This is a genomic window from Propionivibrio soli (assembly GCF_025770765.1).
Lineage (GTDB): Bacteria > Pseudomonadota > Gammaproteobacteria > Burkholderiales > Rhodocyclaceae > Propionivibrio > Propionivibrio soli.
The window spans coordinates 57672-113581 of sequence record NZ_JANZKY010000002.1; the positions used below are offsets into that span (position 1 = coordinate 57672).

At 60.5% G+C, this 55910-nt stretch carries 59 protein-coding genes (2 of these 59 cut by a window edge); 24 read left to right on the forward strand and 35 right to left on the reverse strand.

What is annotated here, in order from left to right; genetic code table 11:
* Positions 1 to 59 carry the 3' end of a tetratricopeptide repeat protein gene (locus NZ453_RS02285; protein WP_420851582.1) on the forward strand. It extends 1351 nt beyond the left edge of the window, so the window shows 59 of its 1410 coding nt (coding positions 1352-1410); its start codon lies off the left edge, out of view; the stop codon is at positions 57 to 59.
* 69 nt (positions 60 to 128) lie between these two features.
* Complete coding sequence (locus NZ453_RS02290; protein ID WP_263768685.1) at positions 129 to 926, forward strand: flagellar brake protein; 798 nt, start codon at positions 129 to 131, stop codon at positions 924 to 926.
* 60 nt (positions 927 to 986) lie between these two features.
* Here NZ453_RS02290 and fliE read toward each other — a convergent pair whose 3' ends face one another.
* The 3 genes from fliE to NZ453_RS02305 form a co-directional block, all read right to left on the reverse strand.
* The gene (gene fliE / locus NZ453_RS02295; protein WP_263768686.1) at positions 987 to 1307 is read right to left on the reverse strand and encodes a flagellar hook-basal body complex protein FliE; all 321 of its coding nucleotides are present in this window, start codon (positions 1305 to 1307) and stop codon (positions 987 to 989) included.
* A gap of 82 nt (positions 1308 to 1389) precedes the next feature.
* The gene (locus tag NZ453_RS02300) at positions 1390 to 2778 is read right to left on the reverse strand and encodes a sigma-54-dependent transcriptional regulator (protein ID WP_263768688.1); all 1389 of its coding nucleotides are present in this window, start codon (positions 2776 to 2778) and stop codon (positions 1390 to 1392) included.
* 7 nt (positions 2779 to 2785) lie between these two features.
* Positions 2786 to 3979, reverse strand: coding sequence for a sensor histidine kinase (locus NZ453_RS02305; RefSeq protein ID WP_263768689.1), 1194 nt, complete (start codon positions 3977 to 3979; stop codon positions 2786 to 2788).
* Positions 3980 to 4082: 103 nt separating this feature from the next.
* Here NZ453_RS02305 and fliF point away from each other — a divergent pair, with 103 nt between their 5' ends.
* From fliF to fliR, 13 genes are all read left to right on the forward strand, one after another.
* Positions 4083 to 5801, forward strand: coding sequence for a flagellar basal-body MS-ring/collar protein FliF (gene fliF / locus NZ453_RS02310; protein ID WP_263768690.1), 1719 nt, complete (start codon positions 4083 to 4085; stop codon positions 5799 to 5801).
* Entirely contained in the window at positions 5791 to 6789 is a 999-nt protein-coding gene (gene fliG / locus NZ453_RS02315) for a flagellar motor switch protein FliG (RefSeq protein WP_263768692.1), read from the forward strand. Before fliF ends, fliG begins: the two co-directional genes overlap by 11 nt.
* A gap of 10 nt (positions 6790 to 6799) precedes the next feature.
* Complete coding sequence (locus tag NZ453_RS02320) at positions 6800 to 7492, forward strand: flagellar assembly protein FliH (protein ID WP_263768694.1); 693 nt, start codon at positions 6800 to 6802, stop codon at positions 7490 to 7492.
* Positions 7489 to 8907 carry a flagellar protein export ATPase FliI gene (fliI, locus tag NZ453_RS02325; RefSeq protein ID WP_420851583.1) on the forward strand — a complete coding sequence of 473 codons (1419 nt, stop codon included), beginning with the start codon at positions 7489 to 7491 and terminating at the stop codon, positions 8905 to 8907. Before NZ453_RS02320 ends, fliI begins: the two co-directional genes overlap by 4 nt.
* A 2-nt stretch (positions 8908 to 8909) precedes the next feature.
* A complete protein-coding gene (fliJ, locus tag NZ453_RS02330) occupies positions 8910 to 9350 on the forward strand; it encodes a flagellar export protein FliJ (protein WP_263768696.1) in 441 nt (146 codons plus the stop codon).
* Between the two features lie 90 nt (positions 9351 to 9440).
* A complete protein-coding gene (locus NZ453_RS02335) occupies positions 9441 to 10520 on the forward strand; it encodes a flagellar hook-length control protein FliK (protein ID WP_263768697.1) in 1080 nt (359 codons plus the stop codon).
* Between the two features lie 67 nt (positions 10521 to 10587).
* Positions 10588 to 11139, forward strand: a complete 552-nt coding sequence (locus NZ453_RS02340; RefSeq protein WP_263768699.1) for a flagellar basal body-associated FliL family protein — start codon at positions 10588 to 10590, stop codon at positions 11137 to 11139.
* 7 nt (positions 11140 to 11146) lie between these two features.
* Entirely contained in the window at positions 11147 to 12145 is a 999-nt protein-coding gene (fliM, locus tag NZ453_RS02345; RefSeq protein ID WP_263768700.1) for a flagellar motor switch protein FliM, read from the forward strand.
* A 5-nt stretch (positions 12146 to 12150) separates the two neighbouring features.
* Entirely contained in the window at positions 12151 to 12573 is a 423-nt protein-coding gene (gene fliN / locus NZ453_RS02350) for a flagellar motor switch protein FliN (protein ID WP_263768701.1), read from the forward strand.
* Between the two features lie 120 nt (positions 12574 to 12693).
* Positions 12694 to 13140 carry a flagellar biosynthetic protein FliO gene (fliO, locus tag NZ453_RS02355; RefSeq protein WP_263768702.1) on the forward strand — a complete coding sequence of 149 codons (447 nt, stop codon included), beginning with the start codon at positions 12694 to 12696 and terminating at the stop codon, positions 13138 to 13140.
* Complete coding sequence (gene fliP / locus NZ453_RS02360; protein WP_263768703.1) at positions 13127 to 13879, forward strand: flagellar type III secretion system pore protein FliP; 753 nt, start codon at positions 13127 to 13129, stop codon at positions 13877 to 13879. Before fliO ends, fliP begins: the two co-directional genes overlap by 14 nt.
* The gene (gene fliQ / locus NZ453_RS02365; protein WP_263768704.1) at positions 13876 to 14145 is read left to right on the forward strand and encodes a flagellar biosynthesis protein FliQ; all 270 of its coding nucleotides are present in this window, start codon (positions 13876 to 13878) and stop codon (positions 14143 to 14145) included. Before fliP ends, fliQ begins: the two co-directional genes overlap by 4 nt.
* A 5-nt stretch (positions 14146 to 14150) precedes the next feature.
* Positions 14151 to 14927, forward strand: a complete 777-nt coding sequence (gene fliR / locus NZ453_RS02370) for a flagellar biosynthetic protein FliR (protein ID WP_263768706.1) — start codon at positions 14151 to 14153, stop codon at positions 14925 to 14927.
* Between the two features lie 7 nt (positions 14928 to 14934).
* Here fliR and NZ453_RS02375 read toward each other — a convergent pair whose 3' ends face one another.
* From NZ453_RS02375 to flgB, 12 genes are all read right to left on the reverse strand, one after another.
* Positions 14935 to 15453 (reverse strand): hypothetical protein, encoded by a 519-nt coding sequence (locus NZ453_RS02375; RefSeq protein WP_263768707.1) that lies wholly within the window; start codon positions 15451 to 15453, stop codon positions 14935 to 14937.
* Positions 15453 to 16658, reverse strand: coding sequence for a flagellar hook-associated protein FlgL (gene flgL, locus NZ453_RS02380; protein ID WP_263768708.1), 1206 nt, complete (start codon positions 16656 to 16658; stop codon positions 15453 to 15455). The genes NZ453_RS02375 and flgL overlap by 1 nt, the downstream gene beginning before the upstream one ends.
* Positions 16659 to 16667: 9 nt before the next feature.
* Positions 16668 to 18683 (reverse strand): flagellar hook-associated protein FlgK, encoded by a 2016-nt coding sequence (gene flgK, locus NZ453_RS02385; protein WP_263768709.1) that lies wholly within the window; start codon positions 18681 to 18683, stop codon positions 16668 to 16670.
* Between the two features lie 79 nt (positions 18684 to 18762).
* Positions 18763 to 19731: a flagellar assembly peptidoglycan hydrolase FlgJ gene (flgJ, locus tag NZ453_RS02390; protein WP_263768710.1), complete on the reverse strand. Its 969-nt coding sequence runs from the start codon at positions 19729 to 19731 to the stop codon at positions 18763 to 18765.
* 32 nt (positions 19732 to 19763) lie between these two features.
* Positions 19764 to 20879 carry a flagellar basal body P-ring protein FlgI gene (locus tag NZ453_RS02395; RefSeq protein ID WP_263768711.1) on the reverse strand — a complete coding sequence of 372 codons (1116 nt, stop codon included), beginning with the start codon at positions 20877 to 20879 and terminating at the stop codon, positions 19764 to 19766.
* 28 nt (positions 20880 to 20907) lie between these two features.
* Positions 20908 to 21570, reverse strand: coding sequence for a flagellar basal body L-ring protein FlgH (locus NZ453_RS02400; protein WP_263768712.1), 663 nt, complete (start codon positions 21568 to 21570; stop codon positions 20908 to 20910).
* A 9-nt stretch (positions 21571 to 21579) separates the two neighbouring features.
* Positions 21580 to 22362 carry a flagellar basal-body rod protein FlgG gene (gene flgG / locus NZ453_RS02405; protein WP_263768713.1) on the reverse strand — a complete coding sequence of 261 codons (783 nt, stop codon included), beginning with the start codon at positions 22360 to 22362 and terminating at the stop codon, positions 21580 to 21582.
* Positions 22363 to 22388: 26 nt separating this feature from the next.
* Positions 22389 to 23129, reverse strand: coding sequence for a flagellar basal body rod protein FlgF (locus NZ453_RS02410; protein WP_263768714.1), 741 nt, complete (start codon positions 23127 to 23129; stop codon positions 22389 to 22391).
* Positions 23130 to 23175: 46 nt separating this feature from the next.
* Complete coding sequence (flgE, locus tag NZ453_RS02415) at positions 23176 to 24429, reverse strand: flagellar hook protein FlgE (protein WP_263768715.1); 1254 nt, start codon at positions 24427 to 24429, stop codon at positions 23176 to 23178.
* Between the two features lie 15 nt (positions 24430 to 24444).
* On the reverse strand, positions 24445 to 25110 hold the full coding sequence (locus NZ453_RS02420) for a flagellar hook assembly protein FlgD (RefSeq protein ID WP_263768716.1): 666 nt from the start codon (positions 25108 to 25110) through the stop codon (positions 24445 to 24447).
* A gap of 23 nt (positions 25111 to 25133) precedes the next feature.
* Complete coding sequence (gene flgC, locus NZ453_RS02425; protein ID WP_263768717.1) at positions 25134 to 25538, reverse strand: flagellar basal body rod protein FlgC; 405 nt, start codon at positions 25536 to 25538, stop codon at positions 25134 to 25136.
* The gene (gene flgB, locus NZ453_RS02430) at positions 25535 to 25942 is read right to left on the reverse strand and encodes a flagellar basal body rod protein FlgB (RefSeq protein ID WP_263768718.1); all 408 of its coding nucleotides are present in this window, start codon (positions 25940 to 25942) and stop codon (positions 25535 to 25537) included. Before flgB ends, flgC begins: the two co-directional genes overlap by 4 nt.
* Before the next feature lie 204 nt (positions 25943 to 26146).
* Between flgB and flgA the strand changes: the two genes are divergently transcribed.
* From flgA to NZ453_RS02445, 3 genes are all read left to right on the forward strand, one after another.
* Complete coding sequence (gene flgA, locus NZ453_RS02435) at positions 26147 to 26836, forward strand: flagellar basal body P-ring formation chaperone FlgA (protein WP_263768719.1); 690 nt, start codon at positions 26147 to 26149, stop codon at positions 26834 to 26836.
* Positions 26837 to 26963: 127 nt separating this feature from the next.
* Complete coding sequence (gene flgM, locus NZ453_RS02440; RefSeq protein WP_263768720.1) at positions 26964 to 27245, forward strand: flagellar biosynthesis anti-sigma factor FlgM; 282 nt, start codon at positions 26964 to 26966, stop codon at positions 27243 to 27245.
* Between the two features lie 20 nt (positions 27246 to 27265).
* Positions 27266 to 27745: a flagella synthesis protein FlgN gene (locus tag NZ453_RS02445; protein WP_263768721.1), complete on the forward strand. Its 480-nt coding sequence runs from the start codon at positions 27266 to 27268 to the stop codon at positions 27743 to 27745.
* 50 nt (positions 27746 to 27795) lie between these two features.
* Here the strand turns inward: NZ453_RS02445 and motD are convergent, their stop codons facing one another.
* From motD to motA, 16 genes are all read right to left on the reverse strand, one after another.
* Positions 27796 to 28611 (reverse strand): flagellar motor protein MotD, encoded by an 816-nt coding sequence (gene motD, locus NZ453_RS02450; RefSeq protein WP_263768722.1) that lies wholly within the window; start codon positions 28609 to 28611, stop codon positions 27796 to 27798.
* 2 nt (positions 28612 to 28613) lie between these two features.
* Entirely contained in the window at positions 28614 to 29354 is a 741-nt protein-coding gene (locus NZ453_RS02455; protein ID WP_263768723.1) for a flagellar motor protein, read from the reverse strand.
* Entirely contained in the window at positions 29347 to 30093 is a 747-nt protein-coding gene (locus NZ453_RS02460; protein WP_263768724.1) for an RNA polymerase sigma factor FliA, read from the reverse strand. The genes NZ453_RS02455 and NZ453_RS02460 overlap by 8 nt, the downstream gene beginning before the upstream one ends.
* 12 nt (positions 30094 to 30105) lie before the next feature.
* Positions 30106 to 30990: an AAA family ATPase gene (locus NZ453_RS02465; RefSeq protein WP_263768725.1), complete on the reverse strand. Its 885-nt coding sequence runs from the start codon at positions 30988 to 30990 to the stop codon at positions 30106 to 30108.
* Positions 30983 to 32317 (reverse strand): flagellar biosynthesis GTPase FlhF, encoded by a 1335-nt coding sequence (gene flhF / locus NZ453_RS02470; RefSeq protein ID WP_263768726.1) that lies wholly within the window; start codon positions 32315 to 32317, stop codon positions 30983 to 30985. Before flhF ends, NZ453_RS02465 begins: the two co-directional genes overlap by 8 nt.
* A complete protein-coding gene (gene flhA, locus NZ453_RS02475) occupies positions 32314 to 34398 on the reverse strand; it encodes a flagellar biosynthesis protein FlhA (RefSeq protein WP_263768727.1) in 2085 nt (694 codons plus the stop codon). The genes flhF and flhA overlap by 4 nt, the downstream gene beginning before the upstream one ends.
* Positions 34399 to 35532, reverse strand: a complete 1134-nt coding sequence (gene flhB, locus NZ453_RS02480) for a flagellar biosynthesis protein FlhB (RefSeq protein ID WP_263768728.1) — start codon at positions 35530 to 35532, stop codon at positions 34399 to 34401.
* A 173-nt stretch (positions 35533 to 35705) separates the two neighbouring features.
* The gene (locus NZ453_RS02485; RefSeq protein ID WP_263768730.1) at positions 35706 to 37688 is read right to left on the reverse strand and encodes a chemotaxis protein CheA; all 1983 of its coding nucleotides are present in this window, start codon (positions 37686 to 37688) and stop codon (positions 35706 to 35708) included.
* A 10-nt stretch (positions 37689 to 37698) separates the two neighbouring features.
* Positions 37699 to 38598 (reverse strand): protein phosphatase CheZ, encoded by a 900-nt coding sequence (cheZ, locus tag NZ453_RS02490; protein ID WP_263768731.1) that lies wholly within the window; start codon positions 38596 to 38598, stop codon positions 37699 to 37701.
* Between the two features lies 1 nt (position 38599).
* A complete protein-coding gene (gene cheY, locus NZ453_RS02495) occupies positions 38600 to 38989 on the reverse strand; it encodes a chemotaxis response regulator CheY (protein ID WP_263768732.1) in 390 nt (129 codons plus the stop codon).
* 24 nt (positions 38990 to 39013) lie between these two features.
* Positions 39014 to 39958: a chemotaxis protein gene (locus tag NZ453_RS02500; protein ID WP_263768733.1), complete on the reverse strand. Its 945-nt coding sequence runs from the start codon at positions 39956 to 39958 to the stop codon at positions 39014 to 39016.
* Between the two features lie 26 nt (positions 39959 to 39984).
* Positions 39985 to 40956, reverse strand: coding sequence for a chemotaxis protein (locus NZ453_RS02505; RefSeq protein ID WP_263768734.1), 972 nt, complete (start codon positions 40954 to 40956; stop codon positions 39985 to 39987).
* 261 nt (positions 40957 to 41217) lie between these two features.
* A complete protein-coding gene (locus tag NZ453_RS02510) occupies positions 41218 to 41850 on the reverse strand; it encodes a chemotaxis protein CheB (protein WP_263768735.1) in 633 nt (210 codons plus the stop codon).
* The gene (locus tag NZ453_RS02515) at positions 41825 to 42697 is read right to left on the reverse strand and encodes a CheR family methyltransferase (protein WP_263768736.1); all 873 of its coding nucleotides are present in this window, start codon (positions 42695 to 42697) and stop codon (positions 41825 to 41827) included. Before NZ453_RS02515 ends, NZ453_RS02510 begins: the two co-directional genes overlap by 26 nt.
* 76 nt (positions 42698 to 42773) lie before the next feature.
* A complete protein-coding gene (gene motB, locus NZ453_RS02520) occupies positions 42774 to 43721 on the reverse strand; it encodes a flagellar motor protein MotB (RefSeq protein ID WP_263768738.1) in 948 nt (315 codons plus the stop codon).
* A gap of 31 nt (positions 43722 to 43752) precedes the next feature.
* The gene (gene motA / locus NZ453_RS02525) at positions 43753 to 44610 is read right to left on the reverse strand and encodes a flagellar motor stator protein MotA (RefSeq protein WP_263768739.1); all 858 of its coding nucleotides are present in this window, start codon (positions 44608 to 44610) and stop codon (positions 43753 to 43755) included.
* 192 nt (positions 44611 to 44802) lie between these two features.
* Between motA and NZ453_RS02530 the strand changes: the two genes are divergently transcribed.
* On the forward strand, positions 44803 to 45345 hold the full coding sequence (locus NZ453_RS02530; RefSeq protein ID WP_263768741.1) for an NUDIX hydrolase: 543 nt from the start codon (positions 44803 to 44805) through the stop codon (positions 45343 to 45345).
* On the opposite strand, the gene NZ453_RS02535 is transcribed toward NZ453_RS02530, so the two are convergent.
* Positions 45339 to 46148 (reverse strand): TonB family protein, encoded by an 810-nt coding sequence (locus tag NZ453_RS02535; RefSeq protein ID WP_263768742.1) that lies wholly within the window; start codon positions 46146 to 46148, stop codon positions 45339 to 45341. The genes NZ453_RS02530 and NZ453_RS02535 overlap by 7 nt on opposite strands.
* 307 nt (positions 46149 to 46455) lie before the next feature.
* Between NZ453_RS02535 and NZ453_RS02540 the strand changes: the two genes are divergently transcribed.
* Genes NZ453_RS02540 through NZ453_RS02550 form a run of 3 tightly spaced genes read left to right on the forward strand, consistent with a single transcriptional unit; the run spans position 46456 to position 50080 of the window.
* Positions 46456 to 47409: a cation diffusion facilitator family transporter gene (locus tag NZ453_RS02540; RefSeq protein WP_263768743.1), complete on the forward strand. Its 954-nt coding sequence runs from the start codon at positions 46456 to 46458 to the stop codon at positions 47407 to 47409.
* 44 nt (positions 47410 to 47453) lie between these two features.
* A complete protein-coding gene (locus tag NZ453_RS02545; protein WP_263768744.1) occupies positions 47454 to 49517 on the forward strand; it encodes a ferrous iron transporter B in 2064 nt (687 codons plus the stop codon).
* 2 nt (positions 49518 to 49519) lie between these two features.
* Positions 49520 to 50080 carry a hypothetical protein gene (locus tag NZ453_RS02550; protein WP_263768745.1) on the forward strand — a complete coding sequence of 187 codons (561 nt, stop codon included), beginning with the start codon at positions 49520 to 49522 and terminating at the stop codon, positions 50078 to 50080.
* Between the two features lie 31 nt (positions 50081 to 50111).
* Here NZ453_RS02550 and NZ453_RS02555 read toward each other — a convergent pair whose 3' ends face one another.
* Together NZ453_RS02555 and NZ453_RS02560 are read right to left on the reverse strand one after the other, a co-directional pair.
* Positions 50112 to 50825, reverse strand: coding sequence for a hypothetical protein (locus tag NZ453_RS02555; RefSeq protein ID WP_263768746.1), 714 nt, complete (start codon positions 50823 to 50825; stop codon positions 50112 to 50114).
* A gap of 167 nt (positions 50826 to 50992) precedes the next feature.
* Entirely contained in the window at positions 50993 to 51838 is an 846-nt protein-coding gene (locus tag NZ453_RS02560) for a hypothetical protein (RefSeq protein WP_263768747.1), read from the reverse strand.
* 165 nt (positions 51839 to 52003) lie between these two features.
* Between NZ453_RS02560 and NZ453_RS02565 the strand changes: the two genes are divergently transcribed.
* Positions 52004 to 53227, forward strand: coding sequence for an MFS transporter (locus NZ453_RS02565; RefSeq protein ID WP_263768749.1), 1224 nt, complete (start codon positions 52004 to 52006; stop codon positions 53225 to 53227).
* A 70-nt stretch (positions 53228 to 53297) separates the two neighbouring features.
* Positions 53298 to 54266 (forward strand): DMT family transporter, encoded by a 969-nt coding sequence (locus tag NZ453_RS02570; RefSeq protein WP_263768750.1) that lies wholly within the window; start codon positions 53298 to 53300, stop codon positions 54264 to 54266.
* A 31-nt stretch (positions 54267 to 54297) separates the two neighbouring features.
* Here the strand turns inward: NZ453_RS02570 and NZ453_RS02575 are convergent, their stop codons facing one another.
* On the reverse strand, positions 54298 to 55910 hold the 3' portion of the coding sequence (locus NZ453_RS02575; RefSeq protein WP_263768751.1) for a transglycosylase domain-containing protein. It continues 703 nt past the right edge of the window; the window shows 1613 of its 2316 coding nt (coding positions 704-2316); its start codon lies off the right edge, out of view; the stop codon is at positions 54298 to 54300.

Sequence of the window (55910 nt, forward strand, 5' to 3'; positions counted from 1 at the left end):
TGTTGGCTCGTGTGGTCGCCGAGCTTAAGAAACTGGCCGACTCAACGCCTTGCCGATGAAACGACGTCGACGACTGATACCTACGCCCACCTGATACACTGACCGATACTCGCTACAGGAAAATCGCGATGGAAACGGACGCTCCGGAAACTTGGGACGATACGACGCCTAGTTTCGAAATCGACGGCGGCGACGAGTTCGATCCCTACCTACTCAGTTCTCGCATCGAGATCCTCGCCGTGTTGCGGGCTCTCATTGAGAAGAAGGCGATGCTCGCCGTCCACTTGGACGACCGCCGTTCATTCTTCCTGACATCGGTTATTGGAGTTGCCCCCGGCGAGCTTGGCCTCATTGTCGATGTTGCCAATAACGAGGAAATGAACCGTGCAGCCCTAAGCGCTCGGAATCTCGTACTCACTGCCGTGCTCGATAAGGTAAAAGTGCAGTTTCGCGCCTCCCGGCTCAGGAACATCGAGAACGAGGGGCGTCCGGCATTTCTCGTCCCCTTTCCGGAAAAGCTGTTGCGGCTGCAACGCCGCGAGTTCTTTCGGCTCGCGACGTCGATCGCCAACCCGATTCGGCTATGCACCACGATTCGGCACCCCGACCTCGGCGTGCGTTCGATCGATGTCCCACTCTCCGATATCAGCGGCGGCGGCGTCGGGCTCATGGTGACGCTGGAACAATCGCGGTTGTTCGAGAAGGGCGACACGCTGGATGAATGCAAGATCGTTTTGCCGACCGATGTCTTGATCGCCACATTGCGGGTACGCAATCTTTTCGACGTTACGGCGCGCAATGGTGCCCGGTTGATCCGCGTCGGGTGTGAGTACGTCGGGCTGCCGCCGGTTCGACTGACTGTCGTGCAACGTTTCATCACCCGCATCGAACGGGAGCGCAAGGCCAGGCTGAACGGGCTCGCGTGAATACAAAAACGGCGCCGAGGGCGCCGTTTTTGTATTCAATTCTCCGGTGTTTTTCTTCCGCTACACCGACATATTCATTACGTCGTTGTAGGCCGTCACCAACTTGTTGCGCACCTGCACCATTTCCTGGAATGACAGGTTCGCCTTCTGCAGTGAGATCATGACTTCGTGCAAGTTTGCCGTGCTGTCGCCGGCGGCAAATTTTGCCGCCATGTCTTCCGCCTGCTGTTGGGTTTGGTTGACCTGCGCGATCGAATTTTCCAGGATCTTCGCAAAATCGCTGGAGCCCTCCGTCGCCGGAGCCTCCGCCGTACGCCCGCTGGCCTGGGCGGCCGTCGCCCGCAGCACGCTCAACATTTGGTCGATGCCCTTCGTATCCATTCGCTTCTCCAACTTGGTTCAAGCAGTGTAACGCAAGAAGCACGCCATGGCTGGCACACCCATTTCCGAGTGCACGGTAACCTCATTCATTGAGGAATCCCGCCTCCCGATACTGTTTGAGTTTGTGCCGCAAAGTTCGTTCCGACATTCCGAGACGCTCGCCGGCCAATTTGCGCGATCCCCCAACGGAAGCCAGGGTTTCAAGAATGTGTTCGCGCTCAAGATCGCGCATGTTATTCGTTTTCGCTTGTTCGGCGGCCGGTACGGCAGGAGCAGCGAAGGCGGCATAAGGATTCGCTGAGCTGGGCGCTGCCGCAATCTCCACCGATGGACGAGAGATCGTCACCGGCGCCAAGTGCAATGCCTCCGCTTCCACGACGTCGTCGGTCGCGAAGATGACGGCCCGCTGCATCACGTTCTCCAGCTCGCGCACGTTCCCAGGCCAAGTGTGGCGTCGCAGTGCTTCCTCCGCGGACGGTGCCAGCCGCAGACCGGTCCGCCCTGAGCGTCCGCCGTGGTCGACCAGGAAGTGCGTGGCCAGCGGGACGATGTCGTCCGGCCGCTGCCGCAACGCCGGAATCAAGAGCGGGAAAACGTTCAGCCGGTAATAAACGTCTTCGCGCAAGACGCCCTTCGCCACGGCTTCGGCCATATCGCGGTTCGACGTGGCGATCAGGCGGATGTCGAGGGCAACGGGCTTTTTGCCGCCCACACGTTCGACCTCACGTTCCTGCAGCACGCGAAGCAGCTTGGCTTGCAGGCCGAGCGGCATTTCGGTGACTTCGTCGAGCAACAGGGTGCCGTTCTGCGCCTGTTCGAATTTCCCCGCCTGCGCCTGTTGCGCGCCGGTGAAAGCCCCTTTCTCGTAACCGAACAACGTCGCTTCCAGCAAACTGTCCGGAATGGCTGCACAGTTAATGGCGACGAAAGGCCCCTCGCGCCGCGCCGAGTGGTTGTGGATGTAGCGGGCCACCACTTCCTTGCCAACGCCGCTTTCGCCAGTAAGCAGAACGGTCGTATCCGTCTGCGCCACTCGGGCGGCAAGGGCGAAAAGGTTACGGCTGGCCGGGTCGCTGGCGACGATCCGGTCGTCGTCCAGCGATTCAGGCAGGCGGTAACGTTTGACGTGCTGCAACAGCGCCTGGGGCTCGAAGGGCTTTAGCAGGAAGTCGCAAGCGCCTGAACGCATCGCTTCGACGGCCCGGTCCACATCGGCGTACGCGGTCATCAGCACAACCGGCAGATGGGCGTAGCGGGTACGGATCTCCTTGAGCAGCGTGATCCCGTCCATCGGCATCATGCGCACGTCGCTGACGACAAGGCAGACCGGCTGACCGTCCAGCAAGCGAAGCGCCTCCTCGCCGCCGGGCGCCGATACGACCGTCTGGCCAGCGAGTTCGAGCGTGTCGCAGACTGCCTCCCGCAAGTTAGGGTCGTCCTCGACCACTAATACCGGTAATCGTTGAGCCATCGCACTCTCATTGTTCAGTCTGTAGATCCCTCGCCCCTGCCGGAAGCCGCATGACGAATTCCGAACCTTGGCCAAGCGTCGAGGCCACCTCGATCGTCCCGCCATGGGCCCGCGCCACACCGAGGGCAATTGCCAAACCAAGCCCCGTGCCCTGACCGCGCGTCGTGAAAAACGGCTCGAATATCCGACTGAGCGTTTCCGGGGCGATTCCCATTCCCGTGTCGCGGACGGTGATTATGACCTGCCGCTCCCCGATATCCGCCCGCAAGTCGATCTCGCCGGCATTCCCCTGCGAACTCTCACAGGCCTGCAACGCATTCTCGAGCAAGCTCACCAAGGCGCCGCCGAGGGCTTTCCGACTGCCCATGATTATAGAATCACCGACCTGTGCCTCGACGTTGAAACGAACTCCCTTCGCCTGGCACAACGGCATAATCGTCTGTGCGGCCTCGCCAATCAGCACCGTCACCGGGATGGCGTCACGCCCGATACTCTCGCCACGGGTAAACAGCAACACGTCCTGGATCAGGCGTTCCAGCCGCTTCAATTGTTCGGTCGCTTTGCCTGCAAACCGCGCCCTCGCCGCCTCGGAAAGCTCGGGCTGCGCCAAGTTCGCACTGTAGAGCAACGCGGTGGCCAACGGCGTACGCAACTGGTGCGCAAGCGATGCGGCCATCTCGCCCATTGCGGCAAGGCGCTGATTGCGCTCGAGATTGGCCTTCAACTCGTGCGCAATCGTGATGTCGTGGATCAACAGGAGGCGGCCGCCAGCCGAGTCGAGCGCCGTTTCGGCGATGGAGAAGCGGCGCGCGCCCAATTGCCATTCACCCGGGGAATCCGTGGCCTGCAGGCGGTTCTGGGCCGCCGTTTTCCAGTCCCCGCCGACGATTGATTCACCGAGCATCTGCCTTGCCGCTGGATTGGCTTCGCTGATCCGCGACGAACTGTCGACAACAACGACCCCGGCCGGCAGCGCATTTAGCAGCAGCGACAACCGCTCCGAGAGGGCTTCCTTCTCCTGGTATTGACGTCGAAGCTCGCCGTTGGCGACGGCCAGCTCGGCGGTCAAAGACTCGACGCGCGCCTGGAGCGCTTCGTAGGCCTGCGTCAGTTCGAGGGAAACCTGATTGAATACGTCGAAGGCGCGTTGGAGTTCCTGCGCTTTCGCTTCGGTCGCCGGTGCCGGCTCGGCCTCGCCCATTCCGTGGAAAATCCCGTGCAATAAACAGATACAATAGTAGAATAATTCTCAGGAATTATCGCTTTTCGCTTGATTAATCTCAGAGTTACCCCGTTCCCCAAGCATGGCTGCAACCGGAACCCAAGCAACAACTGATCTCCCGAATGCAGACAATCCGATCGGCCGTCTGCAGTCGGCGCTTGGGCGGCTAACCAACCAGCAAAAGATTCTGCTGGCCGTTGCCTTCGCGGCGGTCATCGCGCTCATCGTCGCGACCAGCACCTGGATCAAGCAGTCCGACTTCAAGATTCTCTTCTCGAACATCTCCGAGCGGGACGGCGGCGCGATCATCGCCGCCCTCGATCAGATGAACGTACCGTACAAGTTCAGCGAAAGCGGCGGCGCCATCCTGATTCCCTCGGGCCGTGTCAATGAAGTCCGCCTGCGGCTCGCGACGCAAGGTCTTCCGAAAGGAGGCGGCGTCGGCTTTGAATTGATGGAAAACCAGAAGTTCGGCATCAGTCAGTTTGCCGAGCAGATCAACTACCAGCGCGGCCTCGAAGGCGAACTCGCGCGCACGATCCAGTCGATTGGTGCCGTACAGGCCGCTCGTGTGCACCTTGCCATCCCCAAACCGACGGTTTTCGTGCGCGAGGAGATGAAGCCGTCGGCCTCGGTCCTGCTCAATCTCTACGCAGGACGCACACTCGATCCGGCACAGATCGCCGGCATTCAGAACCTTGTTGCTGCCAGCGTCCCCAATCTCGCGGCAAGTAGCGTCACCCTGCTCGACCAGACGGGAACGATGCTTTCCCATCTGAAGAGCAAGTTGATGGAGGCCGGGCTTGATCCCACACAGGTCAAATACGTGCAGGAAATCGAAGCCGGCGCCATCAAGCGCGTGGAGGACATCCTCTCGCCGATCCTGGGTCGCGGAAACGTACGCGTGCAGGTGGCCGCTGACGTCGATTTCTCTCAAAGCGAGCAGACAGCGGAAACGCATCGGCCGAACACGACGCCGCCGGACATCAGCATCCGCAGCCAGCAGACGAGCGAATCGGCAAGCACCACGCCTTCTGCGCAGGGGGTCCCTGGCGCGTTGAGCAACCAGCCTCCCGTCCCGGCGACCGCTCCGCTGACGCAACCACCGGTGGCCGGCACACCGGCCGGCGCGGCGGGTACACAAGCGCCGGTACCAGGGCAGATCAACGCCGCGGGCGTACAGGCGCCGATCACGAACGTCGGACAACCCATCAATACGCGCAAAGACTCGACGATCAACTACGAGGTCGACCGCACCATTCGCCACACGAAGCAATCGGTAGGGACGGTCAAACGTCTTTCGGCGGCGGTGGTAGTCAATCATCGCCGTGACGCCAAGGGTGCGATGAAGGCGCTCAGCGATACCGAATTGAAGCAGATCAACGACCTCGTCAAAGAGGCACTCGGTTTTAGTCAGGAGCGAGGAGATTCCGTATCGGTCGCCAACGCGCCGTTCACTGCGGTCGAAACCAGCGAGTTCCAGATTCCTTTGTGGAAGGACCCGCAGGTGTTTGCGCTGATCAAGGATGTCCTTACCTATGCGGCGATCGCGGCGATCGGCTTCTACCTCGTGTTCAAAGTCATCATGCCGCTCATGAAGACGATAATGCAGCCGCCACCTGCGGCAAGCAGCAGGCATCTCGGCGGGGCTGTAGACATCGTCGACGAGGAAGAGGAACGCGGGCCGACTGCCGCAGAAGCGCTCGAAAAGAAACTCGAGCAAGCACGCGACCTTGCGCAGCAGGACCCGAAGGTCGTAGCCAACATCATCAAGGACTGGACAGGCGCGAATGCCGGCTGACGATGGCATTGAAAAGAGTGCGATTCTGTTGATCGCGCTCGGCGAAGACTACGCTTCGGAAGTCCTCAAGCACCTTGGGCCGAAAGAAGTGCAGAAGCTCGGCCACGCCATGGCGGCGATGAAAACGGTTCCGCGCAGCAAGGTCGAGGCCGTGCTTGGCGACTTCCAAAAGACGGCCACCGAATCGGCGGCGGTGCACGTCGATACCGAAGCCTATGTCCGTTCAGTCCTCATCAAGGCACTCGGCGATGACAAGGCGGCCAACCTCATCTCGCGAATTCTGCAGGGAGGGGATACCAACGGCATCGAAGGATTGAAGTGGCTCGACGCCCCGACGGTCGCCGACCTCATCCGCAACGAACATCCGCAAATCATCGCCACGATCCTAGTTCATTTGGAAAAGGACCACGCGAGCGACATCCTCAACCACTTCACCGAACGCTTGCGCAACGACGTGGTGTTGCGCATCGCCACACTTGAAGGCATCCAGCCCGAGGCGCTCAAGGAACTGAACGACGTCATGCTGCGCCTGCTGTCGGGTTCGTCGAACATCAAGAAATCGGCGATGGGCGGCGTGCGCGCCGTGGCAGAGATACTCAACTTCATGGGCACGGCGAACGAAACAACCGTCGTCGACTCGATCCGCGAGTACGACCCCGACCTCGCGCAGAAGATTCTCGACGAGATGTTCGTTTTCGAGAACCTCCTTGACCTCGATGACCGTGCGATCCAGCTCCTCTTGCGCGAAATCCAGTCCGACTCGTTGATCCTGGCCATGAAGGGCGCCTCCGAGCCGTTGCGCGAGAAAATCTTCAAGAACATGTCGCAGCGCGCTGCCGAAATGCTGCGCGAAGACCTAGAGTCCCGCGGCCCGGTGCGCGTCTCCGAAGTCGAGAACGAACAAAAGGAAATCCTCAAGATCGTCAGGCGCCTTGCCGACGAAGGCCAGATCGTGCTCGGCAACGCCGCCGGCGACGAAATGATCTAGTGCGCTCGCTATGACGGGCTTCATCCCCAAGGAAAAGCTCACTGCCTATCAGCGGTGGGAACTCGCGGCATTCGACGAGGAAGAAAAGGCGGCAAAAGCCAAGGCGGCTCAAGCGGCTGGCTCCCCTGCGCCGGAACAGGCTGCAGAAAACGCATCCGACGAACCTCCAGTCATTCTACCGACCGCTGAGGACGTCGAGCGCATCCATAACGAAGCCCATGAGCAGGGCTACACCGCCGGCTACGAAGAGGGACTGGCCGCAGCGCGCGCGGTGGGGGAGCAGATCAACGCGCTGATGGCGGGTCTGCAGCAGGCCATCAAAGAACTCGACCAGGGTGTTGCCGATCACTTGCTTGCCATGGGAATCGAGATTGCCAGTCAGGTGTTGCGCCAAAGCCTGCGCGTCAAGCCGGAGCTGCTGCTCCCGGTCGTGCGCGAGGCGATCGCCGCGCTGCACCCGAACTTCGGCCACCCGACGCTGATCGTGCACCCGGACGATGCCGCGCTCATCCGCCAGCATTTGGGCGACCATCTCGCTCACAACAACTGGCGCATACTCGAAGACCCGGCAATAACGCGTGGCGGCTGCCGGGTTGAAGTCAGCTCCAGCGAAGTAGATGCCACGCTGGAGACACGTTGGCGGCGTGTCATCGAATCGATCGGGGTCAGCCAGGATTGGGTGAGCGACAAGGACAAGGCATGAGCATCCCAGCGCCGAACCCTCATTGGGACGATCTGAACGTCTTTCTGGAAGACTGCCGCAGCGCGGCCAGCATGGCCTCCCCTCTGCTCCCGACCGGCCATCTGACGCGGATCAATGGCCTGGTCATGGAGGCGGCCGGGCTCAAGCTTGCCCTCGGTAGCTCATGCCGGATCATCCCCGTGGGTGGTACACCGATCGAGGCGGAAGTCGTTGGTTTCAACGGTGAGAGACTGTTCCTGATGCCCTCCGAGGACGTATACGGCCTTTCGCCCGGCGCCAGGGTGGTCGCCCTCGAAATGCCCGCCACTCGCCCACGCGTCGGTGTTCCAGCCCCGGCGAGGCGCCGCGTCGTCGACCGCGCAAAGACGCTCCCGGTTGGAGAAGGATTGCTGGGCCGAGTCATCGACGGCGCCGGTAGACCGCTCGACCGAGGCGGTCCGGTCAATACGGATATGCTGCGTCCGCTGCAAGGTCGCCCGGTCAACCCGATGTCGCGGGCCCCGATCGATCATTCACTCGACGTCGGCATCCGCTGTATCAACGCGTTGCTCACCGTCGGTCGCGGTCAACGCATGGGGCTCTTCGCCGGCTCGGGCGTCGGGAAAAGTGTGTTGCTCGGCATGATGGCACGATATACCGAAGCGGAAGTCATCGTCGTGGGGCTGATCGGCGAGCGCGGCCGTGAGGTCAAGGAGTTCATCGAACAGATCCTTGGCGAAGAAGGCTTGCGGCGCTCGGTCGTCGTCGCCGCACCGGCGGACGTCAGCCCACTGATGCGCATGCAGGGCGCGGCTTACGCGACAACGATCGCAGAGTATTTCCGGGATCAGGGCCGGCACGTGCTGTTGATCATGGATTCGCTGACCCGCTATGCCATGGCACAGCGGGAAATTGCGCTCGCGATCGGCGAACCGCCAGTCACCCGCGGCTACCCGCCCTCGGTGTTTGCCCGCCTGCCGCAACTCGTGGAGCGGGCCGGCAATGGCGCCGACGGTGGCGGATCGATCACCGCGTTCTACACTGTACTTACCGAGGGCGATGATCAACAGGACCCGATCGCCGACGCCGCGCGTGCAATCCTTGATGGCCACATCGTCCTCTCGCGGCTTTTGGCCGACGCCGGACATTATCCGGCGATCGACATCGAACAATCGATCTCTCGTGCCATGGTCAACCTCATCACGCCGGAACACTTCGACCAGATCCGGCAATTCAAACAGCTGTATTCACGCTACCAGCGCTCGCGCGACCTGATCAGCGTCGGAGCGTATGCCGCCGGGTCGGACCCGATGCTCGATCAGGCCATCAGTTTCTACCCTTCATTTGAGCGGTTCCTGCAGCAGTCGATGGGAGAACGATCCGATTACCCGCAGAGCGTCGGGCAGCTTTATGACCTGTTTGGGGCGAGGCATTGACCATGAAGCCCTTTGCCTTGCAAACCGTTCTGGACTTGATGCAAACCCGCGCCGACGACGCGACGAAAGAACTGGCAAGGCTGATCGCCAACGAGCGGGACGCCAAGAACAAACTCCAGATGCTGCAGAATTATCGCGACGAGTACGCCGCCCGCTTCAGCGAATCGGCGAAAAACGGCCTGAGCCAGCGCGAATGGCACAATTACCAGAGCTTTCTCAATCGTCTTGACGAAGCCATCGACGCCCAGAGGAAGACCGTCGCCGCGCAGGTAAACCGGACGGCCGCCGGCCAAGTTCAATGGCAACAGCAGCGCAAGAAACTGATGGCCTTTGACACGCTTTCAGAACGCCACTTCGCACACGAAACCGCCCGCGAGTCGAAGCGCGAGCAAAAGCTGCAAGACGAAATTGCGGCCCGGAAATTCAGCGAAAAGGAATCCTAGTCGTTCCAGCGACGGCTATCTACAGCACGTCGTCGGCTCCGGCACAGACATTGCTTAAATGAGCGGGAATTCCGTTCCTAGAGAGAAGCAATGGCGATTACCGTCGTTTCCACCTTACCCCCAAGCTCGGCAACGGCTACAGCCGATGCCGTGACCGCCGACCCGGCTATCCCGGGCGACGGTTTCGCCGATTTGCTACTTGGCAAGCTAGCGCCGGCGGCTGAAGGAGCAAGTACTGCGGCAACCATCGCCGCCCTGTTGAAAGAGGGTGACAAGGTATCCTCGGACCCAACGAGCGACCTTACGCAGCCCACCGACCCGGCACTCCTGCTCGCCGCAATGGCTGCGGCGCAGCCGGCGCAAAGCGCCCCTCAAGTCCCGGTGCCTGTTGAATCGGAGGACGGCCCCGCGCTTTCGGGGCAGATTGCCGCAACCGGTGCGGGAAACACATCGAGCCCTCTGGCGCAAGAGAAAGGTGCGACCGCAACCGGCAACGAGCAAGCGACGGCAAGCCGACTCGGCGATACGGAATCGGCCCCGGCGGCGACAAGCAACCAAAGCACGGCAAAATTTGCCGTTGCAGGACAAGAGGTCGACGAGACGGCTGCCCCAAAAACCGAACGTACCGGGGAAAAAACAACCCGTGGGCCTGCCGCCGACATGTCCTCCGCAATTGCCAACGCCCCGGCGCAAGCGCATTCAGTACAGCATACCCGCGGCGAAGCGGCGCTATCGGTGCCGACCGCCGTGCGCGACGCCAATTGGAATACCGATTTCGGACAGAAAGTTGTTTGGCTTGCCAACAGCCACACGCAGTCCGCGGAACTCACCTTGAATCCACCGGACATGGGATCGATCGAGATCTCGCTCAAAGTGAGCAATGACACGGCGACGGCGACCTTCTCCTCTCCGCACTCCGAGGTTCGGGAAGCGATCGAAACGGCCTTGCCAAGGCTACGGGAAATGTTCGCCAGCGCCGGTATCGAACTCGGCCAGACGAATGTGAGTGCAGAATCGTTCAGACAGGCCACAGGGCAAGGCTTCGAAGAGAACGGCGCATCCCACGCTCGCGGCGATAACGCTATACTTGTACCCGATTCAGGTGGGCGCGAGGCCTCCGGCAGAGTGGCCGTCCGGCAGTCTATCGGGCTCGTCGACACGTTCGTCTGACCCACGCGGAAGCGGTGAATAGCGATCTCCGCCTGGTTTCTTAGATTCGATCATTGAGGTCCCGAAGATGGCCAAGGAAGCCAAGCCGGAGGCAAGCGCTGCAGAAGCACCTCCGCCAAGAAGAAGCAAAAAGCTGATCATCATTATTGCGGCTGTGCTGGCGATCGTGCTCTTGATCGCCGCCGCCGGAGCGTTCTTTTTGATGAGAAGCCACAGCAGCGAGGACGGAGAGGACACCGAAGTCGCGACCGAACAAGCGCCGAACAAGAACGGAAAAACCAAGGGGGCAAAGGAAAGCGCGCCTACGTACGTCCCGCTCGAAGCCTTTACCGTCAACCTGGTCCCGGAAAGCGGCGAACAGTTTGTACAGCTCGTCTTTTCGGTTGAAGTGTCCGACGCCCAAACAGCCGACAAGCTGAAAACTTTCGGCCCCAAAGTCCGCAACAATGTGATGATGCTGTTGTCCGGCAAGAAGGCGTCCGAACTGCTCACCAAGGAAGGTAAGGAAGCGCTCGCGAACGAGATTCGCGATCAGATCAACTCGATCATCGCTCCTGGAGCCAAGGCGGCCGATGGGCCGGTCCGGGAAGTGCTGTTTACGTCATTTATCATCCAGTAAAGAGCTCATGGCCACCGATTTTCTTTCCCAGGACGAAGTCGACGCACTGCTCAAGGGCGTCACTGGGGAATCCGACGAACCGGAAGCTGCGGAGGACGCCGAAGGCAGTATCCGCAGCTATAACCTGGGAACCCAGGAACGGATCGTCCGTGGCCGCATGCCGACGCTCGAACTCATCAACGAGCGGTTCGCGCGCTACCTGCGTATCGGTTTGTTCAACTACATGCACCGTACGACCGAGATTTCGGTCGGTCCGATCCGGGTGCAGAAATACAGCGAATTCATCCGCAACCTCGTCGTCCCGACCAACCTCAACCTCGTTTCGGCCAAACCGTTGCGCGGAACGTCGCTCTTCGTATTCGATCCCAACCTGGTGTTCCTCGTCGTCGACAACATGTTCGGTGGCGACGGACGCTTCCACACGCGGGTCGAGGGTCGGGACTTCACGGGTACCGAACAGCGAATCATTCGCGGCCTGCTCAACGTCGTTTTCACCGAGTACGCGCGTTCGTGGAAGCCGGTCTATGCGATTTCGTTCGAGTACATCCGATCGGAGATGAACTCGCAGTTCGCCAACATCGCTACCCCGTCGGAGATCGTCATTTCCACAACGTTCTCGCTCGAGTTCGGCGGCACGGCGGCGGACATGCATATCTGCTTCCCGTATTCGATGGTCGAACCGATCCGGGATCTGCTCTACAGCTCGATGCAAAGCGATCAGCTGTCGACGGACCAGCGCTGGATATTGATGTTGCGCAAACAGCTCAAGGATGCCGAAATCGAAATTGCCGCCGACCTCGGTACGGCCACGGTCTCGTTGCGGCAGATTCTCGAGATGCGCACCGGAGACATCATCCCGATCAATATTCCGGACAAGATCATTGCCTGTGTCGACGGTATTCCATTATGCGAATGCGCTTATGGGCAGCAGAACGGCCAATACGCATTGAAGATCGAGAAATTCGTTACTCAGGACCCCGCTGACGGTGTCCTGCCAAGGAGTTAAAACACATGGCCACCGAAGCCGATAACCACCCGCCGCCAGACTCCGAGCAAGGGATCGAGGATGATTGGGCCGCCGCGATGGCGGAGCAAACGCTGGCCGACGCCTCCGCGCAGCCGGCCCAGATATTCCCGTCGTTCGGCGAAGCCGACGGCAAAGCATCGATGATGAACGAACTCGACATGATCCTGGACATCCCGGTCCAGATTGCCGTCGAGTTGGGCCGAACGAAGATCACGATCAAGAATCTTCTCCAGTTGGCCCACGGGTCGGTCGTTGAACTCGACGCCATGGCCGGCGAGCCGATGAGCGTCTATGTCAACGGAACGCTCATCGCCCAAGGCGAGGTGGTCGTCGTCAACGACAAGTTCGGTATCCGGCTCACGGATATCATCACGCCTTCCGAACGTATGCGGAAAATAGGACGCTGACGCTCGACCTCCATACGGCCGTGCGTCGGCGGCACGCTCTCCATTCTTCGCAGATTTCCTCCGGTCGCCTGCATCGATTAAGATAGCGGGCATTCCGCATTCGCGCATCGGGGCGTTTAATTGACCAAGCCATTCCACCGCTTTGCCGCCGCGACGTTCGCCGCGGGGAGCCTGGCTCTCGCCCCGTGGCAAGTTTTCGCTCAATCCGCTGCCGTTCCCGAAACCCCGGGGGTTCCTGGTAGCGCCATGGTGCAGATGCTTCTCGCCCTCGCCTTGATCATCGGCTTGCTGTTCCTCGGGGCCTTCTTCCTGCGCCGCATGAACGGCGGACAAAGCTTCGGCAATGCGGGACCGTTGCGCGTTGTCGGAAGGCTCATGCTTAGTCCGCGAGAGCGCATCGTTTTGCTTGAGGTCGAAGAAACCTGGGTCGTCGTCGGGATTGTTCCCGGCCAAATCAAGACACTGCTTACTCTGCCGAAGGGCGAGCTGCCGGCCGCGGGAACGGCTGACAATCGCTTTGGCCACTGGCTCAAGCAGATGACCGAACGTCATCATGGCCAAGCGTAAACAACTCGGCTGGCTGGCGCTGATCGCACTCGCGCTTCCGTTGCTGGCTTTCGCGCAGACAGGCGGCCTGCCCGGCTGGACCAGCACGCCTGGGCCTGGGGGCAGTCAAACGTACACGCTCTCGGTACAGACGCTGATCACCCTGACGGCGCTGACATTCATCCCCGCCGCGCTGCTGATGATGACGAGTTTCACTCGCATCATCATTGTTCTTTCGCTGCTTCGCCATGCGCTCGGCACTCAGACCTCGCCGCCGAACCAGGTGCTGGTCGGCCTGTCGCTGTTCCTCACTTTTTTTGTCATGTCGCCGGTGTTCGAAAAAATCTACACGGACGCCTACCAGCCGCTGTCAGAAAACCGCATCACCTTTACGCAAGCTGTCGAACGGGGTTTCGTCCCTCTCCGCGCCTTTATGTTGAAACAGACGCGCGAAACAGACATCGGGCTGTTTGCCCGGCTGAGCAAGACTGCGCGCATGGAAACGCCGGATGACGTGCCGATGCGCGTCCTGATTCCCGCGTTCGTCACGAGCGAACTAAAGACGGCATTCCAGATCGGCTTCATCATCTTCATACCGTTCCTGATCATCGACATGGTGGTCGCAAGCGTGCTGATGTCGATGGGGATGATGATGATGTCGCCCGTCATGGTGTCATTGCCGTTCAAGCTGATGCTGTTCGTTCTGGTCGACGGCTGGAACCTGATGCTCGGCTCCCTCGTCATGAGTTTCGCCACATGACGCCCGAAACCGTGATGTATCTCGGCCGGCAGGCGATCGAGGTCGCGTTGATGCTCTCGGGACCGCTGCTGCTTTCGGCACTGGTGATCGGCCTGATCGTCAGCATCTTCCAGGCGGCAACTCAACTCAACGAAGCCACGCTTTCGTTCATCCCCAAACTGGTCGGCACCTTTCTCGTTTTGATTCTCGCGGGGCCATGGATGATCAACATGGTCGTCGACTACATTCGCCAGCTTTTCGAGAGAATCCCGCAGCTGATCGGCTGATCGAGATGATCACGTTCACTTCGGCCGAACTGAACGCCCTGATCGCCGCGTTCGTTTTCCCCCTCGCACGCACGTTGTCGTTGCTTGTCGCCGCACCGCCCTTCAACAACGCTGGTCTGACCGGCCGCACCCGACTCATTCTCGGGCTGGCAATCACCTTTGCAATCGCCCCGGGTATCGACCAGGTGCCGGCCATCGAGCCGGCATCGGCAATGGGCCTGCTGATCATGGCGGAACAGATGCTGATCGGGTTCGCGATGGGTTTCTCGATGCGCCTTATTTTCAGCGCGGTGGATCTGGCCGGGAATATCTTCAGCACTCAGATGGGCCTCGGTTTCGCGACCAGCTACGACCCGATGTCGACCTCGCAAACCCCGGTGGTTTCTGAATTGATCGGCTTTCTGGCCCTGCTCCTCTTTCTGTCGATCGACGGGCATCTCATGGTGTTGTCGACATTGGCCGAAAGCTTCAATGTGTTGCCGATCGGAGCCCTGCCGAAAAGCACTTCGTGGGGAAATATCGCGAACGCCGTAGCGATCGTATTCTCTGCGGGCTTGCTACTCGTACTGCCGATCATCGTCGCGCTACTGATCACCAACGTCGCGCTCGGCGTGCTCGGACGCGTCTCGCCGCAGCTCAACCTGATCGTGATTGGCTTTCCGGTGACAATTGCGCTGGGGTTCGCCGCGCTCTACGTCAGCCTGCCGTACTTGATCAATCCGTTCCTGGAGTTCTTCGAGATCGGGTTACGCTCAATGCTCGGCAACTTCGTGCTGAAGTAAGCGGTCGCTAACGTTCGCCACCGCGCACGAGTTGAATCGTGCCTTCCGAGACGCGATAAGGAAACGGCGTACTTGACTCGATACCTTCCGAGTAATCGAGCAGCTTATATCCCGTATAGCCTTTTTCTCGCTGCAATTGCAGAGCGCGCCGCTTCAGAATCTGATAGGCCTCCCCGTCGCCCCCGGTTCGGAAGTTCTTGGCACGCAGTGAGAGGTGGAACGTTTCGTTCGGGAACGCGCGCTCCTTGATCGTCCAATTCGGCGCCAACGGGTCGTAAATGATATAGAGCAACGCGCTATTGGCATTGCTGAAGACTTCGCCAGGAAGCCCGAGCGCATTCACCGGGTGCCCAAATACCACCAGGGCGCCTGCCACCCCCAGCGTTTCGCCGCTGACCGATTGGTCGGGCGTCATTTTTACGGCGGGCTTGTTGTACGCGTCCCCCGATGAATCGACCGAGGTGACCGTCGTACAAGCGGCAAGTGTGTAAGCCGCCGCAGCGGTAATCAGAGCGCTTCGCGTCATCAGATGTAGTTGAACAGACTGAGTCCCATGATCTTCGCAAAGGAACTCTGCGCTGCCTCGAGTTGCAATTGCTGCTGCGAGTACTCGGAGATGGCTGCTGCATAATCGATGTCCTGCAGATCGGACAAGGTCGATTTGTATTGAAGTTCTAGCGCATCGGAGACATTGGTCAGCGAACTCAATTCGCTGCGGCGCGAACCGATCGAGGACTGGACGGACGATACGTTCTCAAGGGCCAAGTTCAGGTTCTGCATTTCGGCATTGATGACGTTCCGTACGGCGGCTCCAGCGGTCGGATTACCGGAGATATCGGTCGAGAATGCGGTCGCCAGATTCTGGATCGTGGTGAATAGGCTTTGTTCGGTACTCGGCTGAACCGAGAAGGTATCGCCCGCGGCCGGCGTGCCGCTGATGGACAACGAGGTTCCGGGGATCGCCGTAATAGCGGCACCGGAGGTGTAGCTGTACGGACCAAGGACGGCCGATGTCGTCGTATCGGTCACCGTGAACTGCGTCGCGGTGGCGAAGGAAATCGAGTAATTGTGGCCCGTCCACGCCGTCGGGTTGGTTACCGAGCCTGCGCCGATTACCCCCGTGCCCGTGTTCGTGGTGCCGGCCGACATGGCGAAGGTGCCGTTTCCGGTCCGGATCGATTGAAAGATGTCGCGCCCCGAGTCGCTGACGGCAATTTGGCGGGACGCGCTAACCTGAAGCAGCCGTTGCCCGTCGTCACCAATGTACTGAACTCCGCCGCTGGAGAGCTTCTGAAATGGCTGGGTGCTGCCTTGGTATCCCGAAAACAGGTAATACCCGTTTGCGTCCTTGCTGTTTGCCACACCGAAGAGAAACTCGAACTGACTCTGCAGTGTTTGAGAGATGAACTCGCGTTCGCTGTCGGAGTACGACGCATTGCCTCCGGCGACCGTCTCCTCCATGACGTACTGAATGCTGTCGACAACCGATTGCAGGCGGTCTTCTTCGAGAGCCAACTGGCTCGACGCATTTGCCTGATTGTCGGAGTACTGCGCGTTGACGGCCATCGACTGTTTGGTCAGAACCACTTGCGCCGCGGCGACCGGGTCGTCTTTCGCAGACAGGAACCGCTTTCCCGATGAAAGCTGGTTTTGAATTTTGTAGAGGTTCGCCTGGCCGTCCATGATACTCGACGAACCCGAATCGTAGATCTGGCTGGTGCTGATTCGCATAACGCCCCCTTAGGCGATTTCCAGGATCGAGTCGAAAAGCTGCGATGCGATCTGCAGAATCTTCGCTCCCGCCTGGTAAGCTTGCTGGTACTGAAGCAGGTTCACCGCTTCTTCATCCAGATTGACGGCCGATACCGAATTGCGTGAATTCTGAGCGTCCTTGAGCAGCGTCGTTTGGGCCGTAAGGATCGTATCGACCTCGTTCGCCTTGTTCCCCACCGAACTCACAACTTGAGCAAACACGGTCGCATAGCTGGCGGTATTGCCGGCCATCGTCTTGCCCGTTTGCAGCTTCGATAACAGCAAGGCATTGCGGTTATCCTTCGTTCCGTTGGTGTTCTTTGAAATGGTGAACGTATCGCCATTCTGGACTGCACCGCCGATCTCGAAACTCATCCCTCCAAACGTCATTGTGGCGCCGCTCGTATAGGGCACGGTTCCCGACGCGTATGAGGTAGTCACGCCGTTGGCCGTTACGGTAACAGGATAAGACGAGAAACCGGTGAAGCCGCCCCCCGCACTGCTGTAGGTCAACGTGACCGGCGATCCCGCAGCGGGGGCCGTGTAGCCGGTCGCCACACTGCCAGCCGAAATCGTCGCCGTACCCGTATTCGATGTGCCTGCCTCTGTACGAATGGGTGCCGCCGCTGCGATGTAGCGGACATCGGAACTGATAGCGTCGTTGACGTCGATGCTCTGTGCAGTGTACCGGGTGGGCTGAATCAAGTAGCTCGAACCCGCCGCAAACGTCCCCGTGGCGGCAATCGTGAACCCCTGTGGCCCCTGGGTGCTGGCAGCAACGGCGGCGTTAAGCGCCGCTACGTTGGCGCCGGTCCACGTTACGTTGTCCGACAGGCGAGTGAGCGTAAGCGCCGTTCCATTGTAATCGAGGCGGTAGTCGCTGCCCGTCAGATCTGTGTAGAAAGCGCCATCCGCACCGTACGAGGCGTTGGAGAAACTAGCGGAAACCTGCGCCGAGCCGGTCGGATTGCTTGTGTTGGCAATGACCGTGGGCGAACCGATGTTGAAAAAGTTGGAGACGAAACCCGCATCGCCGCTGATATTCCCAAGCAGATCTTGGCCTAACGCGTGCTGGGCATTGAATGTATAAGCGAGTGAAACCGCGATCCGTCCCAGTTCGTTTGCCGCGTCATCCAGCGTCTCGGAGCGATACAGCAGCGTTCCGCCCAGAGCGCCTCCCGTAACGACCGATTCAGGGAGTTCAAGCGCCCCGGAAGCCGTCACAACGCCAACCGTCAATCTGGACGGATCCGTCGAGGAGGTCACGGCCGTCAACTTGGTTGCCTGCGTCCCGACGACGAGTTGTTGTCCATTACCGAAATAAACGTTGTAGGAGCCGTTGGTATTCGTCGTCGTCTTGACGCCGATAAGCTTGTTCACCTCGGCAATAAGCTGATCGCGCTGATCGTACAGGTCGTTCGGTTGCTGATTGTTTGCCGCCTGAGCCGAAATGATTTGCTGGTTCAGTTTGGCGATCTGATCCGCATACGAATTGATCGATCCGACATAGCTCTGGACCTGGCTGTTGATACTTTCATATTGCGCGTCGAGTTTCGAGTCGATCGTCTGAAATCGGGCGACGAGCGTTTCAGCGGCGGACACCATCGTCTGCCGGGCGGTGGTCGACGACGGGTTTGCGCTAACCGCATCAACCCCGGTAAAAAAACCGCTCAGCGCATTGGAAAGCGCGGCATCGGAATCCGAAAGCAGACTATCGAGGTTGCCGATGGCACTCGCATACGCGTCGAGCTTACTCACGGTCGACTGCGCCGAATTGACTTGGTTGGAAAGGAAGGAGCTGTAGACCCGCTCGATCGAGGTGACATGGGCCCCCTGACCGACGTATCCGGCCCCCGTCAGCGTTGCGATGTTGGCGGCCTGGAGGATGCGTTGGCGGCTGTAACCTTCAGTATTGGCGTTGGAAATGTTGTGCGACGTCGTCGCGAGCCCAAGTTGCGCGACCTGCAAGGCCGAAACGCCGACACCAAAAACTCCGGATCCCATGAAAGTTCTCCTTTTCCATCCTCTTCTACGGCATTTTTGCCGGATTATTAAGGACGGCTGAGTGTAAAGACGGAAAAAACTATCCGAACAAAGCCTGCCGTAACGCGGTCCCGTTAATGATCCGGTTCAACTTATCGGCATACATCGGGTCGGTCGCATAACCCGCTTGTTGCAGAGAACGTGCGAATTCAGCGCCGTTTTGCTGACCGACGACGCCTGCATAGCGCGAGTTTCCGCGCAGCAGGCTGGCATAGTCTTGGAATGCCTCGTAATACGAGTTGTAAGCCCGGAACTTCTCTTTGACCGCCTGGGCCACGCCATCAACGTACTCGGTGGTCATTACCTCCACAGAGGCCCCCGACCAACCGCGCCCCGCTTTGATACCGAAGATGTTGTATGTCGGCGAACCGTCCGCCTTGCGGATCTCGCTCTTGCCCCAGCCACTTTCGAGAGCCGAATGGGCGACGAGGAAGTGCGGCGGAACACCGAGTGTGTTGGCAGCTTCCACGGCATGCGGCCATACGCGGTTGACGAACTCCCGGCCACTCGCCGGTACTTCCATTGGGGCCGAGTTTCCGCGATTTCCTTCGGAAGTTGTGCCGCGATAGCGTTGTGCGCCGGTACCGGCAAAGGCCGCGGCAGAAGTTGCCGGGATATCGTGAGCGAGTATTTGCTGCAGTGTTCTCTGTGGCGTGTCGATTTGTTCCAACGGATTCTTGGTCGAACCGCCACTCGGCGAAACAAGATTGCGCCCAAGTTGCTGCTCGATCATCCGCGCGAAGCCCAGTTTTCCCTGCGAGGAAAGCGTCTGGGCCAGCTGCTGGTCGAGGATCGACGAGTAAAAGCGAGTCTGATCGCTGTCCAGCAGGCCGTCCTGCGGCGTCGCGTCGCGCATGCTCTTCATGACCATCTGCAGCAGCATGCCTTCGAATTCTCGCGCCGCTTGCTTTAGACCCGCTTGCGGGTCTTGCTTCACCTTCAGGCGCAAGTCCGCTGATGTCTTCGTATCAAGGACAAAACGATTCGCGTTAAGGGTTTCGGCTCTCATGAGCCCGAATCGAGCAAGTTCTGCGCCAGATGCTAGATGATTTCGAGATCAGCCCGCAACGCCCCTGCGGCTTTCATCGCCTGCAGAATCGAGAGCAAATCCTGAGGGTTGGCGCCAAGGGCGTTGATCGCCTTGATCACTTCCGCGAGATTCGCGCCAGCTTTTACCGGCATCAGCGCACCGCCGCCTTGCCGAATCGAGATATCCGCCTGGGTGGTGGCCACCGTCTGCCCCGCGGATAGCGGATTCGGCTGACTAACCTGCTGTTCGGCGTTCACCACCACAGAGAGCGAGCCGTGGGCGACAGCGCAGGACTCGATGGTCACCATCTGATTCATCACCACGGACCCGGTACGCGGATTGACAATGACCTTGGCCATCGACTTCGTCGGGCGAACCTCTAGGTTCTCGACGCGTCCCATGAACGCTACCCGGGCGTTCGCTTCTTCCGGTGCCTGCACGCGGACGACACGGCCGTCGATCGCTTCCGCGGTACCGCCGCCCATCTCGCGATTGATCGCCTCGACGACGCGCTGCGTCGTCCCGAAATCCGTGCTTTCCATTTCGTAATGCACGAACGGTCCCTGCCCTAGCAAGGTGGGAACTTCGCGCTCTACGGTGGCTCCGCCGACAATGCGGCCGGCGAGCAGGTGGTTGATGACCGCGCGGCTGCCACCCGCGGACGCGCCAGCGCCGCCGACCATCAGATTCCCTTGGGCCTGAGCGTACACCTGGCCATCGGCGCCCTTGAGCGGCGTCATGACCAACGTACCTCCCCGCAAGCTCTTGGCGTTGCCCATTGAAGACACGGTGACATCGATCGGCTGGCCGATGCGCGCAAACGGCGGCAGGCTGGCGGTAACCATCACAGCGGCGACGTTCTTCAACTGTAACGACTGGGTTGTCGGCAGTGTTGTGCCGAGCTGGGCCAGCATGTTGATGATGCTTTGCGTCGTGAATGGCGTCTGGGTGGTTTGGTCGCCCGTCCCATCGAGGCCAACGACGAGCCCGTACCCAACAAGCTGGTTATTGCGTATTCCCTGGACCGAAGCCAGATCCTTGATGCGCTCCGCCTGCGCGCTGCCGCTGATCAGCGGCAAACTGCAACAGGCAACGATTGCCAGGAGCTTGAAGAACTTGCCGGTCATACTCGTTTCAACCTCTTTTTCCATTGGCTCAGAATGGCAGCACCGACATGAAGAACCGCGCCAACCAACCCATGATTTGGGCTTCACTGATCGCGCCGGTTTCCTTGTATTCGATGCGTGCATCGGCAACGTTCGCCGAACTGATCGTGTTCGCCGTGCTGACGAAGTAAGGATTCACCACCCCGGACAACCGGATGTACTCGGTGCCGTGCCCGATGGAAACCTGTTTTTCGCCGGAAACGAGCAGGTTGCCGTTCGACAAGACTTCGATGACGGTCACCGTAATGTTGCCCGTAAAGATATTGTTCGCTGCCGCATCGCCTTTGCCGGCCAACGAGTTTTCGCTTTCGGCCGACAAGCCGATACCTTGCAGCGACTTTCCAGGGAGTCCGGTGATCGTTGGGATGCTGGCACTCGCGCTCGTTGCACGGCTTACATTCGTGTTCGACTTGGTGGAGGCCGAAGTGGTCTCCGCGATGATGATCGTCAGCGTGTCGCCGACGTAGCGCGCACGGCGGTCTTCGAACAGGGAGCGCGAGGTACCCGCCTGATAGATGCTGCCGCTAGCGACCGCACCCTCGCTCCGAGAGACCGGCCGTGCCGTCATCGGCTGATGGACGTTCGTTGGCGGCACCGTGTTGCACGCCGCCAACGTTACCGCCACCATCCCCAACCAGATAATCCTATTCATAAACCGCTTTCACAACTGCGTCAGGCGGCCGAGCATTGCGTCTGACGTTGAAACAACCTTCGAATTGAGCTCGTACGCGCGCTGCGTCTGGATCATGCTGACCAGTTCCTCCGCGACGTTCACGTTCGAGGTTTCCACGTAGGTCTGAAGAAGCGAGCCGGCTCCGTTCGTACCCGGAGTATTCGGCGTCGGCGCGCCGCTTGAGGCCGTTTCCAGGAACAGGTTTTCGCCGATGCTTTGCAGACCGCCGACGTTGGCAAAAGTCGTTACCTGCAGCGTTCCCACTTGGGTCGGTGCTGTCTGCCCGGCCAGCACGACGCTCACCACGCCGTCCTTGGCGATCGTCACCGAAGTCGCGTTCGACGGGATCGTGATGCTTGGTTGAACCTGATAGCCGCTTTGGGTTACCAACTGCCCCTGGTTATCCCGTTGCATCGAACCATCACGTGTATAAGCAGTCGTCCCGTCCGGCAACAACACTTGCAGGAAGCCGGAGCCATCGATCGCCACGTCGAGCTCGTTGCCCGTTTGTTGCAGCGAACCTTGCGTGTGGATGCGCGCCGTGGATACCGGCCGCACGCCGGTTCCGAGTTGAAGCCCGCTGGGCAATTGCGTCGATTGCGACGATTGCGCGCCCGGCTGGCGCAGGTTCTGGTAAAGCAGGTCTTCGAAAATTGCGCGCGAACGCTTGAAGCCGTTCGTGCTGCTGTTGGCCAGGTTGTTGGCGATCACGTCCAGGCTCGTCTGCTGCGCATCGAGGCCGGTTCGGGCAATCCAAAGGGAACGAATCATCGTCGCGTTTCCTGATATGTCGAAGACTAGCTCATCGAGAGAATTTGATTGGCTCGGGCAGCGTCGGTATCAGCCGTCTGCAGCATCTTGATTTGCATCTCGAACTGCCGGGAGAGGCTGATCAGGTTGACAAGCGAATCCACCGGATCAACGTTGCTGCCTTCAAGCGTTTCCGACGCCAGCTTGACGTTTTCATCGACGCCCGCCGGCTCGCCGTTGCGCGTCCGGAAAAGCCCGTCATCGCCGCGAACCAGTTCGTTCTCGGGTGGATTAACCAGCTTGATACGGCCCACGGCGTTCACGTTGTTCGGCGTACCGTACGCCGGAATGGCGGAAACGGTGCCGTCTGCGGCGATCGCGATCGTGTTGTCCGGTGGAATCGTGATCGGCCCACCGTCACTCAGTACGTTCAGGCCGCTTGCCGTCTGAAGGATGCCGTTAGCGTTGATCTGCAAATTCCCGGCCCGCGTATACGCTTCGCGTCCGTCGGCGCCCTCTACCGCGATCCATCCGGCGCCCTGTACCGCCACATCGAGCGGGCGGCCAGTAGCCATCATGGGCCCCTGGTCGAAAATATCGGCTACCGAAGCATCAACGGTAAACGCCCGCGTCGGCATACCCTCGCCACGGACGGGAACCGCCCGGAACTGGTGCTCCATCGCCCGATACCCGATCGTCGACGCGTTGGCGAGATTGTTCGCAATCCCGGACTGCTTGAGAAAGGCGTGCTTGGCCCCCGTCATCGCCGTGTAGATCAGTCGATCCATGCCACCTGCCCCTTGTTATCCGTTACCAACAACATGGCCCCTACGATCAACGCAGATTGACCAGTGCCTGCATGATCTGGTCCTGAGTTTTGATCGTCTGCGCGTTCGCTTGGTAGTTGCGCTGCAAGGTGATCATGTTGACGAGTTCTGAGGTCAGGTCGACGTTCGATTCCTCGATTGCCGCCGCCTGTAACGCTCCGCGCGAACCGGCCTTCGGCGCGCCGTCCATTCCGCCACCCGACGTGGAAGTCGACTGATACAGGTTGTTGCCCAAATTCAGGAGGCCGTTCGAGTTCACAAAGGTCGTCAGAACGATCTGCGCCAAGTTCTTCTTCTGGCCGTTGCTGTAGTTTCCTTGAACGATCCCATCAGCGCCGATACTGATGCTCGACAACGCGCCCTGCCCATAGCCGCCTTGATACTGAGAGTTAACCGTGCTGTCGCCGGCGAAACTCGTCGAGCCGGTAAAGTCGAGCCTCCAGTTCGGTAAGCCTGACCCGAGCGGTGTGGTAGCTCCCGTAGTTATTGCCCAAGTTGTCGGCAATGAAATAGGCATCGCTGGCGTCCCGGTCAACTGGCCACCCGTGGTGAAGTTGAGGCTACCCATCGATACCGGGTTAGCACCATCCAACGTCGCGTGGACGTCCCACTGCCCTGCCGTCGACGTTTTCACGAAGTAGTAGGTGATGTTGTGTTCGACACCCAGCGTGTCGTAAACCGTCTGCGCCGTCGAATACGTGTACGATGAAGGGTTGCTGAAATTGAACGGCGTGACTGTCGGCAGTTTGGCGTTCGAGTCGAGGTTGAGGACCATCGTCGAATCGCCCCCCACCGCCGTGCCGGTTGCGCGCGGCGCGATATTGCTGGTATCGATCTGGATTTCCGCAGGCTGCGAGGGCACGATCTGCCCGGTCGGCGTCGCGACGTACCCCATCAGGCGATAACCCTGGTCATTTTCGATATACCCCTGGTTACTCGTATGAAATTGACCGTTTCGGGTATAGGCGATGATGTTGTCGCGAGAGACCTTGAAGAATCCGTTGCCGTTGATAGCGATGTCGAGCGTGTTGTTAGTCGTTGTGATGTTGCCTTGCGTGAATTGCTGGAATACCGAGGACATCGTCGTGCCGATACCAACCTGCGATGCGCCGCTGCCACTGAGTGAAGACGCGTAAACGTCGGAAAAATGGGCTGCGGACGATTTGTAGCCGACGGTACTGCTGTTCGCAACGTTATTGCCGACCACGTCGAGCCCTTTGGACGACGCGTTGAGACCACTAAGACCTTGTTGGAATGACATTTACAGCCCCCGTCACTAATAAACCTGTTGTACGTCTTCAAAATTGAAGGTGCCCAGCGAACCGAGATCGAGCACAAAATTCCCGCTCGTTGTCCGAGTAAGCGCAACAACCGTGCCAAGTTGCAGCGCTTCGGCGTCGACTGTTTTGCCGCTCTTGGTTGCCGTTACCTTGTACGTATAGGAACCGTCGGCCGCCGTCGTTCCGGCATTCGTCGAACCATCCCAGGAAAAGAGCACGTTGCCCGCGTCCTGTTTGCCGAGGTTCTGGGTCTTAATCACATTGCCGCTGCTGTCCATGATGCTCACCGTAACCTGATCGGCGGCACTCTTCAGATTGACTCCCGCGTAGGCCGAGCTCTTCGAAAGCGTCAAATGCGACCCCGGCACCAGAACCGTCTTGCCGATCAGCGCCGACGACTGTACGGCTTGCGTGTCGCCCAGGCTCGTCACCAGCGAATTAAGCGTGGTGTTCAGATTCTCGATGCCTTGAACCGTGCTCAGCTGCGCCATTTGGCTAGTAATCTGGGCATTGTCGAGCGGATTCAGAGGATCCTGGTTCTGCAGTTGCGCGACGAGCAGTTTGAGAAAGCGGTTCTGAACATCCGAAGCCGTCGACGCGCTGCCGGTACCGGAAGTGGAACCTGTGCCGCCTGTCGTATTTGAGGTATTTATTGTCGTCATTCGAGTCTCCGATATACGCGATCTCACTGACCGATCGTCAGTGTTTTCAAGAGCATCTGCTTGGCCGTGTTCATCACCTCGGCGTTGGTTTGATACGAACGCGACGCCGAAATCATGTTCACCATTTCATCGACCACACTGACATTCGACGTCATTACGTATCCCTGCTCATTGGCGGCAGGATTCTTCGGGTCGTAAATCATCCGTCCAGGGCTGGCGTCCTCGACGACCTGCTTGACCCGGACACCGACCGTTCCTTGCCCGTCAATCGGGGTAGCCTCGAAGACGACCTGTTTCGCACGGTACGGCTTGCCATCCGGACCGACGACGCTATCTGCGTTCGCCAGATTGCTGGCCACGGCATTGAGCCGCATCGACTGCGCTGTCAGCGCACTCCCCGCGACTTGAAAGACATTGAAAATGCTCATGATTGCGTTTGAATCGCGGACTGGATCATCTTCAGTTGGTGGGAAATGAACGTAATCCCCGCCTCATACTGGATCGCGTTCTCCGAAAACGCAGAACGCTCCGCATCCATTTCGACGGTATTCCCGTCGGCGCTCGCTTGCGCCGGCGTCCGGTACATCAGGCGGACCGACTCGCTACCGGCCGTCCCTGACATATGACCTGAATTGGTCCGATCCATGGCGAGCGCGCCGGAACTCCGTCCAGCGATTGCATCCTTTAGCGTCGCAGCGAAATCAAAATCCCGCGCCTTGTAATTTGGCGTATCGGCGTTCGCTATATTGGCGGCAAGGACTTGTTGGCGATACGCGCGTAGCCCCAGCGCCTGCTGCTGAAATGAAATAGCGTTATCGACTTTGCTGACCACGGTTTCTCCAAGCGGGTAAAACTTCCGCCCGAGATACGCAACTCCCATGCCATCCTTGAAGAACGCCCTTTCCGGCCGCGACGGCCGGCACTGCGGCCAACTTGGTACCGTCAAGACGGCAATTATTGCCGCCGGCGTTCCGTACAGCGCGGTGGAATAAGGAACTCCGCCGCCGGCCTGTCTGGATTGAGGCACAATAGCGTCATGACTCGTCGATTGGCTTCTCTCGTTGCGGCCCTGTGGTTCGCGTCCTCTTTGCCCGCTTTCGCTCAAATGACGCCGAGCCGCCTTCAAGGCGTGGTCGAGGATTTTCTACGGACGCAGACGCAAGGATTACCAGGCAAAGTCGATTTCAAAGTCGCGCCTCCCGACGCGCGTACTCGGCTAGCCGATTGCGACGCTTTCGAGCCCTTCCTGCCCAGCGGTAGTCTCCCGTGGGGGAAAACGACAGTCGGTGTTCGCTGCCTCGGCCCCTCGTCCTGGACGGCCTACGTGCAGGCCCAGGTGAGCATTCGCGCCAACTACCTCGTCGCCGCCCGTACGCTGAGCGCTGGCCAGGTCCTCGACGCCAACGACATCACGACGAAAAACGGCGATCTCGGGGCTCTTCCCCAAACGGTCCTCACCGACGTCGAACAGGCTGTCGGCAAGACGGTCAAACTCGGTATCGTTTCCGGCCAGCCGGTACGCAGTGATCAGTTAATCGCCCCTTGGGCCGTTCAACAGGGACAGACGGTCAAGACGGTTTCGCGCGGGGTCGGCTTCAGTGCAACCAGCGAAGGCCGAGCCCTGAACAATGCCCTCGAAGGACAGCTGGTGCAGGTTCGAACCCCGTCTGGACAGACCGTCAGCGGTATAGCCCGCCCGGGTGGTGTGGTGGAGATTTCCCACTGAAGGGGAAGTAGCGGCTGGCGCTGGCCGTTTGCACGAGGGTAGCGAGCGTGTCCGTGGGAAAACATGCTAAAGTTAGCGACGAATGTGCCGATAGAACGTGCAAGCAGGAAACCCGCGAGGCATCACCATGAAAATCGACCAGTCCAGCAGCGTCACTACCCCCGCCATCATCAGGGAAACCCGAAGCTCGGGCGCAAAGAAAACCGCCGCCGGGTCCGACGAGGTCCAATTGAGCAGCTTGTCGGCCCAGTTGTCCGCCTCCGACGCGGAGCCGGCTTTCGATGCCGCACGGGTAGCGGAAATCAAACAGGCGATCGCGGACGGCCGCTTTTCGATCAACGCCGAGGCCATCGCCGACCGCCTTATTGCGTCGGCCAAAGAATTGGTGGGCCGGCATCCGCAAGCGTAGTTAGGTAGTTGGTCGCACTCATGCCCACCCCCGATCTTGCGGAAACTATCAAGGCAGAGTCTGCGCTGATCGAGCGGTTCGTCGCTCTGCTGCATGAGGAACAGGAGGCGCTCTCCTCGGGCAATATTGGGGAGCTTCCTACGCTATCGCAAAAAAAAGAGTCTTTTGCAACTGAGCTGAACGCGCTGTCGAGGCTCCGCAACGAACAGTTGACGGCACTTGGTTTGGCGGAAGGTCGCGCCGGGATGGATGCTTGGCGTGCAGCGAATCCGGAAAAGAAGGCAATTGTCGGCGCATGGGACAAAACCTTGTCGCTCGCCGCCGAGGCGCGCGAACTAAACCGGGTTAATGGGGAACTCATTCGCCTACGGATGGAGCACAACAGCAAAGCGCTTGATATTCTGGTGCGCAGCCGCGATTCCCTCGCTCTCTATGGCCCGGACGGACTTTCCACCTCCCCGGAGAAGGACGGCGACCGCCGCATCAATGACGCGGTATAGCGTCGCTTGATCTGCATTCGGGCGCGGTGCGTTCGTTCGGCTTGTGCTTGTTATTGACCGGCTGGTGGTGTTGAAGTAGAAGCAGGAGCGGGAGCTGGCTCCAGGCCGACCTCTTTCCCCTTCTCCGGTTCGCTCGAATCGACAAGAATCGTGACGCGGCGATTTCTTGCGCGGCCATCAGCAAACAGATTCGGCTCAACGGGTCGCGTATCGGCATAGCCGATCGCCGTGAGCCGTTCGGCAGCTACGCCTGACTCGGCAAACAAGCGCAGTACCGTCGTCGCCCGCACGGCGGACAACTCCCAGTTTGACGGAAACTGCAGCGTGTTGATCGGCACGTTGTCCGTGTGGCCCTCGATGGTAATCGGAAACTCCGTAGGGGCTAGAACCTCGGCCACCGCTCGCATCGCCTTCGCAGACGCAGGATGCAAGAGCGCTTGGCCGGGCGAGAAAAGCACGCTGTCATTGATCTCGATCGATACGCCGCGGCTCGTCTCCAGCACCCTGACCTTCCCTTGCTCGATCAGGGGAGCCATCACTTGCAGGATATCTTTGGCCACGTTACGCATCTTGTCCCGCTGGCGTTGCTTCGCCGCATCCTGCGTCCGAGCCAGGATCGCCGGTTTCGGCGCCACGCTGACCTGCGGAGCCACCGTCGCAGGTAGCTGCTGCGAAGACGTGTTCACATGAACGTTGCGAAAGGCGCTGATCATCGATTCGCTGAGAACGCGGTATTTGCCTTCGTTCACCGTCGATAGCGCGTACATGACAACGAAAAAGGCGAACAGCAGCGTAATGAAGTCGGCATAGGACACGAGCCAGCGCTCGTGGTTATCCCGCTCGTCCTCAATCTTGCGGCGCGCCATGTCTAGAACACGTATCCTTGGAGACGGCTTTCGATGATGCGCGGGTTATCGCCGTTCGCAATACCGACCAGGCCATCAACGATCATTTCACGCTGCACGATGAGGCGATTGATATGTGCCTTCAGCTTATTCGACATCGGCAAGAAGACCAGGTTGGCGAGACCGACCCCGTAGATCGTGGCGACGAAGGCCACTGCAATCCCGGCGCCCAATTTAGAAGGGTCCGAGAGGTTCTCCATGACGTGGATGAGGCCCAAAACCGCACCGAGGATACCTATCGTCGGCGAGTACCCACCCGCTGCTTCCCAGATTCGGGCGGACAGTTTCAGCTCCTGCTCGTAGGTGTTGATCTCCACTTCGAGCACTTCGCGCAAGCGCTCCGGCTCGGCGCCATCCACGAGCAACTGCAGCCCTTTACGTGAAAAATCGTCCTTCAACTGGCTCATGACACTTTCCAGCGCCAGGAGTCCTTCCCGCCGCGATAACTGGCTCCAGGAGCAGATCTGCTTGATAAGCCGGGCGTAGTCAACCATGGGGGGGTACCAGATCCAGCGCACCATCCGCATTCCGCGCAGGAAGGTGGCGTAAGGGCTTTGCAGCATCACCGCGCCCATGGTGCCACCGAGAACGATCAGCAAAGCTGTCGGCTGCGAGAGCGAGGCTACGTGCCCGCCCTCAAGGATCTGACCTCCGACAATCGCGACAAGCCCGAGGACCAGACCGACGACGCTGATCTTATCCATTCCGGTCGGCTTTCTTTTTCTTCGGGGCCTCTCTGCCAAAAATCTTAGTGCGCAACCGCGCCACGGCCTGGCTATGCAGTTGGCAAACGCGGGACTCGGTGACCCCCATCACCTCGCCAATCTCGCGCAGGTTGAGATCCTGCTCATAGTAAAGTGCCATCATCATTTTTTCCCGCTCGGGCAGCGCCTCGATCCCTTGCACCAGAAGGCGCCGAATTCCTTCTTCTTCGAGTATGCGAAGCGGGTCGCTCGAATCGTCGCGACAATGCCGCTCCAGGAAATCCTCATCCCCGTCCTCGATCATATCCTCGAAGGAAATGAGTTGATGCCCGCGTGCATCCTGAAGCATCTTCTGGTAATCGGCAAGCGACATGTCGAGCGAATCGGCCAGTTCCTTTTCGCTTGGCGGTCTTCCGCGCTCCTGTTCGAGCTGGGCGATGGCGGCTTCAATCCGGCGGAAATCGCGCCGCATGCTGCGCGGCAGCCAATCGTTCTCGCGCAAGCCATCGAGCATGGCACCCCGTACCCGCTGCGCCGCATAGGTTTCGAACTGAGCCCCCATACCCGATTCGAAACGGCTGATGGCATCAAGCAGGCCCATCATGCCGTTCTGGACCAAGTCGTCGACCTGGACGCTGGAAGGCAAACGAGCCATCAGATGATAGGCAATACGCTTCACGAGCGGGGCGAAGCGCTGTACCAGCTGATCCTTGTTGATCTGACCAGCAGCGTTATACATTGATCGGATTGATTAAGCGCAAATGGCTATCGGGTCGATAGGTTGGCTCAAGTGTAGCAGTTGTTTGACGAATTGTTCGAGGCCCCCGCCCTCCGCCCCGGAACCCGGCCAAGCGAGAATTTCGGTGGCGATTTTCCGATAAGCTTTGGAAGCTGCCGCCTCCGGGTACAGGCCGATCACCGGCTGGCGAACGCGAGACGCCTGTCGTACGCGCTCGTCTATTGGCACAAACCCGGCAAATTCCAATTTCGCTATCCGGCGGCTGTCAGCCACTTTGGCAATGTTCGCGTGCGCGGCAACCGCCTCATCAAGGTTGCGAGCCATGCTGACCAGAATGCGGAATTCTTTACGCGCATAACCGAGGCTGACTTTCTTGACCAGCGCATACGAATCCTTAAGCGACTGACTCGCCGGCAAGGTGACAAACACATTCTCGTGCGCCGCCAGTCCCAGGGGGGAGAACCCTTCCGGATGATCGAGCGAGGCGTCGACAAGTATGACGTCGGCCGGGTGCTCCATGGTCGTCAAACTACCGACCAATGCCTGTTGCTGCTCGTACGTCAGCCTGCTGAGTTTCTTGAGTGTCAACGCGGCCGGAAGCACTCGCACGCCGGGGGCGACGTACAGAAGGACCTCGGTCAATGCCTTTTCGCCGCTGATGGCGTGATACAGATCATATCGAATCAATGACCCGAAGCACGTGGCAACGTTATTGCGTGTGGTCTCGTCGAGAATCAGGACTTCTTTTCCAAGCCGAGCAAGCGCAGCCGCCACGTTCGCGATCAATTGGCTTTTGCCCACGCCATGGTTCGCAGAAGCGAAGGCAACGATCCGCGTCTGCTCGCGACCGAACAGGCGGCGCAATCCCGCCGCCTGGTCGCCGCGATAATCAGGCACGCCGTCCTCCGGCCGCTACCATCCCTTGCCCGGCGCTCGCCATCAGCAAGCCGGGTTCGACGCCATCGAGACGGTGCGGAGATAATTCTGGAACGTCCTTGAAAGCGCGATGCAACAGGTAAGCACGGTTCGGCAAATGGAGGTCTTCGGGCACACGCTGCCCGTTGGAAACATAATGCAAACGCAGGCCGTGCCGGATGATGACATCCAGCGCCGAGGCCAGGCTGGCCGCCTCGTCAACCTTGCTCAATATGCAACCTGCGACGTCGGAGCCAACATAGGAACGCACCACGTCGTCGAGCGTGTCGCCACGGCTCGTCGCCGAAAGCAGAAGCAAGCGCTTGACCGCACTATTGCCGAACATCGCCACCTGTTCTTGAACCATGCGATCGCGTTGGCTCATGCCCATGGTGTCTATCAACACCATGTGCTTGTGCTCGAGATCGCGCAAGGTCTGGCGCAGTTCTTCCGCATCTTTCGCGAGGTGAACCGGGATACCGAGGATGCGGCCATAGATACGCAATTGCTCGTATGCACCGATCCGGTAGCCGTCTGTCGTAATCAGGGCCACCTTGCTTGCTCCGTGCCGGAGCACACAACGCGCCGCGAGCTTCGCCGTCGTCGTCGTCTTTCCAACCCCCGTTGGCCCGACGAGGGCATAGACACCGCCCCGATCGATGATGTCGGACCCGCTATCGATCGTCAGAAAAGAGCGATCAGCACTGTTCTTCACCCAGGCCATCGCCTGCGTCGTGCTCAGTTCACGGGGAAGCTCCGCCAGCAGATCGCGCGCAAAGCGCGGAGAAAACCCGGCATCGAGCATCTGGCGCAGGATCTCCGTCTTCACGGGTTCCGAACGGGCCGTTTCCCCCCAGGCGAATCCCGCAAGATGCTGTTCTACTATCTTGCGCAACGACCGGATCTCGTCCATCACCTCGGCCGGAACGATTTCAGCGGGTGGCTTCGCCGCGCTCTGGGCTGGCCTTTCGATCTGAGGTGCGGGACGGGGTGCCAGCGGAGGCGTTTTGACAGTCGGCCGCGACGACGGAAGGCCGGCTCTCGCTGCGGCAGGCCCATTTGAAACGCCGGCGCTTGCCGCCGGCGAAAGGCGCACCGAATAATCGTCGGGCGCTTTTGGAACATCGCGCGGAGCAGGCTGTGCCATCGGCGGCACCACTTTTTCCATCTCACTGGCGGCCACCGCCATGATTTCGACACCGCCGGGGACCGCGCGGTTTGACAGGATGATCGCGTCGGGGCCGAGCAGATCCTTGACCTTGTGCAAGGCCTCCCGTGCCGTTGTAGCTACGAATTTCCTGACGTTCATGCTTTACCTCCGACGATCGAGGTGACTTTGATTATTTTGGTTTCGGGTACTTCCGCATGCGCGAGCACCCTCAGTTGCGGGATACCCCGGCGCAGGAAGCGCGAGAGCAACGAACGCAGGTTCCCTGAAACGAGCAGCACGGCCGGCAACCCCAGTTCTTCTTGGCGCCGTGCCGCCGCGGCCGTTTCACGAATCAGCGTATCAGCCAGGTTCGGTTCGATACTTGCGCCTTCACCGCCGCCACTGATTGCCTGCAAGAGAATGCGTTCGAGCTGTGGGTCGAGCGACATTACCTGCATCTCGTCGCCGCCTGGGTACAACTGCTGAACGATGGACCGGCCAAGCGCGGTGCGGACCTGTGCGGTGAGCACCTCCGAATCCTGCGTACGCGGCGCCGCTTCGGCAAGCGTCTCGACGATCGTCCGCATATCGCGAATGTGGATTCCCTCGTCGAGCAGGTTTTGAAGAACTTTCTGCAATATGCCAAGCGGGAGTATCTTGGGAACCAGGTCCTCGACCAGTTTTGGCATCTCCTTCGAGAGATGATCGAGTAGTGCTTGAGTTTCCTGGCGCCCCAACAGTTCGGCCGCATGCGAGACGATAAGGTGGTTAAGATGCGTAGCCGTCACCGTGCTCGCATCGACTACGGTGTAGCCGAAGGCTTGGGCTTGCTCGCGCAGCCCGGGCTCAATCCAGATGGCCGGCAACCCGAAGGCGGGGTCCTTTGTCGCAGTACCTGGCAACGGTCCGACGACCCGGCCTGGATTGATCGCTAACAGGTTCCCAGGAAAGGCTTCGCCTCGCCCGATCTCGACCCCTTTGAGCAGAATCCGATAAGCATTCGGCTTGAGTTCGAGGTTGTCACGAATGTGGACAGGAGAAACGAGGAACCCGACCTCCTGCGCGAACTTCTTCCGGATGCCACGGATCCGCTTCAGCAGTTCGCCGTCCTGGGCTTTGTCGACCAACGGAATCAGACGGTATCCCACCTCGAGTCCGAGCACGTCGAGCGGGGCTACATCGGCCCAAGAGGCTTCCTGCGTTTCGGGCGCCACGGAGGGCGCCACGGTGACAGCGACCGGTTTGGCTTCGCGCGCTTTCTTTTCCATCTGCCAAGCCAACGTCCCCAAGGCGGTCGCAAGAAGCAGGAACACGAAGTTCGGCATGCCAGGAATCAGTCCGAGCAAGCCGATGATTGCCCCCGCCAAGGCCAACACTCTCCAGTTGTTGAACACTTGCGAAAGAAACTGCTGGGAAACGTCTTCTCGATCGCCAACGCGAGTGACGACCATGCCGGCCGCAATGGAGATGATCAGCGCGGGAATCTGTGCGACGAGTCCATCACCGATCGTCAGCAACGTATACGTACGAGCAGCGGACCCGATGTCCATGTCGTGCTGCAGCATGCCGACGAACAGGCCACCGATCACGTTGATCAACATGATCAGGATGCCGGCCACCGCGTCGCCACGGACAAACTTCGACGCACCGTCCATCGAACCGAAGAAATTCGCTTCGTCGGCAATCGTCGCACGCCGGCGTCGCGCCTCGTCTTCAGCGATCAATCCGGCATTAAGGTCGGCGTCGATCGCCATCTGTTTTCCGGGCATCGCATCCAGCGTGAAGCGTGCGGCGACTTCCGCAACTCGACCGGCACCCTTGGTGATGACGACGAAGTTGATGATGACCAGAATCGTGAATACGACCAAGCCGACGGCATAGTTACCGCCGACAAGAAAGTGCCCGAAGGCGTCGATTACTTGCCCCGCGGCTCCCGGTCCGGTGTGCCCTTCCAGCAGAACGACGCGGGTCGAGGCCACGTTCAGTGATAACCGCAGCAACGTGGTGATCAGCAAGACGGTCGGGAAAACCGAAAAGTCCAGAGGCCGAAGGACGTTGATCGCCACGAGCATCACGATGATCGATATCGCGATGTTGAAGGTAAAAAAGAGATCGAGGACGAATGGCGGCAACGGCAGCACCATCATCGACAGGATCAAGATGATGAGCAGCGGCCCAGCGAGCTGTTGGATGCCCATCCGGCCGAAGAAACTTTGCAGATTCGCCGTTGCGCTCGCCATTTAGGCTGCCTCCGGGACGAGCTCTGCCGGTACCGCGATTTCACGCGGCGGCTGTGGGTAGTTGCCGCCGGCTTGGCGCCACTTGGAAAGCTGGTACACATAAGCCAATACTTCTGCCACGGCGGCATACAGCGTCGAAGGGATCTCCTGGTCAATCTCCGCGTGCCGATAGAGCGCGCGCGCAAGAGGAGCCGCTTCCAGCATCGGAACACCGTGCTCGGCACCGATTTCGCGTATTTTGCGCGCGATCTCGCCGGCCCCCTTCGCAAGCACTTTGGGTGCCGCCATGCCGCTCTTGTACGCCAACGCGACGGCAAAATGTGTCGGGTTGGTCACGATGACGTCAGCCGTCGGCACAGCGCCCATCATGCGGCGGCGAGCCGCCTCGCGCTGTAGCTGGCGAATCCGCGACTTGACCTCAGGACTGCCCTCCATTTCCTTGTTTTCCTGCTTGACCTCTTCTTTGGTCATTTTCAGCTTGTCGTAGTGCTGCCAGAGCTGAAACGGAACATCGATGGCGACGATCAACAACATCGCCATCACCATCATGAGGAAGCTGGCAACAACGAGTTGTCCCGCGCTCGACAGGCCGGCCTCGATCGGCTGGCCGAACAGGGCCACCATGTCCTCGCGTCCGCGCCAAAGAACCCATATCGCCACGCCGCCAATCAACAACGCCTTGGCTATCGATTTGACGAGTTCAGCCAAACCGCTCCACGAAATCAGACGGCTGATCCCCTTGACGGGATCGAGTCGTCCCAGATCTGGACTCAACGCCTTGACGGAAAAATTCCAGCTGCCGAGGAAAAAGGGCGAAATCAGCGCAGCGAGAACAAGCCCCACAATCAAAGGGCCGAACGAAAGGAGCGCGTCGAGCGAAAGGTCGGCGAAACGTGTCAACATGAGCTGCGGCTCTCGCACCATCCGTTCGTCGATGATGAGCCCCTGGCGCATGATTCCCGCTGTGCGCTGCATCATCCACGGGCCGACGAACCAGAACGAACCCGCAGCCACCACCAGAACAAGAAAAGCACCGATCTCCCGCGAGCGAGGGACTTGCCCCTCCTCGCGCGCCTGTTCAAGCCGTCGGCTTGATGGAGCTTCTGTTCGTTCGAGATCGCTGTCTTCGGCCATCAGCTGGTTCCGGTTTACTGCGGCCTATTATATGAAAAATCTTTAAAAAATAAAGCAGTATAAGATTTTATTTACACCGATTCTCGAATGGTGTACAGAAAGCCACAGCAGACCAGCCGAAAAGAAAAAAGGGAGCAAAAGCTCCCTTTTTTCTTTACAGATCAATTTGTTAGCTAGATCGTCAGCTCCAGCGACTTCGAATGCCGAACACCAAGTTCGCGGTCGATATGCGCATTCAGGTCGGTAAGAAGTTCTTTCATGTCGAGAATCAGCACGATTTGGCCGTTCGAAAGTGTCGTGACACCGGCGACACCCCGCGGCCGGAAATCGTCCAGTGACTTGATCACTGCATCATCTCGGCCAGCAAAACTGTCGACCGAAAGAATGAAGCTGCGCTCGGATGTCTGCATCAACACACCGTACTCGGGCGTTTGCAGTTGCGGCCAACCGAGCAACTTGGAGAGAGCCACGACCGGCAGGACTTCGCCGCGCACGACCAAGGTCTCCTTGCCACCGACCTCCTGCATCTTGTCTTTCTCGATCGGCAGAATCTCGCGCACCATGGAGAGCGGAAGCGCAAACGGCTGGTCTCCGAGCAGAACGAGCAACACCGGCAGGATCGCGAGCGTCAATGGCAACGAAATAATGAAAACGGACCCTTTGCCCGCTTCCGAACGAATCTCCACCGAGCCATTGAGCTTCTGGATGTTGGTCTTGACCACATCCATGCCCACACCGCGACCCGATACGGCCGACGCCTGCGACATCGTGGAGAATCCCGGAAGGAAGATCAGATTCAGGCTCTGACGGTCGTCGAGCGTGTTCGCCTCTTCTTCCTTGATGATGCCTTTTTCGATCGCCTTGGCACGGATACGCTCCGGGCTCATGCCGCGACCGTCGTCGGCAATGATCAGGACAATATGATCGCCCTCCTGGCGCGCCTCCAGCCGCACGATGCTCTTTGCCGGCTTGCCTGCGGCTAGCCGCTCCTCGGGCGATTCGACACCATGGTCGACCGCGTTGCGCACGAGGTGGACAAGCGGATCGGCCAAATCTTCGATCATCGTCTTGTCGACTTCGGTCTCTTCGCCGACCAACGCGAGTTCCACATCCTTGCCGAGCTGTCGGGCGAGGTCACGGGCAATGCGCGGATACTTCTGGAACAAACGGCCAATCGGCTGCATCCGCGTCTTCATGACCGAGTTTTGCAGATCGGAAACCAGCAGATCAAGCTGGCTCACGGCCTGGTCCAGGGCGTGAAGGGTATCCGTATCATTGCGCCCCGCGAGAATATCGGCACGAAGACTCGTCAGCCTGTTTTTGGTGAGACCGATCTCGCCGGACAGGTTTAGGACTTGGTCCAGGCGAGCCGTATCCACACGAATCGTCGATTCCCGTGAAGCTATCTTCTCCTCGGCTCTGCGCCCTGTCGAGGCCCCGGATGCAATCACTCCCGGCTTGTCCGAGGCGCGGCGGCCTTCCGGCGGGAAGTGCGGCGCCATCTGTGTAGAAGTCACGTCAGAGGACGCGGGAATCACTTCGACCGACGCTTGCGCGACAGTGGCCCCCGTCACCGCTTTTTGCGCCGGCTGCCCGGTCACAGCGCTATGCAACGCCGCCCAGTCCGGTTCGCCACTCGGTCCTCCGGCTTGCGAACTCGCTTCTGCATTTATCTGCGGTTCGGCGTCCGATTCAGGCGCAAAAACTTCCGGCGACGAAACCACTGCCTCCTGTCCGCCAATCTCGGGCGCTGCCGGGTGTTCCTCGCCTTCAAGCGCGGCGCGCAACGCGGCAATCACGTCGGGAGGGGCCGGCCGCGGCTGAACTGCTTGGTTCAGCTCACTGAACATCCCCCGCACGCACTGCGTCGCCGCCATGATGGTATCCATCAATTCCGGCGTGAGGTGCATTTCGCCGTTACGCAGTTTGTCGAAGAGGTTCTCGGTCAGATGGCAAAGTGTGACAAGCTCGGTCGCATTGAGGAAGCCGGCGCCACCTTTGATGGTATGGAAACCGCGGAAGATGTCGTTCAACAGCCGACGATCCTCGGGGTTTTTCTCCAGATCCACCAGCTTGTTATCGACATCCGAGAGAAGATCGCTGGCTTCCTGCAGGAAATCCTGCAGGAGATCTTCCATGCCAGAAAAATCGCTCATGTTGGTCCTCCTAGAACCCCAGGCTGTCAAGCAGTTCGTCTACTTGTTGCTGGCTCGCGACCACGTCCGTGCGGCCTTCGGCATTGATCACCGGACCGTTCAGCAGTGTATTCACCGAGTCAGTTCGCTTGTCTCCAGGCATTGTCTCGATCAGCACGTTCATCAGTTGCGATTCGAGGTCTTGCGCCAAACCCACGACTTTCTTGATGACCTGGCCAGTGAGATCCTGGAAATCCTGAGCCATCATGATTTCCATCAACTGTTCCTTGGTGGCCGCTGTTCTTTGCGGCACAGCGTTCTTCAGGAACGCACGGGTCTCGGAGGCAAGCAGTTTGAAATCCTCGACGCCCATCTTGTTGGCATAGAGCGCATCCCACTTGGCTCCGAGAAGCGCTGCACCGCCTTCCAGTTCTTCCTGCAGCGGGCTCGCGATATCGGTGGCGTTGAGGACCTTGCACGCCGCCTGTTCCGTCAGGTTCGCGATGTACGCCAAGCGATCCCTCGCGTCCGGGATCGCAGAAACGGTCTTCTCGATCAGCTTGTCATAGCCAAGCGCGCCCAAAGTGTCATGTAGTTGCCTAGCCATCAGACCGACCTGTTTGAACACTTTTCCTTGTACGGGCCACTGACCAGCCGCTTCGGACTTGTCGCTACCGTCAGTGGCGTCTCCACCGACATCCGAACTCCTGCTTTTCTCGGTGATTGAATCAAACAGTGCCTGGAGTTCCTGAGAATCTTCCGTCGTACCATCGCTCTCGAGCGCTTGCTGCAGCAATGAGGGGCGGGGCGCCGCGGCAGGAGCCGTTGGTGCCGGCGCAGACTCGACGGACGGCGGCTTGACACCGCTCGCGATACTATCGAACAGGGCTTCGAGTTCGCTCGAATCGCCTGAGGTATTCGTGTCGCTCATCTCAAGCCCCCATCTTGTCGAAGATCTTCTGCAGCTTCTCTGCCAGAGTCGCAGCAGTGAATGGCTTGACGATGTATCCGCTCGCTCCCGCTTGCGCCGCCGCGATAATGTTTTCCTTCTTCGCCTCGGCGGTGATCATCATCACCGGCAGATGTTTCAGTGTTTGGCTGGCACGGATGGCTTGCAACAACTGCAGCCCGTCCATGTTCGGCATGTTCCAGTCGGTCACGACGAATTCGAATCCGCCCGCTTGCAGTTTTTGCAATGCGATCGCCCCATCCTCCGCCTCGTCGACGTTGGTGAAACCAAGTTCCTTGAGCAGATTGCGGACGATGCGACGCATGGTCGAAAAGTCGTCGACAATCAAGATTCTCAATTTTGGGTCAGCCATTCGTTATCACTCCTGAGTTTCTTCTTATCGCTCGAGCATCGGACGCAGCGTATCGGCCAGAACCTCGGCGTCGAATTTCGCTATATACGCATCAACACCGACCGCCTGCCCCATTGCCCGGTTCGCTTCTGAAGACAGCGATGAGTGCATCACCACGGGAATACCTTCGAAGCGAGGATCGGACTTGATGTGTTTGGTGAGGACGTAACCGTCCATTTCCGGCATCTCTGCATCGACAAGGATTAGCCGGATGTCGTCCCTGAGGTTCGCGCCTGTCTGCTGAGCGTGGGCGGCGAGACCCTGCAAGCGGCTCCATGCTTCGAGACCGTTGGTGGCATGCTTGTGTTTGACGCCAAGCTTGTCGAACACCTCCGCGATCTTCCGCCGCGCGACGGTGGAGTCGTCGACAAAGAAGACGCCAATATCCTCGCTCACGTGCGCGGCGGGGATATCGACAATGATCGCTTCGCCGAATGCATTGGCCAAGATCTGCTCGACGTCTAACAATGAAACGAGCGTGCCGTTCTCCAGTTCGGTGATCGCCGTGATCAGCCCTTGATTGGACGACAGGACGCTTTCCGGCGCCCGCACCTTCTCCCAATCGACCCGGATGATGCGATCAACCTCATGGACAAGGAATCCCAATGTGCGCTTGGAGTATTCCGCGACCATCATCGTCTTGCCGCGCTCGACCGGCTGATCCTTGAGATCCAGGAAATTGATCAGCGAAAGGACGGGGATGACATTCCCGCGCAGTGAAACGAGGCCCTCGACGCCACGCGGCATATTGGGCGTCTTGGTGATGTGCGGCGTACGTCCAACCTCCCGCACCTTGAATACATTGATCCCGAAGGTCTCCCTGGTCCCCAGCGAGAAGAGCAGGATTTCCATCTTGTTGGATCCCGCCAACCGCGTTCTCGCATCGACGCTGTCAAGCAGCGTTTTCTTTTCTACCATGTCCGTCGTCATCGTCAAACTCCCACGAGGTCACTGCGTCAAGTCGTCGCCTGCGCCACCGGGGCAGACCCAAGCAAGCGCCGCGTAAGCGTTTCGGAGAGCTTTTGCGCTTCGAACTTGGGTACGTATTCGTCGACGCCCACCGATTTTCCAAGTTGCTGGTTCGACATACCGGATAGCGACGAATGCATGATGACCGGCACACCCGCGAACCGCGAGTCGGTCTTGATCTTCTTCGTCAGGATGTACCCGTCCATCTCAGGCATCTCGACATCGGTCAGCACCAGACTCACCAAGTCGGAAACGTTCTGCCCGGAAGCCTGTGCGTAACCAGCGATTTTCTCAAGCTCATTCCACGCATCACGGCCGTTGATGGTCTCGATGTACTTGACGTTCATCGCCTCCAATGTGCGCACGATCTGGCGCCGCGCCACCACCGAATCGTCGGCGAAGAACACGGTCAGCGCGGGATTGTTGAGCGGCTTGATGTTGCGGAAGACGACGTCGTCGTCATAGTTCGTCGTTTCCGACAAGACCTTCTCGACGTCCATCATCATGACGAGGCGCCCATCCGGAAGCTCTGTTACTGCAGTGACCAGACCGCCCATTTCCGCGCGCAGCATTTCCGGCGGAACTTTCATCTGGCTCCAGTCAAGGCGGAGAATCGTATCGACGGCCTCCACCAGGAAGCCCTGAGTATGTCCGGCATACTCGGTGACAATCATGATCGAACGCGGCGTGTCGGTTACCACTCCGGCATAACGCGCCAAGTCGACGACCGGCACGAGGGCACCACGTAAGCTAACCATGCCCTCGACCGACGAAGGCATTTCGGGTGCCGAGGTAATCGGGGGGGTACGCATGACTTCGCGCACCTTGAAGACGTTAATGCCAAAAGTCTCCTTGCGCCCCGTGTTCGAATTGGTACCGAGAGAGAACAGCAGGATTTCCAGCTTGTTCGTGCCGGCGAGTTTGGTCCGGGCATCAATGCTCTTGAGTAGTTCTGACATGCCTACATTCCCCCCTGGGAAAAACTACGCCTTGTTACCTGCATCTTAATCTATCAACCGTCATTGCACCACCTTCGGTGGCCTAAAGACAAAGCGCTGAGCCCCTTGCTGCAAGGCTTCGCGCACTGATCGTCATCGCCGTTTCATTGACTGCGGAAAAACTGGCCGCAGACGCTGACTGCCGACTATCCTAACGCGTTTGGCTAAGCGATCCGATTTCCTTCCCGTTTCTCCATCACATGGAGCCCGTTTTTTTGAAGGTTAGGCCGGCGCCCTACCCAACAGCATGAGCACGCGCCGTGCCAAATCGTCGAGGTCGGCGACCTCCTCAACCGCACCGATCAAGGCGGCTTCACGGGGCATGCCATAGACAACGCAGCTTTTCTCGCTTTGCCCGAAGGTACGCGCGCCGGCCTTGCGCATGCGAAGAAGACCAGCCGCTCCATCCTTGCCCATACCAGTGAGGATTACGCCAATCGCGTTCTTCCCAACGACATCGGCGGCGGAATCGAACAAGACATCCACCGACGGGCGATGGCGATTAACGGGCGGTGTCTTCACCAGTTCGGTCACGTACCCCGCCCCGCCACGCTTGATCGCAAGATGGGAATGCCCTGGAGCGACATAAACCATCCCGTTGCGTAACGGCTCCCCGCCCTGCGCTTCGACGACCTTCGGCTTGCATAAGCTGTCGAGCCGGGCGGCAAACGAACCGGTGAACGACTCGGGCATATGCTGAACGACGAGGATCGGTACACAGTCAGCCGGAATCCCAAGCAGAAAGGTCTTAACGGCCTCCGTCCCACCGGTGGATGCACCAACAAATATGATTTTCCCGGAACTCGGCGGAACAGTCGCCTTTTCGGGCTCAGCGCGGCTTGTTGGCGAGTTCATAGACCGTCTTTCCTTGTGACCGGAACAGATCCGCGGCGTGGAGGAAGCTCTCGGAGTGCCCAGCGAAGAGAAGGCCGTTCTCGGCTATCAAGGGTACAAAACGGGACAAGATCTTGTACTGCGTCGGCTTATCGAAATAGATCATGACGTTCCGGCAAAACAAAGCATCGAGCGGGCCGCGCACCGGCCAGTTCGGCTCAAGCAGATTGACGCGCTGAAACGTCACCATACGGCGCAACTCGGGTCGCACGGCATAGCTCCCGGTCGCGCTCGAATCGCGGACGAAGAAGCGGCTCAGTCGTTCAGGGGAAAGCTTGTCCACCCGGTCTTGACCATATACGCCCTTGGCCGCTATCGAGAGCACATTCGTATCGAGATCCGAAGCAACGATCGATACGGGAACGTTGAAGCCGTTCAAGGCTTCAACGACGGTCATGGCGATGCTGTACGGCTCTTCGCCGGTCGAGGCTGCCGAACACCAAATTTTGATCGACGTCTTGCCCTGCAGCTTCTTCAGATGCTCGGCGAGAATCGGAAAGTGATGCGGTTCGCGGAAGAACGAGGTGAGATTGGTCGTCAGGGAATTGACGAACTTCTCCCATTCGGCTGAGTTACCGCGTTCCAGCAACGCGAGGTACTCGCCAAACGTTTTTAGGCGGGTTTCCCGCAAGCGACGCGCAAGCCGGCTGTAGACCATGTCCTGCTTGGCGGCGGAGAGGGATATTCCGGCATGCTCGTAGATCAGCTTGCGCACGCGTTCGAAATCCGCCGTCGTAAAAACGAACTCTCGTTCACCGATCGGGTGTGCCGGAAGCGGCGCCTGCCACGGAAACTTCGATTCAGGCACTTTTCAGAACCCTCGCTTTGGTTGAAACCCTGCGCCGCGAGACACCATGGTCCGCAGCCAGCCGCAACTAGTTCGCCTACCCGCCTTTGGGCTCGGGAGCCACGGTGGCAGCACCCGCGTCACGTTCGACGACGACCGGGGTATTTCCGTCTTCCTGCAGCATCGCCTCCTCGGTGCGTTTGTTGAGCACCACGATATTGATACGGCGGTTGGCCGAGTTCAACGGGTCGTTCTTGTCGAAGAGTACCGTGGACGCCAGACCAACGACGCGCAACACCTTGTTCTCATCCATGCCGCCGGCGATCATTTCACGTCGCGAGGCATTGGCCCGGTTCGCGGAAAGCTCCCAGTTCGAAAAACCTTTCTCGCCGCTGCCGTACTGCGCCGCATCGGTATGCCCAGCGAAACTCACTTTATTCGGCACCGCGTTCAGCGCCCGGCCAATTTCCCGCAGAATGACTTTCGAATACGGTTTGAGTTCGGCGCTCGCCGTATCGAACATCGGGCGATTCTGTTCGTCGATGATCTGAATGCGCAGCCCCTCCGGGGTCACATCGATCAACAACTGGTTCTTGAACTGGCGCAGCATCGAGTTGTTTTCGATCAGCTTCTCGATGTTCTTCTTGAGCTCGTTGAGCGACTCCCGCTCGCGTTTCTCGAACTCGCGACGCAGTTCGTCGGGACGCGCTTCATTGAGGCTGCGCGTTCGGTCCTTCGACTGCACCTCGCCTTCCTTGATTTGGCCGTCGCTACGCGTCAAATCCTTGCCGCCGCCCTTGAGCACACTGGTCGCGTCACCTGCCCCGGTTCCACCCTGCATACCAACCTTGAGCGGGTTGAGGAAGAAGTCCGCTATGCCCTTCAAGTCGCCGGTCGCTGTCGACCCAAGCAGCCACATGAGCAGGAAGAACGCCATCATCGCGGTGACGAAGTCGGCGTAAGCCAGCTTCCACGCACCGCCGTGATGCCCGCCGGCCGTCTTCTTGATCCGTTTGATGACTATCGGACGGACGTCTTCGCTCATTCAGTTTCCCTGGGAGATGCGGTGGAACTGCTTACTTCTTGCGGCGGGATTTGAGCTCTTCCTCGAGTTCGATGAACGAGGGTCGATCGCCCGAGAAGAGAACCTTACGCCCGAATTCGACCGCTACCTGTGGCGCGTACCCCGACATCGAAGCTAGCAGAACCACCTTGATAACCTGATAAACCTTGGAGTCGGCATGCGCTTTCTGCTCCAGCCGGGTCGCAATCGGACTCACGAAACCGTAGGAAACGAGGATACCGAGGAAGGTTCCGACCAAGGCGCCACCGATCATCTTACCGAGTACCGGCGGCGGTTCGCCGACCGAACCCATGACGTTCACCACACCCATGACGGCGACGACGATACCGAACGCCGGCAACGCGTCTGCCGTCTTCGCCATGGCATGCCCAGGGACTTCGACTTCGTGATGATGTGTCTCGATCTCGATGTCCATCAGGTTCTCGATCTCGAGCGCATTAAGGTTGCCGCCGACCATCATGCGCAGGTAGTCGGTGATGAACTCCATCACGTGGTGGTCGTTGGCGATCGACGGATACTTGCCAAAAATTGGGCTCTCGTGCGGATTCTCGACATCGTTCTCAATCGACATCAGGCCTTCCTTGCGCACCTTCGCGAGCACCTCGAAAAGCATGGCCAGAAGATCGACGTACGCGGCCTGGTTGAATTTGGACCCCTTGAACAGTCCGGGCAAAGCACCGATCGTCGCCTTGATGACCGTGATGTCGTTTGAGCCCAAAAAGCTGCCGAGCGCGAGACCGACGATCGCGACGTACTCGGTCGGCATCCAGAGCGCCGCCAAGCTTCCATGAATGGCATAAGTCCCCAGCGCCGAAGCGAGGATGATGACGTAGCCGACGATTAGAAACATCCAACCCCTCCCTGGCGTACCCTACGACGCTATTCTGCTTGTCGATTGGCCGCCCCGTTTGAGCCATATTGTAGCGGTATGCCGCCCGGCGGCAACAGCACGGCGCCGGACTGACACGCGCCACAGAAGCTAACGCACGGTAGCCGGCCCGTACATCGTTTAGAATCAGCGGGTCAATCACGGATTCGGCGCATGAACTACTGCTCGCATTGTGGCGGCCCGGTCGAACTCAAAATCCCGCCCGGCGACACGCTGCCCCGCCACGTTTGCCCTCGCTGCGGCGAAATCCATTACCTAAACCCCAAGCTGGTCATCGGGTGCGTCGCCGAGTGGGAGAACAGCATCCTGCTCTGCAAGCGCGCCATCGAACCCCGTTACGGCCGATGGACGCTACCGGCCGGCTTCATGGAAAACGGCGAGTCCACAACCGACGCTGCGCTTCGCGAAACTCTGGAAGAAGCCGGAGCACGCATTGCGATTGACGGCCTCTTCTCGCTGATCAACATCCCGCACATCAACCAGGTCCATCTTTTCTACCGAGGCCGTTTGCTCGACCCCGACTTTGCTTCCGGTATCGAAAGCCTGGAGACCGCGCTCTTTGTCGAAGCCGACCTGCCCTGGTCCGAGCTCGCCTTCCGCAGCGTCACACTTTGCCTCGAAGCCTACCTCGCCGACCGGCGCGCCGGCCGATTCGGCTTCCACGAGCACACGCTGCCGCCTCCGGCCGGCTACTGACTGTCCTCGAGACTAAAGACGACTGGCACCTTCACCGGGAATTCGCGTCCCCGAAGGTTCTCGGGCACGATGGTCTCGCGGACCGCCTGCCTCACGGTTTCGAGCGCCTGCTCATCGAGGATGCTGCGGCCGCTCGACTGGGCCAGCGTAATTTCCGGTTGGGCAATCCTCGCGCGGAAATAAAGCGCGATTTCGACGGTACCTTCCCATTCGCGTTCCCGGGCCAGTGGCGGATAACGCTTGAAGCGCCGGGCCGCCTGCCCCAGGGTCATGCGGTACTGGGCGACATCGTTCGTGCTGACACCATCCGGCGTATTGCCCCGGCCGGCGGTTTTCGCCGGCGTTCCCGCTGACGGCGAACCGACGGCCGAAGCTAGCGGCGGCAGTGGCCGCCCTCCCTGTACCTCGATTTGCCCTCCTGAGGCCACCGACACGTTCGTACTCGGCGTAGGTTCCACGGAAGCTGCTGTTGACGGCGCGGGCTCCGGGGAGCGCGACGCGTGGATTGGGGCCTCCTTGGCGATAACGAGCTCGTGGCGTGGGGAGGGCGTAGGTTCCCGTTTTTCGACCGGACGCTCTTCGTGCCGCGACTCTTTGGGTTCCGCCGGCCTCGTTGCACGCGTTTCCGCCGCACTTTCCAGCCGGGTGGCGTGCCTATCGCCCGCCACGCTGACCACGAGCAGGTGCGCCGGCGCAGCAAGTTGCGGCGACTCAAATCCCGCCACGTCCCAGAGCAGGATCGCGTGGACCAGCAGGGAAACGGCCAGAGCCTGCAGTAACGGTCGGCGTGTGGACAAGGACATCAGCGTTACGAAAAAACTTGCGCGAGGAAGAAAGACGACTGGAACACGAGCACATCGAGAGCAGGGATTGCCTCCAACATGCGCCGCTTCACCGGAGGCGCCTCGGCGCCATTTTGAGGGTAACCGTTTTGGTGATAAATTCCCGGCGTTCGATGCAGCGCGAGTTTACCATCTCGCCATGGCTGCCGCAGGCCCGTAAAGACCAACGAAGCGGGCGCGCGAACGGTCCGAATAGGCGCTCGCAAACGAGCCGAGCAGACGGCGTTCCCCAAAACGGACGAAGACTGGCGGGACGAGGACCGCTCCGGTGAAATTCAGCGACTTTGACGAGAACAACATGGACAGCGACCCGGCAGGGCGCGCCGCGGCCGCTTCGACCAGTACTTGGGTCAGCGCCGGCGTCAATATCGCGCTGACCATCGCCCAGATCGCGGCCGGCATCTTCGCCAAATCGCAAGGTCTCGTCGCCGACGGCATCCATTCGCTTTCGGACCTCGTGTCGGATGTAGTGGTTCTGGTCGCCAATCGGCACAGCCACAAGGCAGCCGACGACGAGCACCCGTACGGCCACCAGCGTTTCGAGACGGCGGCCTCGCTCGTTCTCGGTGCGCTGTTGCTCGCGGTCGGGCTCGGCATGTTGTGGTCCGCCTTCCAGAAACTGGAAGCACCAGCCGGCGTGGCGACCGTCCACATCATCGCGTTATGGATCGCCGGCGGAGCGCTCGTCGTCAAGGAGCTTCTCTTTCGCTACATGCTGCGTGTTGCCAAGCGGGTGAAGTCCAGCATGCTGGTGGCGAATGCGTGGCATGCCCGGTCGGACGCGGCTTCGTCGCTCGTCGTCGCCATCGGGATCGGAGGCAACCTGATCGGGTACCCGCTGCTCGATCCGATCGCGGCGCTGATCGTCGGTTTCATGGTCAGCCGCATGGGGTGGTCCTTCGGCTGGGATGCTTTGCACGATCTCGTCGATCGTTCGGTGGACGAAGTGGAAGTCGCCGCGATCCGCGAGACGATTCTCGAAACATCAGGCGTCCTCGGCGTGCACGACCTGCGCACGCGCAAGATGGGCGACATGATCGTCGTCGACGCGCACGTTGAAGTGGACGCGACGTTGACGGTGGAAGCGGGGCACGATATCGCCGTCGCCGCACGCGAACGCGTCCTGCAGCGGCATCGCGCACTGGATCTGCTGGTGCACGTGGACCCGGCCGCGCGCCCGGATCGGGATCACTTGCCGCAGGTCAAAGCGGTAACGACCTGACCCGACCAAGCTTCCACCTTCATTGATCAACCGAGCGCCTGCCGATGGCCCAGCAACCGAAACCCTCGCCTTCCGTAGCCTCGATTCCGCTGCGCGGGCCATTGCTGCGCGGTCGTCGACGCCCACGAGTGGCGCTTGTGGGCCGTTTCGGCGTCGGCAAGAGCACAATCTTCGACGATGCATCGAGCCCGGCGGTCCGCCACGAACGGCTCGCCGGGGTGGGTGCCGCCTACCAGGAATGCATCGTCGATGTCGGCCTCGACCAGATCGGGCTCGTCGATCTGCCGTCGATCGACTCGCTTCATTGTCTGAGTAAACATGATCAGGTCGTCCTTATGTACCTGCTGTGGGGCGACCGCTGGCCGCGCATCGCGGAACACGAGACGCCGGAACAGGCGCCTGATTTCCCCGCCCCCGACGTTCTGGTACAGGTGGTCGACGCAACCGCTCTGGAAAAGGACCTCGAACTCAGCCTCGAACTCAGCCTGCTCGGCCGCCCACTCGTCATCGCGCTCAACCGGGTGGACGAGGCGCGCAAGAAAGGGCTCTACATCAACGTCAACGCGCTCAGCGAACGCCTCGGTGCGCCCGTTGTACCCACCGTCGCACACATGGGCAAGGGCATTTCGAAGCTTTTCGAAGCTGTGCTCGACGTCGCGCGGAGGAAAGCCTGCCCCCTACCGCAGGCGCCAGCCAGGCACATTGTGGAAAGCCTGCATGAACTGACCGCCGTTATCGCCCGACCGGAAATCGAGGACGTATTCCAGGTTCCCCGGGCCCTTCTCGTGTCGCAACTCGCCGAGAACGACGCCTACTTTTTACGGGCACTCAACACACATTTCCCGGGATGCGCGCCCGGTATCGCGGCTGCCCGAGTCGCGGCGGAACGACGCCTGCCACGACCGCTTGCCGAAGAACTGCATGCCGACCGTCACCATCGAGCCGCGTCGCTGTTCGAGGACGTTACAAGCCCGCGTGGCGTCGACTCCGGCCAAGGGTGGCGGCGTTGGCTCGATCAGTTGTTCCTGCATCCGCGTTGGGGACTGTTCGGGACGTTCGTCGTCTTCGCGGCGATCCTGTTCATCGTGTTCGAGATGAGCGCCCTGCTCGACACGTGGACGTCGGCGCGGCTCGCCGCCTGGGTGCAGCAATGGGAACCGACCTCGACCGCCGGCGTGGTGGGTCGTGCGGTGGCCGACGGCCTTGTCGGACTGGTCGGTATCGTCGCCCCCTACATGCTGCCGCTCGTGCTGCTGCTCGTGACGTTGGAGGAATCGGGCGTGATGCACCGCGTGGCGTTCGTCGTCGACCGGGCGTTCTATCGCGTGGGACTCCATGGCGGCGTCGCCGTGCCTCTCCTGATCGGCCTTGGCTGCAACGTGCCGGCAATCTCGGCGGCCACCGCAACCGGGTCGCGGCGAGAGCGCGTAGTGGCGGCGATCCTGATTACCTTCGTTCCCTGCTCGGCGCGCTCGGCGATCATTCTCGCCATCGGCGGCAAGTACTTGGGCGGTCTCGGCGTGGTGGCGATCTTCATGCTCACGCTGCTCACCATCGCCATGCTCGGCAAGGTCCTCTCGCATCGCTACGCGCCCACGGCGCCGGGGCTCGTGCAGGAAATACCGCCCTACGCCGTTCCGAAGTGGAGCAAAGTGTGGCGCAAGACCTGGGCCCGCACCGAAGATATCGTGACGATCGTCACGCCGCTGCTCGTCGTCGGCAGCATCGTGCTCGCCCTGCTCAGTCATTTCGGGGCTGACGCCTTCATCAATACCGCGCTCACCCCGGTGACGACGTGGTGGCTGGGCCTGCCGGCCGTCCTCGGCGTCCCGATCCTATTCGGCGTATTGCGCAAGGAACTCTCGCTGCTCATGATCTACCAGGCGCTCGGCACGTTCGACATCATGCCGGTGCTCGACCGCACCCAGATATTCACCTTTCTGGTTTTCCTCACGTTCTACGTACCCTGCTTGTCGACGTTCGCCGTCATGCATAAGGCGTTGGGGCAAAAGGAGGCCTGGTTCTCGGCGCTGGTGTCCCTCGGCAGCGCGCTGCTCATGGCCGGCGTGGTCCGCCTCGCGCTGGCGCCTTTCGGGGTTGTCGCCTGATCATGAATCACCTGATTCGCGACAGCGCACCGTTGGAACTCTACGTCTGGCTCGGTGCGGAGGCCGCACTGCCGGGCTGGGACGTGCTGACTGGAAACCCGTTCGGCACGCCGCTACCCGATGACCAGTTCACGACAGCGCAGAACTATTTCGCCGAGTACCATCTGGAATATTACCGGCAGCGCCTGTATACGAACTTTCCAAGCCGGCTGCACGCGCTTCTCCTTTTCGCGACCCGCGTAGACGCCGAGGCTTTCCGCGCCAAACATCCGGAGCGGGCGCAAGGTAAATCCTTGATCCACGTGCGTAGCGAAGGTTCATACGTGGTGTCGTTCCACGATTCGAGTTGGCTCGACTACCTGCGCCTGCCGCACAGTCTCGACCTGGAAATGCTGGACAGGGTCTCGAACTACTACTGGAAGGGCGCGTTGGTCGAGGAAGTTCGACTCAGCTTTCGCGACGAGCGCTGGAACGCGCCGCCGGTGATCGAGGCGCTCTTCCAGGGGACCCTGAAACGGGTCGAGTCGCCGCCGACAATCCGCCGGTTAACGCGACCCGCCTGATGGCTGTTTGCCGGCGGTCTGGCGCCAGCCCTTAGTCGAGTTTTTTCATCTTCGGCTCGCGGCCAAGCCCGCTGGGCGGTGTCCCCGTTTTGCCGTTGTTCTGCGGCGGCGTCACATGGCCCGGCGGCGGCAACGGCCTTCTTGGCGTGTGGTTGAGCACCGTCGCATAACGCAAGTAGAACAGCACCGGCTCGGTGTTCATCACGACCTGCCCGCTATTGTCCACGATGCTCGCATCGACCTGCGTCAATTGATTGGGCGGCGGCAGCGTATCGCCCCAAAACTCTGGCGGAACCATGATTTCCGTCGACGTAAACCGGCGTGCGACCGGCCGACCGTTAATGCGCAGCACGAAGGCGTGGCCATCACCGACCCGCAACGGCGGATCGACAGCGAGGCGAACGTCGAAAACCGCCGTATTGGCGACGATGCTGCCGTTGTTTTCGGGATAGACCACCGAGAATTGACGGTACCCTGGGGGAGGTGCGTCGGGTGGCGGCACGATAGCGCCAACCGGCGGCGTAGCCGGTGCTGGGGCCGCTTCCGCGGCCGGTGCTGACGGAGCCACCTTGGGGGCCGGCATCACGGTCAGCGGCGGCAACGTCACTTCTTTGGCCCCGGGCCGCGGCTTGTCGGAAAAGACCGGGCCCTTCTCGCCCGGCGTCATATAGACCCCCTGCGCCTGGACGGTACCGGCGTGGAACGCGCAGGCGCCGAGCAGAATCGCCAAGGACAAGGATTTCATGGTTTCCTCCAACACTCTCGCAGAAGCCCCGTCTTTCACATCGGCGGGAAAACAATGTCATGAGAACGACGAAATGCCGGGAGTATCGGCCAGAGGAACGTCGCTGACAAGAGGCCGGGAAAAAGACGCAGGGCCGCGATTGCCAGGCGCGGACCGAGGCGCCCAGGCTATCCGGTGATCGATGCCACCAGGTTGAATTGATTGATGGCGAGCAGGCTTTGCAGTGCCGTCGCACCGTTGGCACCTCCGCCACGCAGCGATTCGAGCAATAGCAGGCCCGCGAAATCCGTTGCCGTTGGTGTCGATGCTCCCGGCGTCGTTTCTGCCGTACCGCCGAGTAGCTGCCCGGCAAGACCGAGCTGAGCCAATGTGTCGAGCGTCGCGAACGAACCGCGTGCCTGACTCGCCGTCTCGCCCGCCACCTGTTCGAACGCGCCCGCTGCTTCGGAAACGAGTGAAAACGCGCCCTCGGGATCAGCGGCATACGCGGCGCGCAGCTTATCCATATCGACGCGCAATGCAGGTAGTCCGCTCGCATCCGGCGCCCAGCCGAGGCCGATCTGTTCGAGCCGCGTCAACGACGAGCCGCCGTTGGTGTAGCTCGCTTGCGCCCCGGTTTCCAACGCCCGCGAGAAGGAGGCGGCTAGTCCGCTACTCCCGCCGAGCGTCGACACCGTACTCGTATTCAATGCCGTCGTGCGTGCCGTGTTGAAAGCGTCCGCCAGGTACTGCGTTTTTGCCGCCAGGCTTGCGAGATCGCCGCCGAACCCCTGCCCGATACCTGTGCCGCTCGATCCACTACGGAGAGCCGCCATGCGTTCCTGAAAAATGCTGACGGCCGAGTAAAGCTGGCCGCTCGCCGAAAGCTCGACGACGGTCGATCCCTGCCCGAGAACGTTGCCGGTGAAAGCCACGGCACCGGCACCCAAGGCCGTACGCGCCGACTCTACGACGGCCGGCGCTGGAACGCTGAACACGGGGGTGCGAGTATCGATTCCTGGAACAGTGGCCATAAAGGGATCCAAGATGTCGCTGATGCGCTTGTTCGTTTGAAAGCGCAGCGCGCCGCAAGTTTCCGAAACCGATCACGCGTTTTGAGAACCCCGGACGGGCCGATCTGAGCGCTCTTCGCCCGACCCGGCGCGACGGCCGCCGAGGGCCGCTGGTACAATGCCCGGATGTCCTCCGCCCGCCTGTCCGATCTGCTCGCCCACCGTTCCTTCGTGCGTTTCTGGCTGGCCCGACTGGCGGGTACGACGGCCAACCAGATGATGATGGTGGCGCTGGCGTGGCAGATGTACGACGTCACCAACAGCGCATGGAATCTCGGACTCGTCGGGTTGTTCCAGTTCGTTCCAGCGCTCGTAATGACCTTGCCGGCCGGCCACGTCGTCGATCGCCTGCACCGCGGCCGCATTTTCGCCGCGTGCATGGCGGGGCAAACCGTTGTGGCTGGGTTGATGGCCGCCGCGACCATCGGCGGCTTCGTCTCGCGTGAACTGATCCTCGGTCTATCGGTGCTTCTCGGCGTCGCCCGGGCATTCCAGATGCCTTCGCAACAAGCGTTGACGCCGCAACTCGTACCGCAGGATCTGCTGCCCAGCGCGATCGCGTTCGCCACCAGCGGCATCCAGGCGGCCATCATTTGCGGCCCTGCCCTCGGCGGCGCGCTTTATGCCGCAGGACCGAAGTGGGTGTATCTCTGCGGAGTGGTCCTGTTCGCGCTCGCGTTTGGATTCACGATATCCGTTCGATACAACCACCGCCCTTCGCATTCCGCCGCGGATTGGAAGACCGTGTTCGCCGGCGTCGCTTTCGTCTGGCAACGCAAAGTGCTGCTCGGGGCCATCTCGCTCGACCTCTTTGCGGTTCTTCTCGGCGGCGCTGTAGCGCTGTTGCCGATCTACGCTCGCGACATTCTGCGTACCGGCCCGATCGGCCTCGGCCTATTGCGCGCCGCACCGGCTGTGGGCGCTCTCGTGATGTCGATCGCGCTCGCCCGCTGGCCGTTGCAGCGCCGCATCGGCCCGCGTCTGCTCGGCGCGGTGGCCGTGTTCGGGCTCGCCACGCTGGTGTTCGGCGTATCGACGAGCCTGCCGTTGTCGCTGGTCGCGCTCGCCATTACGGGAGCCGCCGACAACGTCAGCGTCGTCACGCGACAAACGTTGATGCAGTTGGAAACACCGGACGAAATGCGCGGCCGCGTCGCCGCCGTCAATACAATCTTCATCGGCGCCTCGAATCAGCTGGGCGAATTCGAATCGGGGGCTACGGCGGCGCTCTTCGGCGCCGTGGGTTCCGTAATCTTCGGCGGTCTCGGCACGCTCGCCGTCGCCGGCGGCTGGGTACGGCTGTTCCCGGACCTCGCTCAACGCGATCGTATGGTGCCCGAGGCGGCATGACGCATTTATCGCTTAGCCGACGCAGAACTACACCGCTCCGGGTGATGGCGGCCGGCGGGTGGTCGCCGCCATGCTGACCGGCATCCTCTACGCGCTGGCCGCCGGCCTCATGTGGGGTCTCGTATTCGTCGCGCCGCTGTTGCTCCCAGAGTATCCGCCGTTCCTGCTTTCGTTCGGGCGCTACCTGGCGTTCGGAATGATCGCCCTGCCGCTGGGCTGGATGGACCGGAAGGCGCTGGCTCAGCTGTCCCGCGCAGACTGGTGGGAGGCGGTAAAGCTCTCCGCTGTCGGCAACCTCATCTATTACCTCTGCCTGGCCAGCGCCTTGCAGCGCGCCGGTGGTTTGGTGCCGACGATGATCATCGGCACACTGCCGGTCGTCATCGCGATTACGGCCAACGTGCGCAACCAGAAGCGTGACGGGCGGCTTCCGTGGCGTCGCCTGACACCGTCGTTGACGCTGATCGCCGCCGGCATCGCTTGCGTCAATCAGCGAGAGATCGCTTCTCTCGGCAACGGCACGACGGCCGATCTGCTTCGCTATGCGAGCGGAGCCGCGCTCGCCGTCGCGGCGCTCGCCTGCTGGACATGGTACCCGCTGCGCAACGCCGACTGGCTGCGCGCCCACCCGGGGCGCAGCCCGCGCGCCTGGGCAACGGCGCAGGGGCTGACGACGCTGCCGTTGGCCTTGTTCGGTTACGCAGCGGCGTGGATCGGAATGGACTTCCTCGACCTGCCGTTCCCAATGCCTTTCGGCCCGCGACCGCTCGCCTTTCTCGGCCTCATGTTCGCGATCGGCCTCTTCGCCTCGTGGCTGGGCACGCTTTGCTGGAACGAGGCGAGCCAGCGCCTGCCGACAACGCTCGTCGGCCAGCTCATCGTGTTCGAGACGCTGTCGGCACTCTCGTACGCGTTCATGCTGCGTGGGAAATGGCCTGAACCGCTGATCCTTATCGGCATCGGTCTGCTTATCGGCGGCGTCGTCTGGGCGGCACGCAATCGCCCCGAACCAGCGACGGTAGGCGAACAAACGGTCTAGTAACGGCCGGCAAGGCGAAAAGAGTGGTCGCTCATTTCGCTGCCCGGCCTCGCAGGGCGCGAACCTCGAACGTCGTGTTCTCAAGCTCGGCGCCGCGAGCATCGACCAACGACAGGCGGTGGCGCCCAGGCGACGGCCGCCACAGTACGCCATCCGCCGCCCGGCCGACCGGTTTGCCATCGACACGCCACATCCAACCCGAGTCCGCACGACTCGATAGTTCGAAGGCAATACGTTGCCGTTCGGGCGGGATGTCGGGATCGAGGGCAACGATGGTTCCCTGCCCCGGATAGGCGATGCGCGCCAACGCGCGACGTTCGGCCAAACGGACGACGCGGCGTTCGGTCCCGCTCACGAACCACTCCTGTCTTGCCGCTTCGCCGATTTCCGCCGCCGGCTCGAAACGCACCTGCACATGGCGAACGTCGGCCGGCGGCGTATTTGCGGGTCCGCGCGCCGGCGGACGGCCACGGTGCAGCCAGTCCATCACCTCGCGCCAAACCGGCGCCGCGCCCGAGACGCCCGACACGTCGCGCATCGCTTCGCCAGCCGCGTTGCCGACCCAGACGGCCACGGTATATCGCGCCGAGAAACCGACGCACCAGTTGTCGCGCATATCTTTGCTCGTGCCCGTCTTCACGGCGCTCCAGTACGGCGTGGCGAGCCACGATTCGAGGCCGAAGGTACCGACGCGCGCGGCGCGATCGGACAAGATGTCATTGACGACGAACACCGGGGCGGCCGCCGCGACCCGTCGCGAGGCCCCGGCGAATACGCCTTCACAGCCCGTTTCGGCGCACCGCGGAGCCACCTTGTCGCGCGTCACACGCAAGGGCGACCACACACCGCCGTTCGCGAGCGCCCGATAGGCGTTGGCAAGCATGAGCAGCGACACGTCGGCCGAACCCAGCGCCAAGCTGAATCCATAGTAGTCGCCGCTCTGCTTCAGGCTGCGCAGTCCAAACGCATGCAGGCGGTCGCGAAACGCGTCGGTGCCGACACGCACCAGCGTTCGTACCGCTGGCACGTTGAGCGAGCCGCCGAGCGCCGTACGTGCGCTGACCCAGCCGCGATATTGCGGCATGTAGTTCTGCGGGACGTATAGTCCATCGCCGGTCGTCACGGCGAGCGGGGAGTCGTCGACGAGCGACGCGGCGGTCATGTCGCGCCGCTCGAATGCCAGGGCATACAGGAAAGGCTTGAGCGTGGAGCCCGCCTGCCGCAGCGCCGTGACGCCGTCGACCTCCGGCGCTTCCGACAAGCCGCCGCTGGAGCCGACCCACGCCAGAATTTCTCCCGACACGTTATCGAGGACCAGAACGCTTCCGTCCTCGGCATTCTGTCGCGCAATCTCGCGTAACTGCCGTTGCAGGGAAGCGGTCGCGAAGCGCTGCAAATCGAGGTCGAGCGTCGTGCGCCGGCGTTCGCCGGGTTCGCTCAGCAAACGTTGCGCAAGATGCGGCGCCAAGCCCGGCGATTGCTCGGCCCCCAGCCAACCGCCCGCTCGGTCGCGGAAGCCGCCCTCGAGCGCCAGCCGGGTGAAGGCGTCGATCCCTGCGCATACTTCGTTGGCTTCCGAACCGCTGTCCCGCGTGCGGTCACTCCCGGCCGTCGCTGCACTTTTCCGCTCCGCCTGGCTGTCGC

Excerpts from the sequence above, each read along its gene's own strand:
- fliI (WP_420851583.1), top strand. The coding sequence starts at position 7,489 with ATGAGCATCCCAGCGCCGAACCCTCATTGGGACGATCTGAACGTCTTT.
- NZ453_RS02550 (WP_263768745.1), top strand. The coding sequence starts at position 49,520 with ATGAATCACCTGATTCGCGACAGCGCACCGTTGGAACTCTACGTCTGG.
- NZ453_RS02420 (WP_263768716.1), bottom strand. The coding sequence starts at position 25,110 with ATGACGACAATAAATACCTCAAATACGACAGGCGGCACAGGTTCCACT.
- flgK (WP_263768709.1), bottom strand. The coding sequence starts at position 18,683 with ATGGGATCCGGAGTTTTTGGTGTCGGCGTTTCGGCCTTGCAGGTCGCG.
- flhA (WP_263768727.1), bottom strand. The coding sequence starts at position 34,398 with ATGGCGAGCGCAACGGCGAATCTGCAAAGTTTCTTCGGCCGGATGGGC.
- NZ453_RS02555 (WP_263768746.1), bottom strand. The coding sequence starts at position 50,825 with ATGAAATCCTTGTCCTTGGCGATTCTGCTCGGCGCCTGCGCGTTCCAC.
- NZ453_RS02505 (WP_263768734.1), bottom strand. The coding sequence starts at position 40,956 with ATGTCAGAACTACTCAAGAGCATTGATGCCCGGACCAAACTCGCCGGC.
- NZ453_RS02335 (WP_263768697.1), top strand. The coding sequence starts at position 9,441 with ATGGCGATTACCGTCGTTTCCACCTTACCCCCAAGCTCGGCAACGGCT.
- fliN (WP_263768701.1), top strand. The coding sequence starts at position 12,151 with ATGGCCACCGAAGCCGATAACCACCCGCCGCCAGACTCCGAGCAAGGG.
- NZ453_RS02485 (WP_263768730.1), bottom strand. The coding sequence starts at position 37,688 with ATGAGCGATTTTTCTGGCATGGAAGATCTCCTGCAGGATTTCCTGCAG.
- fliF (WP_263768690.1), top strand. The coding sequence starts at position 4,083 with ATGGCTGCAACCGGAACCCAAGCAACAACTGATCTCCCGAATGCAGAC.
- NZ453_RS02535 (WP_263768742.1), bottom strand. The coding sequence starts at position 46,148 with ATGTCCTTGTCCACACGCCGACCGTTACTGCAGGCTCTGGCCGTTTCC.
- NZ453_RS02320 (WP_263768694.1), top strand. The coding sequence starts at position 6,800 with ATGACGGGCTTCATCCCCAAGGAAAAGCTCACTGCCTATCAGCGGTGG.
- NZ453_RS02560 (WP_263768747.1), bottom strand. The coding sequence starts at position 51,838 with ATGGCCACTGTTCCAGGAATCGATACTCGCACCCCCGTGTTCAGCGTT.
- cheY (WP_263768732.1), bottom strand. The coding sequence starts at position 38,989 with ATGGCTGACCCAAAATTGAGAATCTTGATTGTCGACGACTTTTCGACC.
- NZ453_RS02300 (WP_263768688.1), bottom strand. The coding sequence starts at position 2,778 with ATGGCTCAACGATTACCGGTATTAGTGGTCGAGGACGACCCTAACTTG.
- NZ453_RS02395 (WP_263768711.1), bottom strand. The coding sequence starts at position 20,879 with ATGACCGGCAAGTTCTTCAAGCTCCTGGCAATCGTTGCCTGTTGCAGT.
- flgC (WP_263768717.1), bottom strand. The coding sequence starts at position 25,538 with ATGAGCATTTTCAATGTCTTTCAAGTCGCGGGGAGTGCGCTGACAGCG.
- NZ453_RS02445 (WP_263768721.1), top strand. The coding sequence starts at position 27,266 with ATGCCCACCCCCGATCTTGCGGAAACTATCAAGGCAGAGTCTGCGCTG.
- NZ453_RS02460 (WP_263768724.1), bottom strand. The coding sequence starts at position 30,093 with ATGTATAACGCTGCTGGTCAGATCAACAAGGATCAGCTGGTACAGCGC.
- fliM (WP_263768700.1), top strand. The coding sequence starts at position 11,147 with ATGGCCACCGATTTTCTTTCCCAGGACGAAGTCGACGCACTGCTCAAG.
- flgE (WP_263768715.1), bottom strand. The coding sequence starts at position 24,429 with ATGTCATTCCAACAAGGTCTTAGTGGTCTCAACGCGTCGTCCAAAGGG.
- flgG (WP_263768713.1), bottom strand. The coding sequence starts at position 22,362 with ATGATTCGTTCCCTTTGGATTGCCCGAACCGGCCTCGATGCGCAGCAG.
- motD (WP_263768722.1), bottom strand. The coding sequence starts at position 28,611 with ATGGCGCGCCGCAAGATTGAGGACGAGCGGGATAACCACGAGCGCTGG.
- NZ453_RS02530 (WP_263768741.1), top strand. The coding sequence starts at position 44,803 with ATGAACTACTGCTCGCATTGTGGCGGCCCGGTCGAACTCAAAATCCCG.
- NZ453_RS02305 (WP_263768689.1), bottom strand. The coding sequence starts at position 3,979 with ATGGGCGAGGCCGAGCCGGCACCGGCGACCGAAGCGAAAGCGCAGGAA.
- flgL (WP_263768708.1), bottom strand. The coding sequence starts at position 16,658 with ATGCGAATCAGCACCAGCCAGATCTACGATTCGGGTTCGTCGAGTATC.
- fliQ (WP_263768704.1), top strand. The coding sequence starts at position 13,876 with ATGACGCCCGAAACCGTGATGTATCTCGGCCGGCAGGCGATCGAGGTC.
- NZ453_RS02410 (WP_263768714.1), bottom strand. The coding sequence starts at position 23,129 with ATGGATCGACTGATCTACACGGCGATGACGGGGGCCAAGCACGCCTTT.
- NZ453_RS02455 (WP_263768723.1), bottom strand. The coding sequence starts at position 29,354 with ATGGATAAGATCAGCGTCGTCGGTCTGGTCCTCGGGCTTGTCGCGATT.
- fliG (WP_263768692.1), top strand. The coding sequence starts at position 5,791 with ATGCCGGCTGACGATGGCATTGAAAAGAGTGCGATTCTGTTGATCGCG.
- motB (WP_263768738.1), bottom strand. The coding sequence starts at position 43,721 with ATGAGCGAAGACGTCCGTCCGATAGTCATCAAACGGATCAAGAAGACG.
- NZ453_RS02500 (WP_263768733.1), bottom strand. The coding sequence starts at position 39,958 with ATGACGACGGACATGGTAGAAAAGAAAACGCTGCTTGACAGCGTCGAT.
- NZ453_RS02565 (WP_263768749.1), top strand. The coding sequence starts at position 52,004 with ATGTCCTCCGCCCGCCTGTCCGATCTGCTCGCCCACCGTTCCTTCGTG.
- NZ453_RS02400 (WP_263768712.1), bottom strand. The coding sequence starts at position 21,570 with ATGAATAGGATTATCTGGTTGGGGATGGTGGCGGTAACGTTGGCGGCG.
- flhB (WP_263768728.1), bottom strand. The coding sequence starts at position 35,532 with ATGGCCGAAGACAGCGATCTCGAACGAACAGAAGCTCCATCAAGCCGA.
- flhF (WP_263768726.1), bottom strand. The coding sequence starts at position 32,317 with ATGAACGTCAGGAAATTCGTAGCTACAACGGCACGGGAGGCCTTGCAC.
- flgM (WP_263768720.1), top strand. The coding sequence starts at position 26,964 with ATGAAAATCGACCAGTCCAGCAGCGTCACTACCCCCGCCATCATCAGG.
- NZ453_RS02340 (WP_263768699.1), top strand. The coding sequence starts at position 10,588 with ATGGCCAAGGAAGCCAAGCCGGAGGCAAGCGCTGCAGAAGCACCTCCG.
- NZ453_RS02290 (WP_263768685.1), top strand. The coding sequence starts at position 129 with ATGGAAACGGACGCTCCGGAAACTTGGGACGATACGACGCCTAGTTTC.
- NZ453_RS02375 (WP_263768707.1), bottom strand. The coding sequence starts at position 15,453 with ATGACGCGAAGCGCTCTGATTACCGCTGCGGCGGCTTACACACTTGCC.
- NZ453_RS02545 (WP_263768744.1), top strand. The coding sequence starts at position 47,454 with ATGGCCCAGCAACCGAAACCCTCGCCTTCCGTAGCCTCGATTCCGCTG.
- fliJ (WP_263768696.1), top strand. The coding sequence starts at position 8,910 with ATGAAGCCCTTTGCCTTGCAAACCGTTCTGGACTTGATGCAAACCCGC.
- flgJ (WP_263768710.1), bottom strand. The coding sequence starts at position 19,731 with ATGAGAGCCGAAACCCTTAACGCGAATCGTTTTGTCCTTGATACGAAG.
- fliP (WP_263768703.1), top strand. The coding sequence starts at position 13,127 with ATGGCCAAGCGTAAACAACTCGGCTGGCTGGCGCTGATCGCACTCGCG.
- cheZ (WP_263768731.1), bottom strand. The coding sequence starts at position 38,598 with ATGAGCGACACGAATACCTCAGGCGATTCGAGCGAACTCGAAGCCCTG.
- motA (WP_263768739.1), bottom strand. The coding sequence starts at position 44,610 with ATGTTTCTAATCGTCGGCTACGTCATCATCCTCGCTTCGGCGCTGGGG.
- fliE (WP_263768686.1), bottom strand. The coding sequence starts at position 1,307 with ATGGATACGAAGGGCATCGACCAAATGTTGAGCGTGCTGCGGGCGACG.
- NZ453_RS02510 (WP_263768735.1), bottom strand. The coding sequence starts at position 41,850 with ATGAACTCGCCAACAAGCCGCGCTGAGCCCGAAAAGGCGACTGTTCCG.
- fliR (WP_263768706.1), top strand. The coding sequence starts at position 14,151 with ATGATCACGTTCACTTCGGCCGAACTGAACGCCCTGATCGCCGCGTTC.
- flgA (WP_263768719.1), top strand. The coding sequence starts at position 26,147 with ATGACTCGTCGATTGGCTTCTCTCGTTGCGGCCCTGTGGTTCGCGTCC.
- NZ453_RS02570 (WP_263768750.1), top strand. The coding sequence starts at position 53,298 with ATGCTGACCGGCATCCTCTACGCGCTGGCCGCCGGCCTCATGTGGGGT.